Origin of the sequence: Gordonia jinghuaiqii, from assembly GCF_014041935.1 — a bacterium.
Lineage (GTDB): Bacteria > Actinomycetota > Actinomycetes > Mycobacteriales > Mycobacteriaceae > Gordonia > Gordonia jinghuaiqii.
Genome location: NZ_CP059491.1, coordinates 3627214 through 3683304, shown reverse-complemented (window position 1 = coordinate 3683304; position 56091 = coordinate 3627214). Strand labels below are relative to the sequence as shown.

Annotated in this window: 54 protein-coding genes and 1 pseudogene (2 of these 55 cut by a window edge); 33 read left to right on the top strand and 22 right to left on the bottom strand. The window is 67.6% G+C overall.

Annotated elements, in window-relative coordinates; genetic code table 11:
• On the bottom strand, positions 1-1486 hold the 5' portion of the coding sequence (locus tag H1R19_RS16480; RefSeq protein ID WP_188327453.1) for a DNA-3-methyladenine glycosylase 2 family protein. Its footprint begins 35 nt before the window's first position; 1486 of the gene's 1521 nt are visible here — the first part of the coding sequence; its start codon is at positions 1484-1486; its stop codon lies off the left edge, out of view.
• Between the two features lie 117 nt (positions 1487-1603).
• On the opposite strand from H1R19_RS16480, the gene H1R19_RS16475 reads away from it, so the two are divergent.
• The 5 genes and pseudogenes from H1R19_RS16475 to H1R19_RS23270 form a co-directional block, all read left to right on the top strand.
• Entirely contained in the window at positions 1604-1873 is a 270-nt protein-coding gene (locus H1R19_RS16475; RefSeq protein ID WP_244970732.1) for a hypothetical protein, read from the top strand.
• A gap of 116 nt (positions 1874-1989) precedes the next feature.
• Positions 1990-3222 (top strand): AI-2E family transporter, encoded by a 1233-nt coding sequence (locus H1R19_RS16470; protein WP_372631525.1) that lies wholly within the window; start codon positions 1990-1992, stop codon positions 3220-3222.
• Positions 3223-3279: 57 nt separating this feature from the next.
• Positions 3280-4359 carry a redox-regulated ATPase YchF gene (ychF, locus tag H1R19_RS16465; protein ID WP_188327455.1) on the top strand — a complete coding sequence of 360 codons (1080 nt, stop codon included), beginning with the start codon at positions 3280-3282 and terminating at the stop codon, positions 4357-4359.
• 232 nt (positions 4360-4591) lie between these two features.
• Entirely contained in the window at positions 4592-4945 is a 354-nt protein-coding gene (locus H1R19_RS16460) for a DUF1801 domain-containing protein (RefSeq protein WP_188327456.1), read from the top strand.
• A gap of 322 nt (positions 4946-5267) precedes the next feature.
• Positions 5268-5414 (top strand): annotated as a pseudogene (locus H1R19_RS23270) (VOC family protein); the annotation flags it as partial.
• Positions 5415-5435: 21 nt separating this feature from the next.
• Here the strand turns inward: H1R19_RS23270 and H1R19_RS16455 are convergent.
• Positions 5436-6791 (bottom strand): S1C family serine protease, encoded by a 1356-nt coding sequence (locus H1R19_RS16455; RefSeq protein ID WP_244970731.1) that lies wholly within the window; start codon positions 6789-6791, stop codon positions 5436-5438.
• 188 nt (positions 6792-6979) lie between these two features.
• Here H1R19_RS16455 and H1R19_RS16450 point away from each other — a divergent pair, with 188 nt between their 5' ends.
• Both H1R19_RS16450 and H1R19_RS16445 read left to right on the top strand, forming a co-directional pair.
• Positions 6980-7711 carry a DUF2306 domain-containing protein gene (locus tag H1R19_RS16450; protein ID WP_219849588.1) on the top strand — a complete coding sequence of 244 codons (732 nt, stop codon included), beginning with the start codon at positions 6980-6982 and terminating at the stop codon, positions 7709-7711.
• A gap of 41 nt (positions 7712-7752) precedes the next feature.
• Positions 7753-8679 (top strand): glycoside hydrolase family protein, encoded by a 927-nt coding sequence (locus tag H1R19_RS16445; protein ID WP_372631527.1) that lies wholly within the window; start codon positions 7753-7755, stop codon positions 8677-8679.
• 187 nt (positions 8680-8866) lie between these two features.
• Here the strand turns inward: H1R19_RS16445 and H1R19_RS16440 are convergent, their stop codons facing one another.
• On the bottom strand, positions 8867-9508 hold the full coding sequence (locus H1R19_RS16440; RefSeq protein WP_219849587.1) for a fumarylacetoacetate hydrolase family protein: 642 nt from the start codon (positions 9506-9508) through the stop codon (positions 8867-8869).
• Positions 9509-9640: 132 nt separating this feature from the next.
• Between H1R19_RS16440 and H1R19_RS16435 the strand changes: the two genes are divergently transcribed.
• From H1R19_RS16435 to H1R19_RS16420, 4 genes are read left to right on the top strand one after another with little or no spacing between them, the layout of a single operon-like run.
• Complete coding sequence (locus H1R19_RS16435) at positions 9641-10945, top strand: MFS transporter (RefSeq protein WP_188327459.1); 1305 nt, start codon at positions 9641-9643, stop codon at positions 10943-10945.
• Positions 10942-12093, top strand: coding sequence for an aspartate racemase/maleate isomerase family protein (locus tag H1R19_RS16430; protein WP_188327460.1), 1152 nt, complete (start codon positions 10942-10944; stop codon positions 12091-12093). Before H1R19_RS16435 ends, H1R19_RS16430 begins: the two co-directional genes overlap by 4 nt.
• 13 nt (positions 12094-12106) lie before the next feature.
• Positions 12107-13018 (top strand): polysaccharide deacetylase family protein, encoded by a 912-nt coding sequence (locus H1R19_RS16425; RefSeq protein ID WP_188327461.1) that lies wholly within the window; start codon positions 12107-12109, stop codon positions 13016-13018.
• Positions 13019-13065: 47 nt separating this feature from the next.
• Positions 13066-13749, top strand: coding sequence for a GntR family transcriptional regulator (locus H1R19_RS16420; protein WP_219849586.1), 684 nt, complete (start codon positions 13066-13068; stop codon positions 13747-13749).
• Positions 13750-13811: 62 nt separating this feature from the next.
• Here H1R19_RS16420 and cynS read toward each other — a convergent pair whose 3' ends face one another.
• Positions 13812-14264, bottom strand: a complete 453-nt coding sequence (gene cynS / locus H1R19_RS16415) for a cyanase (protein ID WP_219849585.1) — start codon at positions 14262-14264, stop codon at positions 13812-13814.
• A gap of 309 nt (positions 14265-14573) precedes the next feature.
• Between cynS and H1R19_RS16410 the strand changes: the two genes are divergently transcribed.
• Positions 14574-15446 (top strand): formate/nitrite transporter family protein, encoded by an 873-nt coding sequence (locus tag H1R19_RS16410; protein ID WP_188327464.1) that lies wholly within the window; start codon positions 14574-14576, stop codon positions 15444-15446.
• Here the strand turns inward: H1R19_RS16410 and H1R19_RS16405 are convergent.
• Together H1R19_RS16405 and H1R19_RS16400 are read right to left on the bottom strand one after the other, a co-directional pair.
• The gene (locus H1R19_RS16405; RefSeq protein WP_219849584.1) at positions 15433-17463 is read right to left on the bottom strand and encodes a DUF2339 domain-containing protein; all 2031 of its coding nucleotides are present in this window, start codon (positions 17461-17463) and stop codon (positions 15433-15435) included. The two genes, H1R19_RS16410 and H1R19_RS16405, sit on opposite strands and share 14 nt — an antisense overlap.
• Before the next feature lie 145 nt (positions 17464-17608).
• The gene (locus H1R19_RS16400) at positions 17609-17989 is read right to left on the bottom strand and encodes a GNAT family N-acetyltransferase (protein ID WP_188327466.1); all 381 of its coding nucleotides are present in this window, start codon (positions 17987-17989) and stop codon (positions 17609-17611) included.
• A gap of 92 nt (positions 17990-18081) precedes the next feature.
• On the opposite strand from H1R19_RS16400, the gene H1R19_RS16395 reads away from it, so the two are divergent.
• Positions 18082-18585: a carboxymuconolactone decarboxylase family protein gene (locus tag H1R19_RS16395; protein ID WP_219849583.1), complete on the top strand. Its 504-nt coding sequence runs from the start codon at positions 18082-18084 to the stop codon at positions 18583-18585.
• 24 nt (positions 18586-18609) lie between these two features.
• Positions 18610-19875 (top strand): MFS transporter, encoded by a 1266-nt coding sequence (locus tag H1R19_RS16390; protein ID WP_219849582.1) that lies wholly within the window; start codon positions 18610-18612, stop codon positions 19873-19875.
• An 11-nt stretch (positions 19876-19886) separates the two neighbouring features.
• Here the strand turns inward: H1R19_RS16390 and H1R19_RS16385 are convergent, their stop codons facing one another.
• Positions 19887-20498, bottom strand: a complete 612-nt coding sequence (locus H1R19_RS16385) for a TetR/AcrR family transcriptional regulator (RefSeq protein WP_219849581.1) — start codon at positions 20496-20498, stop codon at positions 19887-19889.
• 134 nt (positions 20499-20632) lie between these two features.
• Here H1R19_RS16385 and H1R19_RS16380 point away from each other — a divergent pair, with 134 nt between their 5' ends.
• The 6 genes from H1R19_RS16380 to urtE all read left to right on the top strand — a co-directional run bounded on the left by H1R19_RS16380 (position 20633) and on the right by urtE (position 26941).
• On the top strand, positions 20633-21679 hold the full coding sequence (locus H1R19_RS16380) for an oxygenase MpaB family protein (RefSeq protein WP_219849580.1): 1047 nt from the start codon (positions 20633-20635) through the stop codon (positions 21677-21679).
• 278 nt (positions 21680-21957) lie between these two features.
• Positions 21958-23280, top strand: coding sequence for an urea ABC transporter substrate-binding protein (gene urtA, locus H1R19_RS16375; protein ID WP_244970730.1), 1323 nt, complete (start codon positions 21958-21960; stop codon positions 23278-23280).
• A gap of 87 nt (positions 23281-23367) precedes the next feature.
• Positions 23368-24255: an urea ABC transporter permease subunit UrtB gene (gene urtB / locus H1R19_RS16370; RefSeq protein ID WP_188327471.1), complete on the top strand. Its 888-nt coding sequence runs from the start codon at positions 23368-23370 to the stop codon at positions 24253-24255.
• Entirely contained in the window at positions 24252-25364 is a 1113-nt protein-coding gene (gene urtC / locus H1R19_RS16365) for an urea ABC transporter permease subunit UrtC (RefSeq protein WP_219849579.1), read from the top strand. The genes urtB and urtC overlap by 4 nt, the downstream gene beginning before the upstream one ends.
• Positions 25361-26245: an urea ABC transporter ATP-binding protein UrtD gene (urtD, locus tag H1R19_RS16360; RefSeq protein ID WP_219849578.1), complete on the top strand. Its 885-nt coding sequence runs from the start codon at positions 25361-25363 to the stop codon at positions 26243-26245. The genes urtC and urtD overlap by 4 nt, the downstream gene beginning before the upstream one ends.
• A 3-nt stretch (positions 26246-26248) precedes the next feature.
• Positions 26249-26941 carry an urea ABC transporter ATP-binding subunit UrtE gene (gene urtE / locus H1R19_RS16355; RefSeq protein WP_188327474.1) on the top strand — a complete coding sequence of 231 codons (693 nt, stop codon included), beginning with the start codon at positions 26249-26251 and terminating at the stop codon, positions 26939-26941.
• Between the two features lie 31 nt (positions 26942-26972).
• Here the strand turns inward: urtE and H1R19_RS16350 are convergent, their stop codons facing one another.
• Positions 26973-27713, bottom strand: a complete 741-nt coding sequence (locus tag H1R19_RS16350; protein ID WP_188327475.1) for a guanylate cyclase — start codon at positions 27711-27713, stop codon at positions 26973-26975.
• A gap of 65 nt (positions 27714-27778) precedes the next feature.
• Here H1R19_RS16350 and H1R19_RS23265 point away from each other — a divergent pair, with 65 nt between their 5' ends.
• Positions 27779-27958, top strand: a complete 180-nt coding sequence (locus H1R19_RS23265; RefSeq protein WP_188327476.1) for a hypothetical protein — start codon at positions 27779-27781, stop codon at positions 27956-27958.
• 51 nt (positions 27959-28009) lie between these two features.
• Entirely contained in the window at positions 28010-28417 is a 408-nt protein-coding gene (locus H1R19_RS16345; RefSeq protein ID WP_188327477.1) for a hypothetical protein, read from the top strand.
• 68 nt (positions 28418-28485) lie between these two features.
• On the opposite strand, the gene H1R19_RS16340 is transcribed toward H1R19_RS16345, so the two are convergent.
• Both H1R19_RS16340 and H1R19_RS16335 read right to left on the bottom strand, forming a co-directional pair.
• The gene (locus H1R19_RS16340) at positions 28486-28818 is read right to left on the bottom strand and encodes a transglycosylase family protein (protein WP_188327478.1); all 333 of its coding nucleotides are present in this window, start codon (positions 28816-28818) and stop codon (positions 28486-28488) included.
• Positions 28819-29093: 275 nt separating this feature from the next.
• Positions 29094-30404, bottom strand: a complete 1311-nt coding sequence (locus H1R19_RS16335; RefSeq protein WP_219849577.1) for a cytochrome P450 — start codon at positions 30402-30404, stop codon at positions 29094-29096.
• Between the two features lie 107 nt (positions 30405-30511).
• Between H1R19_RS16335 and H1R19_RS16330 the strand changes: the two genes are divergently transcribed.
• Complete coding sequence (locus H1R19_RS16330) at positions 30512-31120, top strand: TetR/AcrR family transcriptional regulator (protein ID WP_244971001.1); 609 nt, start codon at positions 30512-30514, stop codon at positions 31118-31120.
• A 21-nt stretch (positions 31121-31141) separates the two neighbouring features.
• On the opposite strand, the gene H1R19_RS16325 is transcribed toward H1R19_RS16330, so the two are convergent.
• Positions 31142-32227, bottom strand: a complete 1086-nt coding sequence (locus H1R19_RS16325; protein WP_188327481.1) for an NADH:flavin oxidoreductase/NADH oxidase — start codon at positions 32225-32227, stop codon at positions 31142-31144.
• 82 nt (positions 32228-32309) lie between these two features.
• Here H1R19_RS16325 and H1R19_RS16320 point away from each other — a divergent pair, with 82 nt between their 5' ends.
• Together H1R19_RS16320 and H1R19_RS16315 are read left to right on the top strand one after the other, a co-directional pair.
• Positions 32310-33566: a low temperature requirement protein A gene (locus tag H1R19_RS16320; protein WP_223204561.1), complete on the top strand. Its 1257-nt coding sequence runs from the start codon at positions 32310-32312 to the stop codon at positions 33564-33566.
• A gap of 71 nt (positions 33567-33637) precedes the next feature.
• On the top strand, positions 33638-34429 hold the full coding sequence (locus H1R19_RS16315; protein ID WP_219849575.1) for an enoyl-CoA hydratase-related protein: 792 nt from the start codon (positions 33638-33640) through the stop codon (positions 34427-34429).
• Positions 34430-34437: 8 nt separating this feature from the next.
• Here H1R19_RS16315 and H1R19_RS16310 read toward each other — a convergent pair whose 3' ends face one another.
• The 4 genes from H1R19_RS16310 to H1R19_RS16295 form a co-directional block, all read right to left on the bottom strand.
• A complete protein-coding gene (locus H1R19_RS16310; protein ID WP_219849574.1) occupies positions 34438-35589 on the bottom strand; it encodes an acyl-CoA dehydrogenase family protein in 1152 nt (383 codons plus the stop codon).
• Between the two features lie 20 nt (positions 35590-35609).
• Positions 35610-36842, bottom strand: a complete 1233-nt coding sequence (locus H1R19_RS16305) for an acyl-CoA dehydrogenase family protein (RefSeq protein ID WP_219849573.1) — start codon at positions 36840-36842, stop codon at positions 35610-35612.
• A gap of 90 nt (positions 36843-36932) precedes the next feature.
• Positions 36933-38111 (bottom strand): AI-2E family transporter, encoded by a 1179-nt coding sequence (locus H1R19_RS16300; RefSeq protein WP_219849572.1) that lies wholly within the window; start codon positions 38109-38111, stop codon positions 36933-36935.
• Positions 38112-38216: 105 nt separating this feature from the next.
• Positions 38217-39017, bottom strand: coding sequence for an IclR family transcriptional regulator (locus H1R19_RS16295; protein WP_188327487.1), 801 nt, complete (start codon positions 39015-39017; stop codon positions 38217-38219).
• Positions 39018-39151: 134 nt separating this feature from the next.
• Here H1R19_RS16295 and H1R19_RS16290 point away from each other — a divergent pair, with 134 nt between their 5' ends.
• Genes H1R19_RS16290 through dmpG form a run of 3 tightly spaced genes read left to right on the top strand, consistent with a single transcriptional unit; the run spans position 39152 to position 42041 of the window.
• On the top strand, positions 39152-39976 hold the full coding sequence (locus tag H1R19_RS16290) for a 2-keto-4-pentenoate hydratase (protein ID WP_219849571.1): 825 nt from the start codon (positions 39152-39154) through the stop codon (positions 39974-39976).
• Between the two features lie 53 nt (positions 39977-40029).
• Positions 40030-41004, top strand: coding sequence for an acetaldehyde dehydrogenase (acetylating) (locus H1R19_RS16285; protein WP_188327489.1), 975 nt, complete (start codon positions 40030-40032; stop codon positions 41002-41004).
• Entirely contained in the window at positions 41001-42041 is a 1041-nt protein-coding gene (gene dmpG / locus H1R19_RS16280) for a 4-hydroxy-2-oxovalerate aldolase (RefSeq protein ID WP_188327490.1), read from the top strand. The genes H1R19_RS16285 and dmpG overlap by 4 nt, the downstream gene beginning before the upstream one ends.
• Before the next feature lie 154 nt (positions 42042-42195).
• Here the strand turns inward: dmpG and H1R19_RS16275 are convergent, their stop codons facing one another.
• Complete coding sequence (locus H1R19_RS16275; RefSeq protein ID WP_219849570.1) at positions 42196-44595, bottom strand: acetyl-CoA acetyltransferase; 2400 nt, start codon at positions 44593-44595, stop codon at positions 42196-42198.
• A 185-nt stretch (positions 44596-44780) separates the two neighbouring features.
• On the opposite strand from H1R19_RS16275, the gene H1R19_RS16270 reads away from it, so the two are divergent.
• The 3 genes from H1R19_RS16270 (at position 44781) to H1R19_RS16260 (ending at position 49198) form a co-directional block, all read left to right on the top strand.
• Positions 44781-46004 (top strand): acyl-CoA dehydrogenase family protein, encoded by a 1224-nt coding sequence (locus H1R19_RS16270; RefSeq protein WP_219849569.1) that lies wholly within the window; start codon positions 44781-44783, stop codon positions 46002-46004.
• Positions 46005-46023: 19 nt separating this feature from the next.
• Positions 46024-47310, top strand: a complete 1287-nt coding sequence (locus H1R19_RS16265) for a WS/DGAT domain-containing protein (protein ID WP_219849568.1) — start codon at positions 46024-46026, stop codon at positions 47308-47310.
• A gap of 106 nt (positions 47311-47416) precedes the next feature.
• The gene (locus H1R19_RS16260) at positions 47417-49198 is read left to right on the top strand and encodes an HNH endonuclease signature motif containing protein (RefSeq protein ID WP_219849567.1); all 1782 of its coding nucleotides are present in this window, start codon (positions 47417-47419) and stop codon (positions 49196-49198) included.
• A gap of 44 nt (positions 49199-49242) precedes the next feature.
• Here H1R19_RS16260 and H1R19_RS16255 read toward each other — a convergent pair whose 3' ends face one another.
• Both H1R19_RS16255 and H1R19_RS16250 read right to left on the bottom strand, forming a co-directional pair.
• Positions 49243-50214, bottom strand: a complete 972-nt coding sequence (locus H1R19_RS16255) for a hypothetical protein (RefSeq protein ID WP_219849566.1) — start codon at positions 50212-50214, stop codon at positions 49243-49245.
• 63 nt (positions 50215-50277) lie between these two features.
• Positions 50278-50859, bottom strand: a complete 582-nt coding sequence (locus H1R19_RS16250) for an HhH-GPD-type base excision DNA repair protein (RefSeq protein WP_219849565.1) — start codon at positions 50857-50859, stop codon at positions 50278-50280.
• A gap of 103 nt (positions 50860-50962) precedes the next feature.
• Here H1R19_RS16250 and H1R19_RS16245 point away from each other — a divergent pair, with 103 nt between their 5' ends.
• Positions 50963-51442, top strand: coding sequence for a hypothetical protein (locus tag H1R19_RS16245; protein ID WP_372631529.1), 480 nt, complete (start codon positions 50963-50965; stop codon positions 51440-51442).
• On the opposite strand, the gene H1R19_RS16240 is transcribed toward H1R19_RS16245, so the two are convergent.
• From H1R19_RS16240 to H1R19_RS16225, 4 genes are all read right to left on the bottom strand, one after another.
• Positions 51399-52151, bottom strand: coding sequence for a lysoplasmalogenase family protein (locus tag H1R19_RS16240; protein WP_219849564.1), 753 nt, complete (start codon positions 52149-52151; stop codon positions 51399-51401). The genes H1R19_RS16245 and H1R19_RS16240 overlap by 44 nt on opposite strands.
• The gene (locus H1R19_RS16235; protein ID WP_219849563.1) at positions 52148-53410 is read right to left on the bottom strand and encodes a lipase family protein; all 1263 of its coding nucleotides are present in this window, start codon (positions 53408-53410) and stop codon (positions 52148-52150) included. The genes H1R19_RS16240 and H1R19_RS16235 overlap by 4 nt, the downstream gene beginning before the upstream one ends.
• A gap of 78 nt (positions 53411-53488) precedes the next feature.
• Positions 53489-54391, bottom strand: a complete 903-nt coding sequence (locus H1R19_RS16230; protein WP_188327498.1) for a hypothetical protein — start codon at positions 54389-54391, stop codon at positions 53489-53491.
• A 236-nt stretch (positions 54392-54627) separates the two neighbouring features.
• The gene (locus H1R19_RS16225; protein WP_219849562.1) at positions 54628-55461 is read right to left on the bottom strand and encodes an Rv1157c family protein; all 834 of its coding nucleotides are present in this window, start codon (positions 55459-55461) and stop codon (positions 54628-54630) included.
• A 308-nt stretch (positions 55462-55769) separates the two neighbouring features.
• On the opposite strand from H1R19_RS16225, the gene H1R19_RS16220 reads away from it, so the two are divergent.
• Positions 55770-56091, top strand: the 5' portion of a protein-coding gene (locus tag H1R19_RS16220; protein WP_244970729.1) for a thiamine ABC transporter substrate-binding protein. The gene runs 770 nt beyond the window's last position; only the first 322 of its 1092 coding nucleotides appear in the window; the start codon lies at positions 55770-55772; the stop codon falls past the right edge of the window.

Below are 56091 nucleotides of genomic sequence, written 5' to 3'. Positions count from 1 at the left end.
GCCACAGGTGCATCGTCGCGTACGAACGCCAAGGGGCCCAGTGATGTGCGTCGTGCAGGTCGAGTCGGAGGTCGGCGGCGGCCCGGGCGACGACGAGATCGCCGGCGAGCAGGACGTCGGGATCGCCGGTCACGCGCATGGTGACGATGTCGGCGGTCCAGGGACCGATACCGGGCAACTCGAGAAGTTGCGCACGTAGGTCTGACGCATCGACCCCCGCATGTGGTTCCACCCGGCCGTCGGCAAGTCCCTCGGCGACGCCGATGACGGCGTCGATCCGGCGTCGCGGACCGCGCAGCACCTCCCGTCCCCGCTCGGCGACGGCCGTGGCGGTCGGGAACGCCTTCGGCGCCGGCTGTCCCGATTCGGCCGCGGCCTCCAGCGGTTCACCGAGGGCGTCGACGAGCAGGTCGACCTGCCGGCGTGCGGCGGCGAGGCTGACCTGCTGGCCGAGCATCGTGCGCATGATCGTCTCGCCGGCGTCGAGGCTGCCCGGCACCCGTAGGCCGGGGGCGTCGTCGATGAGGGGGCGGAGCGTCGGATCTGCGGCGAGTGCGTCCTGGGCGGCGGTGATGTCGGCGTCGAGGTCCAGCAGACGCCGGAGACGATTCACCGCGGCCCCCAGATCCCGCATGTCGAGGTGTGACAGTGCGACCGCGGCGTGGTCCTCGTGCGGCTCGACCTCGGCGAGGGCCGGGCCGTGCGGTAGCGCGATCACCCGGCGGTATCGCCAGCCGAGGGGCGCGGCGGGGTCGTCGACCACTGTCTCGACACCCGCGGCGGCGTGCGCGGACAGAAACCATCGCATCCACGGCCACCGGTAGGGCGTACGGAAGGGGAGTCGCAGCGTGACACTGCCCGGCGCCGAGTCCACGTGGCGGTCGCGGCGGGTGCGCAGTCGCCGAAGTTGCGTCGGGGTGAGACCGAAGACCGCCCGGATGGTGTCGTTGAACTGCCGCACACTGGCAAAACCTGCGGCGAAGGCCACGTCGGTCATCGGCATGGCCGTGCACTGGATGAGGACGCGCGCATTGGTCGCGCGGTGCGCCCGGGCCAACGCGAGCGGACCGGCCCCGAGGTGGTCGGTCAGGACGCGGTTGAGGTGTCGCGGCGAATACCGCAGGCGCGCCGCCAGGCCGTCGACGCCCTCACGTTCGACGACGCCGTCGGCGATGAGCCGCATCGCACGAGCCGACAGGTCGGCGTTGACGTTCCACATCGGCGACCCCGGCACGGCATCGGGAGCGCATCGTCGGCATGCGCGGAAACCCTGCTGCTGGGCGGCCGCCGCGGTGAGCACGAAGGCGACGTTCTGCGGCCGGGGCGTCTGCGCGGGACACGACGGACGACAGTAGATCCCGGTGGTGCGGACGGTGACGAAGAACTGTCCGTCGAAGCGGGGGTCCCGTGCCTGCAACGCGCGGTAGCACCGATCGAAGTCCGGGGCGGCCCCGGTGACGCTCGATGTGGCGGATGCTGTGGTCACCACACCACTGTCTCATCAGGGCTGCCGCGGAGCTGGCGGGAATCGGACATGGCAACGGGCTCCCGGCGAGTGGGCAAAGATGTGATCTGGGTTACACGCTTATGGCACGATGACGCCATGACCACACGGTTCGACGGCCACCGCGGAAGCCGGCACGACGACCTGCCACTGTCGGCTCTCCCCGCGTGGGGCCTGGAGATGATGATGGGCCTCTACGGGCCGGAGACGATCCGGCGCGCGTGCGCCGAGGAGGCCGACCTCGGCGTCACCGCCACCGGAGACGAACTCGCCGACGACATCGTGCCGGGCTTCAATCAAGTCGACGTCGAGCTCGAGGCGATCAACTCGCTCATCCGGTTCCTCGGACGGAAGCTGCGTCGCCGCTGAGCGGTGGTCGATGTCGCATTGTCGCCACGGTATGTGAGGATCCACCGGTGACCGACAGCCCGGAGAACTCGCGCGACGATAACGGCTCGAACGACGCCACGTCGGATGCGGGTCATATGAGTGCCGATGCCGTGCTCGGCGGCGACGCCGTTCTCGGCGGTGGCGAGAAGACCACCTACCCGACCCGTGCCCAGGTGATGATGTCCGGTCTCCAGGCCTGCGCCATGTTCGGACTGCAGATCGTGCTGGTCGCGGCCGCGTTGTGGGTGATCACCTGGCTGCTCGGCAAGTTCTGGGTGATTCTACTGCCGGTCCTGTTCGCGATCATCGTGTGCACCATCCTCTGGCCGCCTGTGCGGTGGATGCGCAACCACGGCGTTCCCGCGGCAGCGGCGTCGTTGGTGATGATGCTGGTCGGGTTGGGCGTCCTCGGCGGCGTGATCGGCCTGATCGTGCCGTCGATCGTCGACCAGGCACCCGAGCTCGCGCATCGTGCCACCGACGGCGTCCGGAAACTCCAGGACTGGATACAGGGTCCGCCGCTCAACATCAAAGACGAGCAGCTGGACAACATCGTGAACACCATCACCGACAGGCTCCAGTCGAGCGCGTCGGCCATCGCCGCCGGGGTGTTCAGCGGAGTCGGCACCGCGACGTCGGTGCTCATCACGCTGTTCACGAGCATCGTGCTGGTCTTCTTCTTCCTCAAGGACGGACCGAAGTTCGTGCCGTGGCTGGACCGCTCGGTCGGCAAGCCGTCGGGAACCCACGTCGGCGAGGTGCTCACCCGGATGTGGAACAGCCTCGGCGGGTTCATCCGCACGCAGGCGGTCGTCAGCTTCGTCGACGCCGCACTGATCGGCGCGGGCCTGTTCATCCTGAACGTGCCGCTCGCCGGGGTGCTCGTGGTGATCACGTTCCTCGGCGGCTTCATCCCGATCATCGGAGCGTTCGTCGCCGGTGCCCTCGCGGTGTTGATCGCGCTCGTCTCCAACGGTCTGACGACGGCGCTCATCGTGCTCGGCATCATCCTGGCCGTGCAGCAGCTCGAGGGCAATGTGCTCCAGCCGTGGCTGCAGGCAAAGTCGATGGACCTGCACGCGGTGATCGTGCTGCTGTCGGTGACGCTGGGCGGCACGCTGTTCGGTATCACCGGGGCCTTCCTCGCCGTACCCGCAGCGTCGTCGATCGCGGTGGTGCTGCGCTACCTGAACGAACGGATAGCCGAACGGGCCGGCGAGACCCTGCCACCGCAGGGGGCGCCGGTGACAACCCAGATCGGCGTTCCCGACGAGGAGCCGCCGGGGGAGAAACCGAACCCGGTCAAGGGGTTGCTCGACCGGGACTGACCCTCACGGCCGACGCACCTCGGGGTGCGCGAGCCGCTGCCGATAGACTCGGCCCCCGTGAGTCTCACCCTGGGAATTGTCGGTCTGCCCAACGTCGGTAAGTCGACCCTGTTCAATGCCCTGACCCGTAACGACGTGCTTGCGGCGAACTATCCGTTCGCCACGATCGAGCCCAATGTCGGCGTGGTCGAACTGCCCGACAAGCGACTCGAGCGTCTCGCCGAGATCTTCGGCAGCGAGCGCATCCTGCCGGCCACGGTGTCGTTCGTCGACATCGCCGGCATCGTCAAGGGCGCCTCCGAGGGTGAGGGCATGGGCAACCAGTTCCTCGCCAACATCCGCGAGGCCGACGCGATCTGCCAGGTGGTGCGCGTCTTCGCCGACGACGACGTCGTCCACGTCGACGGTCGCGTCGACCCGTTCGCCGACATCGAGGTCATCGAGACCGAGCTGATCCTGGCCGACATGCAGACCCTCGAGAAGGCGATCCCTCGCCTCGAGAAGGAAGCGCGCAAGAACAAGGATCTCGCCGAGACCCTCGCCGCGGCCAAGCAGGCACAGGAACTCCTCGACAGCGGCAAAACGCTGTTCTCGCAGAAGGATTCGTTCGACCTGTCGTCGGTGCGCGAGTTGCACCTGATGACGGCCAAGCCGTTCCTCTACGTCTTCAACGCCGACGAGGGCGTCCTCACCGACGAGGCGCGCAAGGCCGAACTCCGCGCCGCCGTCGCACCCGCCGACGCCGTGTTCCTCGATGCGAAGGTCGAGAGCGAACTCCTCGAACTCGACGCCGAGGACGCCCAGGAGCTGCTCGACTCGATCGGGCAGTCGGAGCCGGGCCTGACGTCGTTGGCGCGCGCCGGTTTTCACACCCTCGGCCTGCAGACCTACCTCACCGCGGGCCCGAAGGAATCGCGCGCGTGGACGATCCACCAGGGCGACACCGCACCCAAAGCCGCCGGGGTCATCCACACCGACTTCGAGAAGGGCTTCATCAAGGCCGAGATCGTCTCCTTCGACGACCTCGACGCCGCCGGCTCGATGGCCGCGGCGAAGGCTGCGGGCAAGGTGCGCATGGAGGGCAAGGACTACGTCATGAAGGACGGCGACGTGGTGGAGTTCCGCTTCAACGTGTGATCGAATCGCCGAGAAGAGTCCTGACCTGCTCTGTTTCGGCCTGCGCCGTTGCAAGAGCGTGCGTTATCCTCAGTGTGGCAGCGGATGCTGCCGACTGCACTTCCAGGCGCGGGTGGCCTGAAACATTGCGGAGAGGCCCGACTCGCGCGGGACATGTCCGGATGAGGTGCGGCGCGTGATTGCGCCGACTTCAACTGCCGATGCGAGGCATTGGCTGACGAGAGGACATGACATGGCATCGAAGGACGAGAAGAACCTTGCCCAGGTGGTCGACAAGATCGCGAAGATGGACGAACCGCGGCGGTCACTCATGCAGCGAGTGCATGAGGTCATCGTGGCTGCCGCGCCCACGCTGAAGCCGCGGATCTGGTACGGCATGCCGGCCTATGCGCTCTCCGCGAGCACGCCTGCACTGGTGACGTTGCGTAACGACGAACGCGTCAACCTTGCTCTCACCGAGAAGGTCGCGCTCGTCCCCGCAGGCGCTTCCGACGGAACACTGATGCCCGCAGCATGGTACTTCGAGACCCTCGACGAGCCCACGGAGAAGCGCATCGCCGAGATCGTCCAATCGGTGGTTCCCTGAGCGGGGTGAACTGGCGCGCTTGGGCCCGGCTCTGACCGCTCGACACGGCGTCGTTCGGGCTGGGCCCAGTCGCGTACTCCGTTCATCGGCTCCACGGCGAGTTAAACCGCGTCGTGGACGCGGAGGTGTCGGCTGCACAGGTTGTTCTGTGACGGAACGTGGTGGAGTTCCGCTTCAACGTCTGAGGCGACCGGTGCCACTCGTCGAGTCGGGCGGCCCTATCGTCGAGGGGTGGATGTCGAGCGCGAGACCGAAGAGCTCGCATCGCCGTCGAGGTGTTGCCGCTGGTCAACTATGTGCGACGCCGAGATCGCGTGGCGGCATCGACGCGGCTCTCGAGATCGCCGCGCGGCACGGCTGTCATCCGCTACGCGGTGTTGCGACGTACGAGAACGTCTACAAGCTGACGTATGTTCGCGGTCCTAGCGACATTCTCGTGATGCTCGCGCAAAATCTGACGAAGCGCTGAATTCACCGCGTCGTCGGATCATCACGGGATCCGACCGAAGGGGTTGCCGCCGAAGGGGAGTCGGGAATCTCCACCGGAATCGCCGCCGGACTCGGGGACAGTCGTCTGCTCTTTGTCGACGGTGCTGCCCAGCTTCACCTGGACGGTGCGGGCACCCGATCCCGAACCGATGGTCACCGGCACCGTCTCACCCGGTGCATGTGTGAGCACCTGGGCCATCAGATCGGCGTAGTCGGCGACGGGGGTGTCACCGATCTTCGTGATCACGTCGCCCTGTGAGATGCCGGCCTTGTCGGCGGGCCCACCGTCCTGGACCGTCGACACCGTCGCACCCTCCTCGGCGCTGGTGGTCGACAGCGAACCCGACACGCCCAGTACGGGTTTGGTGGCCTCGCCGTCCTGCAGGAGCTGGTTCGCGATGCGCTGGGCGGTGTTGATCGGGATGGCGAAGCCGAGACCGAAGGTCTGAAGTCCGCCGCTGGCGGCCTGACCGGTGTCCACGGCCGAGTTCACCGCGATCACCTGACCCTGCAGGTTCACCAGCGGCCCACCCGAATTGCCGGGGTTGATGGGGGTGTCGGTCTGCAGGCCGTTGTACACGGTGACCGCAGAACCGCTCTCGTCGCCGGCGGTGACCGTGCGCGACAGCGCGCTGATGATGCCGGAGGTCACCGTGTTCGACAGGCTGTCCGGGCTGCCGACCGCCACCACCTGCTCGCCGACCTGCAGGTCGTCGGAGTCGCCGAGAGTCGCCGGGGTAAGCCCCGACGCGCCGTCGAGCTTGATGACCGCCAGGTCGTAGGAGGGGGAGGTGCCGGTGATCGTGGCGGAGTGCTGTGTGCCGTCGCCGGTGGTGACCACGATCTTGCTGCCGGAACCGGCCCCGGCGACCACATGATGGTTGGTCAGCACGTATCCGTCGGGCGAGAGCACGATCCCGCTGCCCACCGCGGTGCCGTTCGATGTCTGGATCTTGATGTCGGCAGTGGACTTCGACGCCACCTTCGCGGCGTAGGTCACCGAGCCGGGCTCGACGTCGGCGGCGGTAACGGTGTCGGCGGGCTGTGAGCTCAGCGTCGGCACGGCGGCGCTGCTGCTGGGTTGATCGAGCAGCGCGCTGCCGCCGACGCCGATGACGCCGCCCAGCAGACCCGCGAGGAGCGCAGTGACGACGATCGGCTTCGACACCCCGGCACGCAGGGTCGAGGATGCCGGCGGGCTCGGTGCGGGCGGCGGGGCGATCGGGTCGTTCTGCCATCCGGGGTCGCGCGGCCAGCTGCCGTGGGGCGGCGGGGTCGGATGTGGGTGGGTCGGATGTGGATGGGACGTGTTCTCGGGGGCCGGCGTGTGGTCACCGGGGGGCTGAAATGCGTTCACGCCACCACGGTGCCCGGGTTGGCTGTGAGTAGGTCACCAAGAAGCTGCAAGTTTCCTGTCAACCACAGGGGGCGGATCTCAGGTGTTGGTCCCTCACCCTGCGGTGTGTCTGTCTGGTCCGCTCGGGTGAGTCGGATTCCCTCTCGAGAGCGATGCGCCACGAGATCCTGGCGAGGACGGTGATGCGCATGAAGAAACGAGTCGTGCTCGCATGGATGGTGTTCGCGGTCGTTGTCGCAATGTTCGTCGTCTTCGCGGTGTATCCGTATGTGACCCTGAGTCCCGAACGTTCGCGGTTGCCGGTGTCGGGACAGCCGGGGTGGTATTACCCGCTGGTGGTCGTGCATGTCGCGGCGGCGGCGGTCGCCATGGTCTGTGCGGCCGGCCAGTTGTGGACGGCTCGACGCGGACGACATCGCCTGTGGCACAGGATCGAGGGCCGAACCTATGTCGGCGCCGTCGCGGTTGCGGGACCGAGCGCGTTCGCGATCGGACTCGCGAGTCCCTTCGGCCCGTCGGCGCGGGTCTCGAACGTGGTGCTGGCGGTGTTGTGGGTGACGTTCACGGTCGCCGGTCTCCGGGCGATCCGCGGCGGCGACGTCGCCGGACACCGCCGCTGGATGACGCGGAGCGCGTGTCTCGCGTTCTCGATCGTGCTGAACCGTGTCTTCGCGATCGTGTTCTCCACCGTGCTGGCCGGCTGGCTCGAGAACGGCTCGACCGGCGTCGACGACCCGCTGGCGACCTGGGTACCGACGATCTCGACCTGGCTGGGGCTGGTGTCCGGTCTGATGGTCGGACAATTCGTCAGCGACCGCGCCGAGGACCGCCGTCGACGCCGGGCGGTCGGTAACGATTGGGGTGTCCCTGTTACCAACGGGGCGCACGCACCGGCGACGTCGTCGATACTGCTCCGGTGAAGCCTTCCAGACGATTCGCCCTCGCCGCCGTGGTTGTGGCGATGTTGACCATCGCGGGACTGGTGGTCCCGGCACCACCGCACAGCGCCGCCGCCGGCTGGCGGTACACGATGGTGGCGTTCAGCAACGGCAGTGCCCGGGACATGGACGTGTACGAGTCCGCGGACGGCAACGAATTCCGCATGCTGCGGAAGTCGGCCTACCGGCCACCGACGGGCTACGTCCGCGACGCGAGCATCTTCCGCCACACCGATGGCTGGTACTACGTCACATACACGACCGCCGACGGTGCGAACATCGGATTCGCGCGCAGTCGCGATCGGGTCAACTGGAACTTCCTGTACAACTGGCCGGTCCCGCTCTGCTGCGCCTTCTTGCCGGGTACGGGCGACGGCAAGGGGCTCGGGTCGTCGAGCGGGCCGGGTTCCTCCGGCTCGGCCGGGTCCAGTGACGGTCCGTCGCTGTCACCGTTCACCACCAAGGCCTGGGCGCCCGAATGGTTCGTCGAAGGCGGCCGGGTCAACGTGATCCTGTCGATGTCGACCGGCGGCGGCTTCGTGCCCTACGTGATGACCGCACTCGATCCGGGGCTGCGGGTCTGGGGTCCGCCGGTCCCGCTCCTCAGCATCGGCGCCGACCACATCGACACCACGGTCATCAAGGTCGGTCCCACCTATCACGCGTTCACCAAGAACGAGACGAAGAAGTTCATCCAGCATGCGGTGTCGGGATCGCTGTTCGGGCCCTACCGGTTCGTGAGGCCGGGGAACTGGGGGTCATTCGTCGAGGGACCCGCCGTCATCCAGCTGCCGAATGGCGCCTGGCGGATGTATCTCGACGCCTACCGGAACAACAGGTACCTGTACTCCGACAGCCGGGACGGGATGCGGACCTGGTCGCCGGTGAAACAGATCCCCGGCATCTCCGGGACGGTGCGGCACGTCGGGGTGATGCGCGAACCGGCCTGACGCCGGACCGATATGCCGCCGGCGGCGAATTTTCGTCGGAGCGTCGAGGGTCTTTCTGCTGCAACATGTTCCGCGTCGGACTGACGACGCGTCTGCACTGGCCGGCAGCTGCTCGCCGACGACGCGGCGGCCGTGTGACTGCGCACGTCGATCTGCGACGAACTGCTGTCCCTCATCACACGACAGATCACACGACAGGCGTCGTGATCGTCCCGATGCCCTCGATTCTGATCTGCACGGTGTTGCCCGGGCGGAGCACGGCAGCGTCCTCGCGATGGGGAAGCAGATAATCGGGTGTGCCCACAAGGAAGACGTCTCCCGGATGAAGGGTGAAATGCGCTGATGCCCACATGATGAGGGCTTCCGGTCCGACATACGCTTTCGCGACCGGGGTTTCCTGGACGAGGCGTCCGTCGATCGTGGTCCGGATGACGGCATCGCGCCAGGCCGGCGCATTCCGTGGCGTGATCAGGTCGGCGCCGAGTGGGCAGAAGCCGTCGAGACCCTTGGCGCGCGCCCAGTGGCCGTCGACGGCTTGGAGGTCGCGGGCCGTGACGTCGTTGGCGACGGTGTATCCCGCGATGGCCTCCCGGGCCTCGTCCAACGATGCCAACCGTCGGCACTCGCGTCCGATGACGACGGCCAGCTCGCCTTCGCAGACCACTCGGCGGGCCGTGGAACCGGACAGGCGGAGGGGCTCTCCGTCGCCGATCACCGAGTTGCTGTTCTTGATGAACAGTTGTGGCCGCGGCGGCGCCGAGGACTGCTCGGGCGTCGGATAGTTTCCGGCGGTGCCCCACACCGTGCGTGGGTTGAGTGGGTGATCCATTGTCCTGCCTGTGAAGTCGGAGAGTTTACCCAGTGGTTACCGCAAGCGCTTGAGGATCGCCGTCGTCACGCTTACGTTCTTGGCATACCAATTTGGTATACCAACTACCAACTATTCGAAGGATACATCGGGATGTCCAACACGCGTTGGCGTATGTTCGCCCTGCTGCTCCTCTTGGTCACCGTCAACTATGTCGACCGGGGGTCGCTCTCCGTGGCGCTGCCGTTGATCAAAGAGGAATTCCACATCAGTGCCGAGGTCACCGGCCTGCTGCTGTCCGCATTCTTCTGGGCCTATGCCGCGATGCAGATCCCGGCCGGATGGCTGATCGACAAGTTCGGTCCTCGCAAGCTCATCACCGGTGCGTGCGTCGGCTGGGGTGGGGCCACCGCACTCTCCGGTCTGGCCCCGAACATCGGCACGATGGCGGTCGCGCGGGGACTGATCGGTGTCACCGAGGCGCCCATCATGCCCGCTGGCGGAAAGCTCAACGCCGCGTTCCTCACCGAGAAAGAACGCGGCCGTGGCGCCACCATCCTCGACGCCGGCGCCCCGCTGGGCTCGGCGGTCGGCGGCATCGCGATCGCTGGTCTCATCGCTTTCACGGGAAGCTGGCGATGGGCATTCATCGTCGCCGGCGCGGTGACGATGCTGCTCGGTTTCTGGGCGTGGCGGGCCATCCGCGACACCCCGGCCGAGCACCCCACCATGGACAAGGCCGAACTCGACTACCTGACGACCGCACACGCCGAAGAGGCCGCTCATCACCGTTCGACCGGACGCCGGGCGGGTCTGCTCCACTACGTCAAGTACCGCAGCTTCTGGGCGATGTGCCTGGGCTGGCTGGGTTTCAACGGAGTCTTCTACGGGCTGCTCACCTGGGGGCCGCTGTTCCTTTCGGAGAGCAAGGGTTTCAATCTCAACGAGATCGGCTGGTCCACGTTCATGATCTTCGGTTCCGGCTTCGTCGGTGAGATCATCGGCGGCCAGCTCGCCGACCGACTGAAGGAGCGGGGCCACAACACCAACCTGGTGATGCGATCGCTGCTGGGATTCGCTGGTGTCTGCGTGGTCCTGGGACTGATCGGCGTGGTCCTGATGCCCGGCCCGGTGGCCGCCATCCTGCTGCTGTCGGTGGTGTTGTTCTTCCTGCGCTGGGTCGGCCTGTTCTGGTCGGTGCCGGCGATCCTGGGCGGCCGTGAGGACGCCGGTGTCCTGGGCGGTGCGATGAACCTCGCGGGTAACGTGTCGGGGTTCGTGACGCCGATGGCCGTCGGCTTCATCGTCGGCGCCACGGGCGGCTACACCTGGGCGCTGCTGTACTTCGTGGGCGCCGGCGTGATCATGACCGTCTCGGTCCTCGTGCTCGACTACTCGACCAGGCTCGCCCCCAAGCTGCAGGAATCCACCACCGCCATGACAGGAGCCACTTCGTGATCCGTATCGGAATGATCGTTCCCTCGTCGAACACGACCCTGGAAGGGACCACCACCCGACTCCTCGCCGGCCGCGATGACGTGACATTCGTGTCCACGCGGATCCCGGTGCAGGCGATCACCGCAGATGGCAGCGGCGCCCGCTTCGACGCCGATGTCATGGTCGCGGCCGCCGGCCTGCTCGCCGACGCCAAGGTCGACGTGATCGTGTGGAACGGGACCGCGGGCTCGTGGCTGGGAGTGGACCATGATCGGGCCGTCTGCGACGCCATCACCAGTCAGACGGGGCTTCCCGCGACGACGTCGACGCTGGCGATCTTGCAGGCCTGCAACGACTTCGGAGTCACTCGGCTCGCGATCGCCACGCCGTACACCGCCGATGTGGTCGAGCGGATCATCGCTGAGTACGAGCGCCACGGCATCACGACCACCGCACACGCCGACTGGGGGCTCACCGAGAACTACCGTTTCGCGGCGCGTCCACGCGAGGACGTCGAGGCTCTGCTCCTCGAGGCATGTGCGTCCGGTGACCCGCACGCCGTCGCACTCATCTGCACCAATGTCGACGGGGCCGTCGTCAGTGAGGCGGTTGAGGCGAAGATCGGCATTCCGGTGATCGACAGCATCGCGGCCACGCTGTGGTGGGCGATGGAGGTCGCCGGAGCGCCCGACGCTTCCATCCAGGGGTGGGGTGCATTCCTCGCGCAGGCCTCGTTCCGGCACCGTGCCCGTGCGGTCGTCACCGAACTGCGGAACAGTACCGGATGCGACCGGACGACCCTGCGTGTCGACGACGACCGGCTCGGCCTGCACGTCGACCTGTGCGCCGCCGAGTCCTGTGCCGAGGGTGTGCGGTCGATCCAGCACGATCCGACGCTCGATCAGCGCGCGTTGGAGACCGTGCGGTGGATCGACGAGACGCGACGGGTGCTGGTTCAGCCCGCGTTCACCGAGCATCCCTTCCCGCCGCAGGCATTGCGAGACGTCTACGGGGTGAAAGCTCAGGTCCTGGGGCCCGTCGAGCGCGACGGTGCCGTCACCGCGTGGCTCTCCGCCCACAGCCTTGACGAGAGGCCGTGGAGCCCCCAGGATCTGGCCGCCATGGACACCGCCCGCGCCGCCGTCGGTGAACTCCTCGAATATCGTTAGGATTCCGAAAACCGTGAAAGACAAGAAGATCCAGGTGTCGGTCGGCGTCGATGTCGACTCGTGTGCCGGCTGGCTGGGCTCCTACGGGGGCGAGGATTCACCGAATGACATGCAACGTGGCGTGTTCGCCGGTGAGGTGGGCGTGCCGCGGATGCTTCGGCTGCTCGAACGACGCGGCATCCGAGGCACGTGGTTCTGGCCCGGGCACTCGATCGAGACCTTTCCTGAGCAGGCACGTATGTGCGTCGAGGCCGGGCATGAGATCGGTGCGCACGGCTACAGTCACGAGAATCCGCGCTCCCTGACGCCGGAACAGGAACGCGACGTCATGGCGAAGAGTGTGACGCTCATCGAGGACCTGTGTGGGGAGCGCCCGAAAGGCTATGTGGCGCCCTGGTGGGAGATGAGTGAGCACACCGCGTCGATCCTGGCCGAATACGGGTTCGCCTACGACCACTCCCAGAACTACAACGACTTCGTGCCTTTCTACGCCCGGGTGGGTGACGAGTGGACGCCGATCGACACGACCAAGCCGGCGGCGCACTGGATGACCCCGCTCAAGCACGGCCACGAGATCGATCTCGTCGAGTTCTGCGGCAACTGGTACGTCGACGACCTGCCCCCGATGATGTTCATCAAGGGTCATGCCAATTCGCACGGCTTCGTCAACCCCCGTGACATCGAGCAGATGTGGAACGACCAGTTCGACTGGGTCTACCGCGAACTCGACTACGCGGTCATTCCGATGACGCTGCACCCGGATGTCTCGGGTCGGCCGCAGGTTCTCCTCATGCTGGAGCGCCTGCTCGACCGGTGGGGCTCGTTCGAGGGAGTGGAGTTCGTGACGATGGCCGACGCGGCCGCCGAATTCCGTGCGCTCTACCCGTTTCACGAGGAGGGACGACCGGAGTTCGTAGGGCGCTGAGCAGTACGTGACGAGGCTCTCTGGGTGGCCGATAAGCTGAGGGAATCATGCTTTCGAGACCATCAGAGGCCGCGTCGATCAGCGCCGCGGGAGGTTCACTGGCCGGGCAGCTCCTCGATGCCCTGCGGTCGGACGTGATCACCGGCCGGTATCCGCCCGGATACCGGCTGGTGGAGCGCGACGTCGCCGACACCTACGGAGTGTCCCGGCTGCCCGCACGTGAGGCCCTGCAGGCTCTGCGCGCCGAGGGTTTCCTGGAGGTGAAGAAGACCCGCGGGCTGGTGGTGCGATCGTGGTCCGAACGAGACGTCACCGAGCTCTTCGACATCCGGCAGGCCCTCGAGGCAGTGGCCTGCCGGCAGGCGGCCGCGAATCGCACCGACGCTGATGTGCGGGCTCTGCGTCAGGCGGTGACGGCTGCCGACGACGCGGTGGCCGCCGACAACGCCCCCGCGGCACACAACGCCAACGCGCTCTTCCACCAGTTGCTCGTCACCGCCTCACACAACGTGACGCTCGGGGAGATCATGGCGCCCGTGCTGTTTCGTGTCCAATGGCTCGTTCGTCAGATCCCTGATCCCCATGCGGTGTCCCACGACCATCATGAGATCGCCGACGCCATTGCGGGTCGCGACGGGCCGCTGGCCGAGAGGCTCGCCATCGAGCACGCCGAGCACAACCGCACGACCACACTGGTCGCCATGTTCGGGTCGGGCGGTCACGGAGACTGATCCGCCCGTCGCGGACGGCCCCCGATCCCTCCGCCGAGGAGCGCGAGCGGGGAGTGACGAACTCACCAGTTGTAGTCGAGGAACTTGCCGTCGAAGGTCACCACGACGCGGTCGCCGCCCGGATCGGCGCGGCGCTTGATGTCGATGTTGAAGTTGATCGCACTCATGATGCCGTCGCCGAACTCCTCGTGGATCAGCTCTTTGAGTGCGGGGCCATAGACATCCAGTGCCTCGTAGAACCGGTAGATCGTGGGGTCACTGGTCGCCGCTTCATCGGGTGTACGGGTGGGCTGCTGACGCAGGCTCTCCGCGACGCCCTCGCCGAGACCGAGTAGCTCGACCACCGCGGTCGCCTTCTCCGCGGGGACCGGGTGTTTCCCGAGGAGTGCTGCGACCGTCCACACCAGTGGCGCCTCGATCTTCTCGGCGATCGTCGCCCAGCTGAGTCCCTGTCGGATCCGGGCCGCGACGATGAGATCGGCAGCATCGGACTTCGACATGATCGGGGTGGTCATCGTGTCTCCTCGTGCGTGTTTCGGGATCGTGGCCCCCGTGTATGGCCCGGTCGTGTCGGCACCGGGGGTGTCTTCACCCTGCCGATTTCGCGAACGATTTCCAAGGCGAGACGGCGGTTTTCGTCAGATTTCACACGAATGACATGAGCCTGCGTGCGAGTCCGTGACCAGGAGCCCAGATCACCTGTTCGATGTGCTGAAGAGAGGCTCATGTAACACGTCGACGCCCTGAGGACACGTGAACGACATCTGTTCTCGGTCTGATGGGAGTCAACAAGTCAGGCACCCAGAAGTTCGAGGAGAACCCTCTTGTCTTATGTGAATCCGTCGGAGTTCGCGGTGAAGATGGTCGACGCCGGTGAGGCGAAGGTCTTCCTGTCGACCCGCGACACCATCATCCGTGCCTACATGGCTGGTGCGATCCTGGCCCTCGCGGCCGCATTCGCCGTGACGATCACCGTCAAGACCGGGGAGCCGTTGCTCGGCGCGGTGTTGTTCCCGGTGGGCTTCTGCCTGCTGTATCTGATGGGATTCGACCTGCTCACCGGTGTGTTCACCCTGGTGCCACTCGCCTGGCTCGACAAACGCCGCGGGGTCACCTTCAGATCGATGCTCCGGAACTGGGGCTGGGTGTTCCTCGGGAACTTCCTCGGCGCCTTCACCGTGGCGGTGATCATGGCGGTGATCGTCACCTACGGTTTCAGCGTCGAACCCGATGCGGTCGGGCAGCAGCTCGGCGAGATCGGGCACAGCCGGACCGTGGGATACGCCGAGCACGGCGCCGCCGGAATGCTGACACTGTTCCTCCGCGGTGTGTTGTGCAACTGGATGGTGTCCACCGGCGTCGTCGGCGCGATGATGTCGACGTCGTTGCCCGGCAAGGTGATCGCGATGTGGATGCCGATCATGCTGTTCTTCTACATGGGTTTCGAGCACTCGATCGTCAACATGTTCCTGTTCCCGGTCGGCCTGCTGCTCGGCGGCGACTTCTCGATCGGTGACTATCTCATCTGGAACGAGATCCCCACGGTCGTCGGCAACCTCGTCGGCGGGCTGACCTTCGTCGGGCTGACGATCTACTTCACTCACGTGCGGACCGCCCCCGACCGTCGTCCCGTGGCGCATGACGAGACAACCGAGGTCGACGTGGCGGCGCCGGTCGAGACCGTCAAGACGGTCTGACCGGGGACTGCGGGCCCGTCGCCCCCGGTGGTGCCTTCGATGGCGCCACCGGGGTTGTGACGTCTTGGAGCGCCCGCGCGTACCAGGCGCCGAGGCCGAGGAGGATCAGGCCGGTCACGATGAACACGATCACGCGGAAGATCCCGTCGAGGGTCGCGAGATCGAAGAGGAACAGTTTGGCCATCGACGCCGCGATGAGGACAAGACCGCCGGTGACCGCAGCGGTGCGCGCGGCGCCGGTACGCCGCCGCGCGTAGGCAAGCGCGGCACCGCCCAGCACGAGCCAGCACGTGGTCGCGACGACGTGACCGGCCAGGAATCCGTCGGACCCGGCCGTCAGCACTCCGGCGGTGACGCTGATGGCGGTGACTGCGTAGACGACGACCAGTCCGGCCGCGGTGGCCGCGACCCGGGAGAGCTCGGCATCGGTGATGCGGGACCACCCGGCGGCGAGAACCACGGCTCCGGCCACGGCGAACACGCTCGCCACCAGGACCGACAGCGACGCGTTCCCGGCGATGAGGTCGGCGTCGGCGAGGACGAACGGCGCCACGGTGTCGAGGAGGTCGGCGAATCCGATGCCCCAGATGATGGTGCTCCCGGCCAGCAGCACGACCGAGGTGCTCGACCAGCTGCGCGCGACGAGCGCCCCGATGACGGCAAGACCCAACAGTGCCGAGGTGGCGATCGTGCCGTCGAATGTCTCGAGTACCGCGACGAACAGCAGGACGAGGGAGGTCGCGGTCCAGATCTGTGCGACGACGTCGGGCAACCACCGTCCGTCACGCACGGCCGTACCGACGGCCACGATGCCGATGACCGTGAGAGCAGCTCCGGCCTGCAGGGCGACGGCACCCGCGGTGGGGACCACGTTGCCGGCCAACAGGACCGGGATCGTCGTAGCGCTCGCCAGGCCCGCGATGACTTCCCGGAACCGGGTGGTGGGCATCGCGAGCAGCGCTCCACCGAATCCCAGGATCATCACCACCACGACGGCAGCGGTGAACGCGACGGCAGCGCCACCGATGGAGCCCCATCCCGCCAGCGCCAGAACGCCGACCAGCGTCAGCGGGACGACGGGCGCAGCCAGACGGACGGTGTGCAACCAGATCCAGTCGCGGCCGAGCTGGACCCACGACGACGCGGCGGCGAGCATCACCATGAACGCGATCAGCGTGATGTCCAGGCCGCCGGTCAGGACAGGGGCGAGCACGATCAGCGGCACCACCACCAGCAGCCCGAGATGCTCACTGCGCCAACGATGGGCGAGGACCAGACCGCCGGCGGCGACGGCGCCGGCCACCGTCAGGCCGGCGACGATGGGCAGCCACCCGTAGAGCTTGGTCGCCGCCAGTACGTCGAGATACCCGGCGGCGATTCCCGTGGCGGTCAGTGCGATCGCGCCGATCCGTCCGTCGTCTTTGCGTCGTAACCACATTCCGCCACCGACCAGGACGGCAGCCAGGACGGCGCCGCCGGCGACCCGGAATTCCGGGCGGAGAATGCCGGCCTGCGCGGCCAGCACGAGCAGCAGGGCGATGCCGACGAGGGTGACGCCGACGCCTGCGGTGGCGAGGATCTTGCCGATGAGACCACGTTCGGCGGCGGCACCGATGCGATCGGACATCGACGGGGTCGGTGGTCGGCGCGGCGCCACGAGCTGCGGGGGCGCCGGGGGTCGCGGGGGCGGCGGGGGAGTGGATTGGCCGTAGGGCGGCAGGTACATCGATGTCCCGGCGGGTGCCCACACGGGTCCGGGTGCACGCAGCGGTGGGGCGTACCGGACAGGAGGTGGTGGGGCCGGAGCGGTCGGGGGGACGAACCCGGAAGGAGTCGGTTGCGGTGGCCGCGAAGACGCCTCCGCCGCCTCGTCGGTGTTGCTGACGAGACGGCGGAGTTCGGCGAATTCAGCCGAGACAGTGGACATCTGGCGGGCGATGGCCTCGAACTCGGTGGAGATCCGGGCGAGCGTCGCGGCACCCGGACCGCCGGCGAAAGTGCTGCTGGGAGTGGTCATGTACCGACCTTGACGGCTCATCGGCCGTCAGGGATGAGTAGTGCTACTCACCTGCCGTGGGGAATTCGTGCGAGTGGGATTGATGCCCGGGGGATTGATGCCCGGGGGATTGATGCCCGGGGGATTGATGCGGGGACCGCGACCGTCAGCCGAGGAACTGGAGGACAGCCGGGGTCACCGGGTCGACGTTGTCGGCGACCTCGGGGTGTTTGGCCACGTAACGCGCGACCGCGGGGCACACGGCGACCACGCGTAACCCGTCGCGGCGGGTCGCCTCGAGTGCATCGCCGATCAGCCTGGTGGCGAGACCGCGGCCCGAGAACTTCTCGTCGACCTCGGTGTGCGGGAAGATGCGCTGGTTCTCCCGGTCCTTGAAGACGGTGAATCCGGCGACCTCGCCGTTCACCGTGACCTCGAAACGCCCGGCCTCGTCGTTGCGGGTGACGGCGACCGTGTCCTGGGTGCCGGGGCCTGGGGTGCCGGGGTCTGGGGTGCCGGTGTCGTGGGTACTGGTGTTGTCGGTCATGCGCTGCTCCTTTGTCGGTTCACCGGATACGAACGTCTCGGACCCGGATGTGATTCCGCGGCTGGGCGGGTCGGTACGGCTAACCTCGAGCCATGCCTGCTCAACGCGTGCGAATCGACAAGGTCTCGCCGCGGGTCTACCGGAAACTGGTCGCGGTGTCCGGCGAGGTGGCGGAGGCCGCCGAAGCGGCCGGACTGAGCCGCAAGGTGATCGAACTGGTGAACCTGCGATGTTCGCAGATCAACGGCTGCGCCTATTGCATGAGTCTGCACGCCCAGCTCGGCCGCGCCGCCGGACTCACGACGCAGCAGACCGATGTCATCGGCGGGTGGCGCGATGCACCAGCCGTTTTCGACGACGTCGAGCGCGCTGCGCTGGAGATCGCCGAACTGGTCACCATCCTGCCCCCGGAGGACGCGGCCGATCTCGCATACGACCGGGCAACCGACATCCTCGACACCGACCAGACCTCCGTCGTGATCTGGGCGGCCGTGACCATCAACGCGTTCAACAGGATGTCGGTCGTCAGCGGCTACCATGCCCGACCGAAAGGCAATCCGGCGCAGCCCAGCCGATCGCAGGACGCGACCGACTGACGCGGCTGCGGCATGATGACACCCATGTCGACTCCGCCGCGCTCCGGCACGTTCGCCGTCGGCACTCTGGTGCTGCTCACCGCGCTCTACTTCGCACAGGGCCTGCCGTACGGCTTCTTCAGCCAGGCCGTACCGGTGATCCTCCGTGAAGAGGGGTACTCACTCACCCAGATCAGTGTCTACGGACTGCTGTTCGCGCCGTGGGGCCTGAAGTTCCTGTGGGCGCCCTATGTCGACCGATACGGCACACGCCGGCGGTGGCTCCTGACCCTGCAGCTGTCGTCGGCCGCGGTCGCGCTCATCCTCGCGTGCCTCGACCTGTCGAGCAGTCTGGTGTGGATGCTCGTGGGCATCGCGGTGATCAACCTGCTCTCGGCCACCCAGGACATCGCGACCGACGGTCTCGCCGTGTCGACGCTGGAACCCCGGCAACGAGGGTTGGGCAACGGGATTCAGGTGGGCGCCTACCGGATCGGCATGATCGTCGGCGGCGGCGGACTGCTGTGGCTGTTCTCCCTCGCCGGGTGGCGCAGCCTGTTCGTCGCCATGTCGGTGCTGCTGCTCGCGGTCACCGTGCCCGTGTGGTTCCTGGCCCGGCAGTCGCCCCGCGACGTCTTCGACGCGCCACCGCGGACGTCGACTCCCGGGCACCTGCTGACCGGTTGGGTCGCACGCCTCCGACGGCCCGGCATCGTCGTGTTCATCCTCGTCGTCGGTGCCTACAAGTTCGGCAACTCGATGGCGTCGGCGCTGGTGGGGCCGTTCATGTCCGACATCGGACTGAGTCTGGGCCAGATCGCGCTGATCGAGGGTGCGTTGTCGTCGGCGGGGGCTCTCGGGGGTGCCGCGCTGGGTGGCTGGCTGGCGTTTCGGTACGGGCGGCGCCACGCACTGCTCTTCGGCGGTGTCGCCCAAACGCTGAGTCTCGCACTCTACTTCGTCGTCGCGCTCGGAGCCGGGGGCTTCTGGCTCGTCGTGACCGCGAGCCTGGCGGAGCACATTCTCGGCGGCGCGGCGACCGTCGCGGTCTTCACGCTCATGATGGATGCGTGCGAGAAGGGTTACGAGGGGAGTGATTACACGCTCTTCGCCTGCGCGGTCGTCGGGGTGCAGGGGGTGGCCGGATTCGCCGCGGGGGTCGTCGGCGACCTGTTCGGCTTCCCGGTTCTCTTCGCGACCGGACTCGTGTTGTCCGGGTGCGGCTGTCTGATCATGATCTCCGCACTCGACCGGGGGATGGGTCCGGCATCGATACAGGACTTGCGAAGGGCGCCTGCCGGTTCGGTCTGAGGTCGAGCGGCTTACGCGCCGACCCGCGCCTGGGGGATGAGGGTCACCAGTGCCTCGTCGACGATCCGCTCGAGATCCTCCCCGAGACTCCCGGCGAGGAACTGCTGTACCAGTTCGGTCATCGCGCCGGTGAAGATCGCGGCGCGTACCCGGCCGCTCAGTGGATCGGTCTCGCGGGCGTCGGCCTCGGCGAAGGCGAGTTCTCTGAGCATGTCCTGCGTCACCGCCCGACGTTGGGCGAGAACAGGATTGGTGACCGCTTCGGTGAACAGGATGCGGCCGCGCCGGGGGTCGGACGAGGCGTGGCCCAGGACGGCGCGGATTCCGGCTCGGGTGCGAGCGCGCACCGACGGGCCGGCCTCGGTCATCGCCGCCTCCACCACCGCACCGAGCTCCTGTGCGGTGGCGTCGTATACGGCCCCGAGGAGTTCGTCGGTGTCGGCGAAGCTCTCGTAGAAGTAGCGGGTGTTGAAACCGCAGTACCGGCACACCGAGCGCACCGACAGTTCGGTCTCGGTGCCGGAGCCGCCGAAGATGTCGAATGCTGCTGCGATGAGGATCGATCGTCGCTCCGCGCGGCGATCCTCGAGGGGGACGCCGGCCCACCGGGTCGGACTGGACATCGTCCCACCATAGTCCGGCCGGCCCCTCCGATGCCAGGTCTGGTCACATGCGTACCCAACGGGATACTCTGGGGACAACCGTGACCACAACGGCGTGCGTGATCCCGTGCGACCTGCGACGAGAAGGACCACCGATGACTGTGTCCCTGGCTCCACTGCGACTCCCGGCGACGGACTGGGTGCCGCTGACGCTGCCGCACGAGTTCGTCGGATCGTGGCTCAACGACAAGTTCGACGCCAATGTGCGGGCGAAGTTCTTTCGCGGCATGGATTTCGAGAATCCCGAGGGTGATCCCGGCTGGTTCGGTCCCGACAGCGCCACGTGGTACGTGCACTCCCACACACCCGCACTGATCTTCGGACTGCAATGCGCGTCGTACCTCGAGCGTCTCGACCCCAGTATCTTCTGGATGGGGATGCATCATTCACGCCTGGTCCGCCGCCGCGCCGACGGCACCGCGGTGATGTCGATCGACCCCGACGGGGCGATCACCAGGCTCGGCCATTCACTGGCCTTCTTCATGGGCACCGCCTACGGCTCCACCGAGACCGCCGAACGGCTCGCCCGCACGGTGCGGTCGATGCATCACACGATCAAGGGTGTCCGTCCCGACGGCGCCGCCTACGACGCCGACGATCCGGCCTGGTTGCGCTGGAACTACGCGACGGTGGTGTGGGGTATCGCGACCGCGCACGAGATCTATCACCCGCGCCCACTGCGTGGGGCCGAACTCGACAGGTACTACGCAGAATTCGTCCGCGTGGGCCACGCACTGGGCGGTGCCGATCTGCCCACGACGAAGGCCGACACGCTGGCATGCCTGGAGGAGTATCTACCGAAACTCGCGCTGACGCATGGCAATGCGATGGCGACCGGTAGCAATGTGTCCAATCCGGCTCAGGCGGCGGTGGACTGGGCCATCCGCGACACCATGCCGCGATGGGCAAAGCAACTGATCTCCTACCGCCCGCCCAATCCCCTCGAGCGGCGTGCGCGTCGAAGCGCGGTGTGGAGCATCATCAACTCCGCGCATCTGACGATGGGGGAGGCGCCGGAGTTCGTGGCCGCCAAGGGGCGTGTGGCGGGGGGAACCGACGTGCCGCACACGCTGCCGGCCTATGAGCTCGGATCTGACCCCGAGCGTACCCGTGCCGAAGTTGAGGCCGCGTTCGGTCCTTAGGCCATCCGGGGTGGCGATGTCAACTCGCGCCTCATCAATCTGTAATGCACACAACGGCATTCGTCGGAAGACGGTGTGGATGAGCCGCCCAGCATCGGAAACAGGGAATTCATCTCACGTCATTCTGGTGTAACAAAGTCAAAATACGTTTACGCCCCATACGCGAGATCGCAAACACGTTGCGATGCGTATCTCACGGGGGGCCGCGCGGTGCTGCATCGCGTGTTCGTCCTGGCCCCGCCAGAGTCGACCTGACGTATTGAGAAAGGCTTTCGCCGATGCCGTCTGCTGCAAGGCCGTTTGGCCCGCCACCCGCCACGCCCCCGTCCGCCACGCCCCCGTCCGCCACCCGCTCCCGCCGTCGGCGATTCGGGATCATCGTTCCTGCGGCGCTCTCCGCGGTGGCCTTGGTCCTGACCGCGTGTGGCAGCTCCGCCGGTGACGAGTCGACGTCGAGCGCACAATCGTGCGTCGACACCGCCGGCGACACCATCAAGGTCGGATCGCTGAACTCGCTGTCGGGCACGATGGCGATCTCCGAGGTCACCGTGCGCGATTCCATCAAGCTCGCCGTCGACCAGATCAACGGCAACGGCGGGGTCCTGGGCAAGCAGCTCAAGCTGATCGGTGAGGACGGCGCCTCCGAGCCCACCATCTTCGCCGAGAAGGCCGAGAAGCTCATCTCCAGCGACTGCGTCGCCGCGGTGTTCGGCGGCTGGACCTCGTCGAGCCGCAAGGCGATGCTGCCGGTCTTCGAGGACAACAACTCGCTGCTGTACTACCCCGTGCAGTACGAGGGTCTCGAGTCCTCGCCGAACATCTTCTACACCGGCGCGACCACCAACCAGCAGATCGTGCCTGCGCTGGAATACCTGAAGGAGAAGGGCGTCAAGTCGCTCTACCTGGTCGGTAGTGACTACGTCTTCCCGCAGACGGCCAACCGCGTCATCAAGGCCTACGCCGAGGCCAACGGCATCGAGATCAAGGGTGAGGACTACACCCCGCTCGGCTCGACCGACTTCTCGACCATCGTGAACAAGGTTCGTAGCGCCGACGCCGACGCGGTGTTCAACACCCTCAACGGCGACTCAAACGTGGCGTTCTTCCGTGAGTACAAGAACGTGGGTCTGACCGCGCAGGCGATGCCCGTCGTGTCGGTCTCGATCGCCGAGGAAGAGGTCGGCGGTATCGGTGTCGACAACATCGAGGGCCAGCTGGTGGCGTGGGATTACTACCAGACCGTCGACAACCCGGTGAACCAGTCCTTCGTGCGGGACTACAAGGCCGCCTACGGCGCCAACAAGCCGACGTCGGACCCGATGGAGGCCGCCTACGTCTCGGTCTACCTGTGGAAGAACACCGTCGAGAAGGCGAACTCGTTCGCGGTCGCCGATGTGCAGAAGGCAGCCGGCGGAGTCACTTTCGACGCCCCCGAGGGTCTGGTCACCATCGACGGCGAGAACAACCACATCACCAAGACCGCTCGCATCGGTGAGATCCGCGGCGACGGATTGATCTACACGGTGTGGGATTCGGGTGAGCCCATCGAACCGGACCCCTTCCTGAAGTCCTACCCGTGGGCCGAGGGCCTGAGTAGCTGACACGTCGTGACCCGTCCCGCGTCTCCTGCGCGGGACGGGTCACGCGTGCTGCCTGTTCTCCACCACCGACGATGAACGGATAGTGACGTGGAAACCGTTATCGGACAGCTCTTCACCGGGCTCAGCCTCGGTTCGATCCTGCTCCTCGCGGCACTCGGTCTGTCCCTGACCTTCGGTCAGATGGGCGTGATCAACATGGCCCACGGGTCATTCATCATGGCCGGTTCTTACACCGCGTACTCGGTGCAGGAGTACCTGATCTCCGATGCCGGTGTGTCCCTTTTGGTCTCGCTCGTCATCGGTTTCCTCGTCGGTGGCCTCATGGGTGTGATGCTCGAGGTGACCCTGATCAAACGCATGTATGACCGTCCACTGGACACCCTGCTCGTGACGTTCGGTGTGGGCCTGATCCTGCAGCAGCTGGCCCGCGACATCTTCGGCGCGCCCGCGGTCGACGTGGTCGCCCCGTCCTGGCTGTCCGGCGGGGTCGACATCCTCGGCGCGGTGGTTCCCAAGACCCGCCTGTTCATCATGCTGCTCGCCGTCATCGCGGTGACCGCGATCGCCGTGACGATGAAATACACCTCGATGGGGCGTCGTATCCGCGCGGTCGTGCAGCATCGTGACCTCGCGGAGACCAGCGGCATCTCCAGCCGCAGCACCGACATCACCACCTTCTTCATCGGTTCGGGCCTGGCCGGTGTCGCGGGCGTGGCGCTGACCCTGATCGGTTCCACCAGCTCCAACACCGGGATGTCCTATCTGATCGACGCATTCCTCGTCGTGGTCATCGGTGGGCTGGGCCAGATCAAGGGAGCGGTCATCGCCGCCATCGCGCTCGGTGTCCTGAACTCGTTCATCGAATACAACACCACGGCCTCGGTGGCCAAGGTCGCCGTGTTCGTCATCATCGTGATCTTCCTGCAGATCCGCCCGCAGGGTCTGTTCACGGTCCAGTCGAGGAGTCTCGTGTGAAGGACTATTTCAGCGGTTCTTGGAAGGTCTGGGCGGGATTCGGGGTCGCCGCGATCCTGCTGTTCGCGGTCGCCCCCGCGGTCCTGTCCGACTTCCGCCTCAACCTGCTCGGCAAGTTCCTGTGCTTCGGCATCGTCGCGGTCGGTATCGGCCTGGCCTGGGGCCGCGGCGGGATGCTCACCCTCGGGCAGGGTGTGTACTTCGGTCTCGGCGCCTACATCATGGCGATGCACCTGAAGATCTCCGACGCCGAGCTGCGCGGCGACGACGTGCCCGACTTCATGCAGATCGCGGGTATCCGCGAACTGCCCGGATACTGGACGCCGTTCGCCTCGCCGGTCCTCACGATCCTCGGAATCCTGTTGATCCCCACACTTCTCGCGATCCTGCTGGGCCTCGGCGTGTTCAAACGCCGGGTCAAGGGCGCCTACTTCGCGATCCTCTCGCAGGCACTCGCCGCTGCTTTCGCGATCCTGCTCATCGGTCAGCAGACCACCGGAGGCAGCAACGGACTCAACCGGTTCCGCAGCTTCTTCGGCCTCGCTCTCAACGACCCGGTCAACCGGCAGCTGTTGTTCTTCATCACCGCCGCGGTGTTGCTCGCGGTCGTCGCCATCGTCCGGCAGCTGATGAACAGCCGGTACGGCGAACTCCTCGTCGCGGTGCGCGATCAGGAAGAGCGGGTGCGCTTCCTCGGTTACGACCCGGCCAACGTCAAGGTCGTCGCCTATGCCGTCGCAGCACTCTTCGCGAGCATCGCCGGCGCGTTGTTCGTACCCATCGTCGGCATCATCTCGCCGGCCGATGTCGGCATCGTGCCCTCGATCGCCTTCCTCATCGGCGTCGCGATCGGTGGCCGCAGCACGCTGCTGGGCCCGGTGCTCGGTGCCATCGCGGTCGCCTGGGCGCAGACCAGCCTCTCGGAGAACTGGCCGTCCGGCTGGACCTACGCGCAGGGTGTGCTGTTCATCGTCGTCGTCGGGTTCTTCCCCGCGGGGCTGGCCGGTGTCGCCGCGATGTTCAAGTGGCGCAACAGGAAATCTCGTGATCCGTCTCCCACCGGGGACATCGACGAACACGCCGCCAGCAAGGTAGGAGCGCCCTCATGAGCACATCCGACTCGGCGGCCGTCGTCGAGCATGACCCGGTCACCGGCGGCAACGCCGGTATGGCCAGCGACTATCTGCAGGTGCGCGGCCTCAACGTGGAGTTCGACGGCTTCAAAGCGGTCACCGATGTGAATCTCACTCTGATGCAGGGTGATCTGCGATTCCTCATCGGACCCAACGGTGCCGGAAAGACCACCATCATCGACGCCATCACCGGTCTGGCGAAGGCCACGGGATCGATCCAGAAGTCCGGGGTCGAACTGGTCGGCAAGAAGGTGCACCAGATCGCGCGACTCGGTGTCGGGCGAACCTTCCAGACCGCCAGCGTCTTCGAGGAACTGAGCGTGCTGCAGAACCTCGACATCGCCGCCGGTGCGGGACGGTCGGTCTGGACGATGCTCCGGCGTCGCCCGATGCAGATCCCGGACTCGATCGCCCAGGCCCTGGAGACCATCGGTCTGCAGGACCTGCGCGACACCCCGGCCGGGGTGCTGGCACACGGCCAGAAGCAATGGCTGGAGATCGGGATGCTGCTGGTGCAGAACGCCTCGGTGTTGCTGCTCGACGAGCCGGTCGCCGGCATGAGCCACGAGGAACGGGAAGAGACCGGGAACCTGCTGCGGCGCATCGGTGGCGAACGCACCGTCGTCGTCGTCGAACACGACATGGACTTCATGCGCGCCTTCGCGACGTCGGTCACCGTGCTCGCCCGCGGTCAGGTGCTCGCCGAGGGGACCGTCGCCGAGGTCCAGGCCAATCCGAAGGTTCAGGAGGTCTATCTCGGAACGGCCGCCGGCGGTGAGGAACTCGAGGAGATAGCCGCCGAGGTCGACGCCGCGGACACCCAAGAACACGCGCCGTCCGTCGAGAAGAAGGACTGAACCATGCTGCAACTCTCCGGGGTCCACGCCGGGTACGGCCGGACCGAGGTGATCCACGGCGTCGACATCGAGGTGCCGACCGATGGCGTCGTGGCGGTGATGGGCCACAACGGGGCGGGCAAGACGACGCTGTTGCGCGCCGCGGTGGGCCTGGTCAAGACCACCAGGGGCACCATCACCTTCGACGGCGTCGACATCACGCGGGCACGTCCGAGCACCCGCGTCAAACACGGCATCGCCTATGTTCCCCAGGGCCAGCAGAGCTTCGGGCATCTCACCACCGCCGAGAACCTGCAGGTGGTGGCCGACGGGCGTAAGCGGGGCAAGGAACTCATCGCCGAGATGCTGGACATGTTCCCGGCTCTCAAGGAGCTGCTCACCCGCCGCGCCGGCCTCCTCTCGGGTGGCCAGCGGCAGCAGCTGGCCATCGCACGGGCGCTCATCACCGAACCACGGATGCTGATCCTCGACGAACCCACCGAGGGCATCCAGCCGTCGGTGGTCGCCGAGATCGAGCACACCATCTCCACGCTCACCCGGCGCGGCGGACTCGGCGTGCTGCTCGTCGAACAGCACATCGGCTTCGCTCTGGAAGCGGCTCAACAGTATTACGTGCTCGAGAGCGGCCGGGTCACCTCGTCGGGCGAGGGTGGCGCGGCCGCCGAGGCCACCGTCCGCGAGGCGATGACGATCTAGGCGGATTCGCGCCGCCCTGGGCGTCGATGCCTCAGTCGAGGTGGACGGCGATCTCCGTGGCCAGCTGGTGCGGGGCACGCAGCGGGAGGCGGTCGCCGCTCCAGAACCGGCCGGGATCGAACCAGTTGGAGTCCTTGGACACATCGAGGATCCCCATGTCGCGGTAGGTGATCGCGACGACCTCGGCGCAGTAGGCGGCCTCGAGGCCGACCGGGTCGTGGGCGTCGCCGAACTCCTGCTGCCGCTCGTCGCGCCGTTGCCGCACCTTGCGGTCGAGGTAGGGGATTCCGCGTACGAGGTCAGCGGAGTTGGGGAGGCGACCGCGGAACCAGCGGCCGGCCAGGCGGGCGGTGGTGGGGAACGGTGTTCCGTCGAGCCGGGCGATCACCTTGAGCAGGTCGTTCTCCTGCGCCCGGGTGACGTCGGGGGTCAGCTGCCGAATCCAGCACGCCTGCTTGTAGCGGATCATCCACTGCTCCACGGCTTCCCGCGCGTCGTGCAACTGTACGCCGCGATGGTTCGAGCCGGTCCAGACGTCGGTCAGCCGCTCGCCGAGCTCGGCGTGCCACAACAGGGGCGGCAGGTCGTCGACGCAGACCGCCATCGCGACGTGATTCACCGGAGCGTTGGTCAGCGTGCGGATGGCCCGGTCGGGGCCGGAACGGCCGCGGAACAACCAGACGTCGCCGGTGCGCGTGGCGTCGAGGGCCTCGGTCAACGAGATCCCCGCCTCAGCGCGATCCCGGCCGATCAGATTTCTGCTGGTGGGCACGGGGAAAGGCTAGTGCGTCGCGGCGTCGGCGGTCACCACCTGCCCGCACGATCTATCCTGCCCGAATGAAGAATCTCTGGAAGTGGCTGGGATTGGCCGGTGCTGTCGGGGTGGCGACCGGCGGGGTGATGGTCGCCCGGAATCAGCGACAGCGGAACTCGTATTCGGCCGACGATGTTCGCGCTCGGCTTCATCAGCGGCTAGAGGAATCCGAACAGGCAGGTGGCGGAGCCGACCGATCCTGAGGACACTGGTGGCGTGGTCGGCCACGACGGTCGATCAGGGAAGGGAACACCATGACCGACAACAGCGGATTCGGCGGCGGCTCGTTCAATTTCGGCCCCGAGGACTTCGACCGCTTCGCGCGGGAGGCCGGCGACGGTTTGCGTGAGGTGTTCGGCAAGCTCTTCGAGGGCCAGGCGGGCCCTGCTGCCTTCTCGACGTTCTTCGACGAGGCTCGGGGACGCACCCGGACCCAACCGCGGCCGGAGACCGCCGGGGAAACCGGATCAGGCGTCTGGGCCGTGTTCGTCGTCGACGACGACGGCGGGGCGCGCGTCGAGCAGGTCTACGCCACCGAACTCGACGCCCTGCGTGCCAACAAGACCAACACCGACCCGCGCCGCAACGTGCGGTTCCTGCCGTACGGGATCGCGGTGAGCGCGCTCGACGTCGAGGTCGGGGACTCCGACGACGAGTCCTAGTTTCATCCACTGACGCCGAAGGCCGGCGGACTCGGAAGAGTCCGCCGGCCTTGTGCGTGTGACGGGTGTCAGAGGTTGGCGCCGCAGGTCGGCCACGCACCGGGGCCCTGGGTTGCCAGGACGTTCTCCGCAACGCGGATCTGCTCCTCGCGCGAGGCGTCGGCCGGGTTGCCGGAGCCGCCGTTGGCCTGCCAGGTGCTCATGGAGAACTGCAGGCCGCCGTAGTAGCCGTTGCCGGTGTTGATGCCCCAGTCGCCGCCGCTCTCGCACTGAGCGACTGCGTCCCAGTTGCCCGCTGCGTGAGCGGTGGAAGCCAGCATCCCGAACGGTGCGGCGGTCAGTGCGCCGACGACTGCGGCACGGGCGACGAGCTTGGTCACGTGTGTCTTGGTGATTCGCATGGTCTTCGTTCCTCCTCGACCGCCCCGGGGTTGGCAAGGCGGCTGATCTCGGACCGTGGGCGACCCTACGGCGTGATAACGGTCGGGTCACGTCGTCGTTGTGACCTGCACGATTTCCGTAACGCTGAGATAACGGCGTTACCTTTGGGGTGAAACCCCAGCGCATCGCGGCATTCCGTCCGGCGGGTGCTGGGCGGATGTTCGGGCATGTTCGATGACGAAGGTCACAGTGCAAATGTGTGACCGGTCACTTGTTGTGGCGTTGGAGGTTGCTCTCAGCGTGGTATGACCGCGATGCGCCCGCCCCGCGCGGGGGCGTAGGCCACCCCGCGCGAGAACCAGCGTTCGGCGGGGGCGTCGGTCGCGAGCAGTCGGTAGTCGCGGAGCAGTGTCTTCAAGACCACGTCCATCTCCATGGTGGCGAATGCGGCACCGATGCAGCGCCTCGTACCTCCGCCGAACGGCAGCCAGGCCGGGGGCGGAGTGGTGCCGAGGAAGCGGCTCGGATCGAAGCGCTCGGGGTCGGTGAACGCGCGACTGTCGTCGTGGAGCAGCGCGATCGAGACCAGGACGTTGTATCCGCGAGGGATGCGCCACTCGCCGAGTTCGAGCTCGTCGGCCACCACGTGCCGTCCGGCGAAATCGATGACCGGGCGGCTGCGCTGGGTTTCCAGAATTGTCGCGTGCCGGTATTCGTGGCCGCCCGCATCGACCTCGGCGACGAGCCGCGCCAGGATGTCGGGATTGCGCCGCAACCGTTCGAGCGCCCACGCCAGCGTCGTCCCGGTGGTCTCGTGTCCCGCGGCGATCATGGTCAGCAGCTCGTCGGCGATCTCGTCGTCGTCCATCAGGGTGCCGTCGTCGTGGCGGCTGCACAGCATCATGGCGAGGATGTCGTCGCGTTCGGCGAGGTGTGAATCGTTGCGGGCCTTGGTGATCAGGCCGTCGATGAACGTGCGGTACTCACTGCGCATCCGGGTGAAGCGGTCATTGGGATCGAGCATCCGCAAGGGGCGGGGCAGTACCGGGAACGTGGCTGCGCGCGATCCGACGGTCACCATTGTCGGGATGATCCGCCGGAGCTGATCGAGATCGTCGCCATGTGCGCCGAAGATCGCGCGCAGGATGACGTCGAGAGTGATCCGCATCATCGGTTCCATGGCGGCGAACTCGGTGCGTGTGGGCCACGTCGAGGTCTCGGCGCGGACCTCCTCCTCGACGATCTGCTCGTAGCGTCTGATCCGTTTGCCGTGCAGCGGAGGGGTGAGGAGCTTGCGACGACGACGGTGGGCGGTTCCCTCGAGGGCGAACATCGATCCGGACCCGAGGATGCGACCGAGGTTGGGCGCCACGTTGGCCACCTGGTCGCCCGCGGTGAACAGCTGTCGGGCGAGTGTGGCGTCGGAGATCACCACCGCCGGGCCGAAGACTGGCAGGCGCACGGTGAAGGCGGGTCCGTGACGATCGTGCAGGTGACCGAAGAAGTGGCGTCGGGATGCGATGGCACCGATGCCCTGGACGGCCGACGGGAGTCGGGTGGCAGGCGGCAGGTGGCCCCTGCTGCCCAGGACGGGTGAATTCGTCATCGGACTCGGCACTCCTCGTTGCGGACGGTGGTACGGACGCGTACCACCGACGGTACGTCGGCGTACCGCCGGTGGGCAAGAGGCATATGATCGGACCCGTGGACACGATGCTCTCGCCGGACGAATCGTCCTCGACGCGGGAACGTCTGCTCGGGGCGATGCTGCAGCGTGTGGCCGAGTCCGGGTATCGCGACACGACGGTGGCCGACATCGTGCGCGTCGCACGTACCTCGCGGCGGTCCTTCTATCAGGAGTTCGCCGACAAGCAGGAGTGCTTCTTCGCGCTGGTGCGCAAGACGACGCGGCTCACCATCGACGAGATCGCACAGCGCGTCGATCCCGCGGCGGAGCCGGGTGTGCAGGTGCGGCAAGCGGTTTCGGCCTACATCGCCGCCGGGGACAGATATCCGGGACTCATGTTGAGCTGGATTCGCGAGCTCCCGGCACTCGGGCGGTCGGCCGAGCTGGTGAAAAACGAGGCCATGGAGGAGTGGATCGAGTTGTTCGTCGGGCTCACCTCGACGCCGGTCATGGCTGCGGCGGGCGTGCTGCCGATGGACCGGCAACGGGCGGTGTTCCTGTGGGGAGGTATCCGGGAGCTGACGGCGAGCGCCGTGGAAGCCGGGGCGCCCCTCAGTTCGATCGTCGACGCCGCAACGTCGGCGTCGCTGGCCCTCCTCGCGCCGCGCGACGACCGAGGGCCGCGCGAGGCGTGAGGAGGGCCGTCGGGGTCGGACTCAGTGCCAGGAACCCCGGCGGTACTGCGGCGGGTACGGCGCCTCGCGGCGGTCGACGCCCAGTTCGTGCGCGGCACGCAACGGCCACGACGGTTCGCGCAGCGCCACCCGGCCGAAGAAGACCGCGGTGATGTCGTCGTCGCCGGCCACCTTCTCGGCCTGATCGGGTTCGGTGATGAGGCCGACCGCGGCGGTCGGCACGCCCGAGTCGCGGTGGACCGCGCGTGCCAGATCCACCTGATAGCCCGGGCCGACGGGAATGTCTGCGACCACGTTGCCACCCGAGGAGACGTCGATCAGGTCGACACCGCGTTCGGCGAGCAGGCCGGCGAGACGCGCGTTGTCGGCGACATCCCAGCCGCCCTCGGTCCACTCGGTACCGGAGACCCGGACGAAGAGCGGTTTGGACGACGGCCACACCGCACGGATCGCGTCGGTGACCTCGAGCAACAGGCGCGTCCGCCCGGCGAAGTCGCCGCCATAGGCGTCGGTGCGGTGATTGGACAACGGTGACAGGAACTCGTGCAGCAGGTAGCCGTGCGCGGCGTGGATCTCCACGACGTCGAATCCGGCCTGGTCGGCGCGTCGTGCAGCCCGGGCGAAGGCGTCGACGACGTCGGCGATCTGCGTCGTCGTCATCGCGGTCGGCGCCCGCAGGCCCTCGAAGGCGACCTCGGACGGTCCGACCGTGTCCCACCCGCCCTCGTCGACCGGAACGGAGCCGGACTTCTCGTCGAAGGGGGAGTAGGTGGATGCCTTGCGGCCCGCGTGGGCGAGTTGGGTACCGATGACCGTGCCCTGCGAGTGCACGAAATCGACGATTCGACGCCACGCCACGGCCTGCTCGTCGTTCCAGAGCCCGGCATCCTGCGGGCTGATGCGGCCCTCCGGGACGACGGCGGCCGCCTCGGTGAGGATGAGTCCGAAGCCGCCGGCGGCGCGGGCGCCGAGATGGGTGAGATGCCAATCGGTGGGTACGCCGTCGCAGGCGAAACAGCTGTACTGGCACATCGGGGCCAGCCAGATCCGGTTGGCGATCTCGACGTCGCGAATGATGATGGGTTCGAAAAGTGCGGTACTCGTCACCAGTCAGTCAACCGATCATGCCGCATGGTATTCCCTTGCCGGCCGGTTTGCGGTGATGGGCGCGGGGGTATTGCCCCGCACCATGGTCGATGGCGAAGCGGAGTTCTCGGATGAGTCGTCCGACGACGGCGATCCTGTCGACGGTGACGGCGCCGTCAGGGGAGGGCAGCGTACCCCGCTGCTGGCGCCACCACGCCTACGCACCGAGGACGACCGCGCGGCAACAAGACTCGAGCTCTTCTTCGACCTCGCCTACGTGCTGATCATCCATCAGCTCGCCGTCGCCCTGAAGGAGGACCTGGGGTGGGACGGGGTCCTGGTCTTCGCCGGTTTGTTCGCGGTGACGTGGTGGTCGTGGGTGACCACCACTCTTTACGCCAACCGCTTCGACACCAACGACGTCGTCTACCGAGTTCTCAAACTGGCGGCCACCTTCGCGGTGGCCGTGATGGCGGCCAGTGCCTCGACCGCCGTCGGCGGCGATGGCACAGTGGCCTTCGGGGTCGGGTACATCGCGACCCGACTCATCTTGGCCGGCCTGTATCTGCGGGCCTGGCGGCACATCGCCGACGCGCGGGTCACCATCAACCTGTACTTCGCCGCGACGGTCATCAGTGCCGTGGTCTGGGGCGTCTCGCTGTTCACCAGCTCGCCGACCACCTACATTCTGTGGGCCGTGGGCATCGGGATCGAGGCGTTGGCCCCGCTCGCGGCCACGCGCTGGGGGCCGAACGTACCCCTGCACCTCGAGCACCTGCCAGAACGCTTCGGCCTGTTCGTCATCCTGGTGCTGGGGGAGTCGATCTCGGCGATCGTGCTCGGCATGCACGACACGCACTGGGCGTGGTCGTCGTTGTCCGTGGCCGCATTGGGCTTCACCATCGCCGCTGCCGTGTGGTGGATGTACTTCGACATCGGCGGCGCCGAGGCGAAGACCGAGATCCAGGACGACGAGCACGCGATCGGCAGCGGCCGCGCCGACGGTTACGTGTACGGACACCTACCACTCACCTTGGGGGCCGCGCTCCTCGGAGTCGGGATCGAGCAGTACGTGCTGCACCCGATCGGTGAGATGAGTCCCGCCGGACGCTGGGTTCTGTGTGGCGGGTTGGTGCTGTTCATCGCAGGGGTGTGCGCGATCCTCGGGTGGAGTTCGAGCAACTGGCGCACGGTGTTCCCCTGGCCGGCGCTCGCGATCCCGGTGGTGCTGATCGTCGGCTTCATCGACACCGCGTTGCCGTTCGCATCCGCGGTGGTCCTCGCTGTCGGCTCGATCGTCGCCGTCGTCACCGGGATCATACGTCGGCGTCGTAGCCCGGTCGCGACAACCGAGACCTGACACATCTGGGTCATCCCCGGGGCGGATAGGCGATGATCTACGGGACGGCAACCCCGGAAAGAGGTGTGGTGATGAACGATTCGACGACAACCCGGGAAGCGGTGTCGGTGGAGGTCGATGCCCCGCTCGGCGTGATCACGCTCGGTGATGCGCGGCGTCGGAACCCGCTGTCCACCAGCACGATGCGCGCCGTCACCGCGGGACTGCGCAGCTTCGACGCGAACCCGCGGGTGCGGGTCATCGTGATCCGCGCGGTCGGTCCGGCGTTCTCCGCCGGACACGATCTCGGTGAACTCACCGATCGCACACTCGAGGACGAGCGTGCCGTCTTCGCCACCTGCACCGAGTTGATGCGGACCGTGCACGACGTGCGGCAGCCGGTCATCGCGGAGGTGGCCGGGATGGCGTTCGCCGCCGGCTGTCAGCTCGTCGCGACGTGCGACCTCGCGGTCGCCGGCCGCAGCGCGACGTTCTCCACGCCGGGGGTGCGCATCGGACTGTTCTGTTCGACGCCGATGGTCGCGCTGACACGCGCGATCGGTCGCAAGCGAGCGATGCACATGCTGCTCACCGGCGAGGCGATCGATGCGGAGACGGCCGCGGAGTGGGGTCTGCTCAGCGGTGTCGTCGACGACGCCGATCTCACCGGCTCCGTGCGTGAACTGGCGCTGGGAATCGCGGGATCGAGCGCACGTACCGTGTCGATCGGCAAACAGGCCTTCTATCGTCAGATCGAGCTGGACGAGTCGGCCGCCTACGACGAGATGGGCGAGACGATGGCGACCAACGCGATGACGTGTGATGCGCAGGAGGGTATGTCGGCGTTCCTGGCCAAGCGCCCGCCGGTATGGACCGACAGCTGAGTCGGTGTCTAGGCGTCGATCTGCGCGGTTGCCGTGGCGAAACGCGCCAGATGGGCGTCGGCGGTACCGAATTCGTATTCGATCGCGGTGAGGCGTTTGAAGTAGTGGCCGATCGCCAGCTCTTCGGTCATGCCCATGCCGCCGTGCAACTGCACCGCGTTCTGTCCGATGAAGCGCGCGGCCCGGCTGATCGTCGCCTTGGCCGCCGACACCGCGGCGGCCCGCTCGGCGGGGGAGCCCTCGAGTGACAGGATGGCGAAATACTGTCCCGCCACTGACTGTTCGAGCTGCAGGTGCATGTCCACCATCCGGTGCTGCAGCACCTGGAAGCTGCCGATCGGGACGCCGAACTGCTCACGCTGCTTGGCGTACTCGACGGTGTCGGTGAACACCTTGCGCATCAGGCCGACCGCCTCCGAGACGACCGCGGCGATGGCGGTGTCCCAGGCCTTCTCCAGCAGCTCGACGGCACCGTCGTCGGCGATGAGCGCGTCGGCAGGTAGGTGTACGTCGGTGAAGGTGATGTCGGCGGCCTGGCGGTCGTCGATGGTCCGCAGCCTGTGCATCTCGAGGCCCTGCGGGGCGCCGTCGGCCAGGTCGATCAGGAACAGCGAGAGCCCCGCCGGGTCATGCGGCTCGCCCGCGGTGCGGGCGCTGACGATCAGGTAGTCGGCGATCGGTGCCGTGGTGACGACCGCTTTGCTGCCGTTGAGGATCCACTCGTCGCCGGACTTGTCGGCGCTGGTGTCGATGCGCGACAGCACGCCGCCCGAGGAGTCCTCGAGTGCGGCGAGGGCGCTGAGCGCCTCGCCGCCGGCGATGCGGCTCGCGGCTTCGAGTGCGACCGGGTTGCCGGTCGAGTGCAGCAATCCCGCGCCGAGGACCACCGAGTCGACGAACGGCTCGATGACCAGCGCGTGGCCGAGTGCCTCGGTGACGACCATCAATTCCTCTGGGCCGCCGCCGAATCCGCCGATGTCCTCGGGGAGGCAGGCGCCGACGACGCCGAGGTCCTCGACGAACGCCTTCCAGATCTTGGGCTGCCAGCCCTCGCCGACCTTGGCCGCGTCGCGGCTGACCTGCAGGTCGTACCGTGCGTCGAGGAACTTGTTGAGACCGTCGGACAGCAGTTGCTGTTCGGGTGTGAGTGTGAAGTCCATCAGTTTTCTCCCGTGACCCGTCAGAGACCCAGAGCCGCTTTGGCGAGGATGTTTCGTTGAATTTCGTTGCTGCCCGCGTAGATCGAACCCGCACGGTCGTTGAAGTAGTGCAGCGGGGCGACGGCCTGCCACGGTTCGCCGCTGACGTAACCGTCGGTGGGCGGGGTGTACTGGAAGATCGGTCCGCCCGGCTTGGTGGCATGCGGTTGGAAGACGCGCCCGTGCGGACCCGCTGCTTCCAGGCTGAGCGTGGTGATGTCCTGGCTCAGTTCGGTTCCCAGGATCTTCAGCATCGACGCGATCGATCCCGGGTCCTTGCCCGAGCTCATCGCGGCGAGGGCGCGGTACTCGAGGACCTCGAGGATCTTCGCGCGGACGGCGATGTCGGTGAGCTTGGCCGCGAAAGCCGGGTCCTCCGACAGGGGACCGCCGTCGGGGGCCGTCACCGACGCCGCCTCGCGCCCGAGGTTCTCGGCCATGACCTGCAGGGCCGGTGCCGCGGCGCCGCCGCCGCGCTCGAAGACGAGCAGGTATTTGGCGACCGTCCACCCGTCGTCGATCTTGCCCAGGACGTTCTTCTTGGGGACGCGCACACCGTCGAAGAACACCTGCGCCTGAACCTGCTCGCCGGAGGCGAAGACCAGCGGCTGCACCTCGATGCCTGGACTGTTCATGTCGATGAGCAGGAAGGTGATGCCCTGCTGTTTGCGTTCCTGCCGGGAGGTGCGGACCAGGCAGAAGATCCAGTTGGCCTCCGCCGCGTGGGTGGTCCAGATCTTGGAGCCGGTGACGACCAGGTCGTCGCCGTCGCTGACCGCGGCCATCGACAGGGAGGCGAGGTCGGAGCCGGATTCGGGTTCGGAGTATCCCTGGCAGAAGAAGACGCTGCCGTCGAGGATGCCCGGGAGGAAGAAGTTCTTCTGCTCCTCGGTGCCGAACGCCATGATGGCGTGCGACACCATGCGGATACCCATCGGTGACAGCGATGGCGCACCGGCCAGGATCGACTCGCGGCTGAAGATGTAGTGCTGGGACTGGGACCAGTCGCAGCCGCCGTACTCCACCGGCCAGGCCGGCGCGGCCCAGCCGCGCTCGTGCAGGATGGCCTGCCACGTCATCGCGGCCTCGTGGTCGGAGTAGACCGACGTGCGTAGGGTGCCCGCCGCTCGCAGATCCGGGGTCAGCTTCTCGTCGAGGAACGCGCGGACCTCGTCGCGAAACGCGGCGTCGTCCGGAGACCAGTTCATGTCCATGAGCGGTGCGCAACCTATCTGTAAACGGTTGTGGTCAGATTGGGGTCGACAGCGAATCTACCCAATGATCCCCGTGGGGCGTAGTCCGCCTCACGAATCGGGTTCCAGTGTGACGTCCGTCTTCCCGTCCGGGGGTGGATCCGGCGTGCTCGCGGCATCGTGCTCGGGGCGGGACGACGACAGCAGCACATCGGCCCAGCGGGTTGCCGGGTCGATGTCGATCAGCAGCGCCTTGGCCAGCAAGGTCAACGGCACGGCGAGGATCGCGCCGAGTGGACCGATCGCCCAGGCCCAGAAGATCAAGGACACGAACGTCAGGGTCGTCGACAAACCGACCGCGTCGCCGACGAACTTCGGCTGGATCACCGACTGGATGATCACGTTGATGACGCTGTAGACGGCGATGACGATCAGCATCTTGCCGGGTCCGCCGTCGAGCAGCGCCAGGAGCGCGGGCGGGACCAGTCCGATCACGAAGCCGATGTTCGGGATGTAGTTGGTGATGAACGACAGCAGACCCCACAGGATCGGCAACGGGACCGACAGGATCGCCAGCGCCACGCTGTCCAGGACGGCGACGACCAACCCGAAGACGGTCGACACCCACAGGTAGCTGCGGGTGCCCTGCGCGAACGCGCCGAATGCGGACGCGATGTCGGGTCTGATGCTCCTCAGGTGCGCCATCCGGTCGTCGAAGCCCACCGAGTCCGCAGCCATGAAGAGCAGCAGCGCGAGTACGAGCACCAACGACGACGCGACGCTCAGCGTGCTGGACAACACGTCGGTCACCACGTCGACGACCTTGCTGGTGTCGACATGGGAGATCATGTCGTGCACCTTGTCCTGACTGACGCCGTGGCTGGTGAGGAACTCCTGGAAGTCGGTGATGATGTCGTTGAACTTGTCGTCGTAGTTCGGCAGGATCGACGCGAGCCGCGCCACCGAGAACACCAGCGACGCGAACAGCCCGATCATGATGCCGTAGACGAGTGCGACGGTCGTCAGGAACGCCGCCCAGCGCGGAAATCCTCTCTTGCGCAACCATGTCGGGATCGGTTGCACGGCAACGGTCAGCATCAGCGCCAGGAACACCGGTGCGGCGATCGACGCGACCGCCTTGATGCCGCCGATCGCGACCACCAGACCGGCGAGGGTGAGCAGGACGATCGTGCCGCGCGGAAGTGTCCAGTCGGGCGGATCGGCGCGGTAGGTGGGCGCCGGAGCGTCCTTGGTGGGCTTCTTCGGGTCGGCCGAGCCGCGACTGCGCATGGTGGGAGCCTTTCTCCGTCCGACGCCGGGCGTGCCTGGCTGCCCCAAGTGTTCACCCACCGCGCGGTCGTCCGCCGACGTTTCAGCGACGCGGCCGGAGCCCGGTCAGCGATCTGGCTGCGCGGCATGCCCGGCGGATCGCCCGAGGATCCGGGCGCGGCGGGCGAGCGTCGATGCGGCGCCGGCCGCCGCGGCGCGTACCGCGGTGGCATGGGTCCGGGGTTGGAACCGGTGTACCGGACCGGTCACGCTGATGGCGGCCAGCGGGGCGTCGGCGTCGTCGAGGATCGGTGCGGCGACGCACACGAGCCCCATGGTCGACTCCTCGAATTCGAAAGCGACGCCGTCCTCGGCGATCTGGGTGAGCTGACGGCGGAGCAGGCCCGGCGCGACGATGGTGTGCGGGGTCCGGCGCGGCAGGGGACGGGACAGGTGTTCGGCGATGACGCTCTCCGCCGAGGTGGCCAGGAGCATCTTTCCGATGGCGGTGCAGTACAACGGCATCCGACCACCGAGGCGCGACGGCGCGGCCGCCTGCCGGTGTCCGCCGATCTTGGACACGTACACCACCTCTGAGTCCTCGAGGATGCCGAGGTGGACCGTCTCGCCGGTGCGGACGTAGAGATCCTGCATGAAGGGTGTGGCGACTTCGAGGAGGCCGCGTTCGGGCGATGCGCGCATACCCAGTTCGAACAGTCCGCTCCCGAGTGCGTAGCCGCCGGGCGTGCGCGCGAGGAGGTGGGCCGAGACCAGCTGGCCGGCCAGCCGGTGCACCGTCGTCTTCGGTAGTCCGGTGCGGTGTGCGAGTTCGGCGAGGGTGACCTCGTGGTCCTCGGCGCCGAACGCCTGCAGCAGCGTGATGGCCTTTCCCAGCACGCTCGAGCGGTCGAGCGGGTCCTCGGCCATCGACGATCTCCTCTGCAGGATTCCTTCTCGCGCGTTCCGCTGATCGGAACGTGACGCTCGACCACGAGTGTAGGGGCGTCCGAAGATGGGTCGTACACCACGCCAGAACACACGACCGCACAGCAAGGCAGGACATGACTTCCCCGACACCGACCCCCGCACCGACCGCAGACCTCGACGCTGCGATCGTGGCCGCGGCACAGCGACTGGGCCAGGCGCTGGCCACCCGCGTGCCGTGCGCGCCGATCAGGGACCTGATCGCGCCCGACGACATCGCCTCCGCCTACCGCATCCAGACGCTGTTCAACGAGGGTCGGAGCGCGAGGGTGGTCGGCCGCAAGATCGGGGCGACCTCGGAGGCCGTGCAGACCCAGCTCGGCGTCGACCAGCCCGACTTCGGGGTGTTGTTCGAGGACATGGCTTTCGGCGACGGCGAGACGGTCCCCATCAGCGGGCTGCTGCAGCCGAAGGCCGAAGCCGAGATCGCCTTCATGCTGGAGCGTGATCTGGCCGACGGTGACCTCGACGTCGAGCAGTGTCGCGCCGCGATCGCCTATGCCACCCCGGCGCTGGAGATCGTCGACAGCCGGATCACCAACTGGGACATCACCTTCGCCGACACCGTCGCCGACAACGCCTCCGCGGGCGTCTATGTCGTCGGAACATCCCGGCGCAGCCTCGACGAGTACTCGCCGGTCGACTCGACGATGCGTATGACGATCGACGGTGAGGTGGTCTCGGAGGGCAACGGGGCCGCGTGCCTCGGGGATCCGCTCAATGCCGTCGTGTGGCTCGCCCGTCGGGCGCGTCAGTTCGGCGAACCGCTGCGTGCGGGCCAGCTGATCCTGTCGGGCGCCCTGGGTCCGATGCGGCCGGTCGCCCCCGGTGCCAGCGTGACCGCCGAGATCGGCGAATTGGGCTCGGTCACAGCACATTTCTCCAGCGCAGCGTCGGAATAAGAACCCCAGAACTGAACAACCCCAGAACTGAAGAACGTCGAATTGAGGAACACATGAGTGAAGAAGCGACATCCCGGTCGCCGCGCACCAAGGTCGCGATCATCGGGTCGGGCAACATCGGCACCGACCTGATGATCAAGGTGCTGCAGCAGTCGCAGTACCTGGAGATGGGTGCGATGGTCGGTATCGATCCGGATTCCGACGGCCTGGCCCGCGCCGCCGCCAAGGGTGTGCCCACCACGCATGAGGGCGTCGAAGGCCTTACGCGCATGGAGGGTTTCGACGACATCGAGATCGTCTTCGACGCCACGTCGGCCAAGGCGCACATCGCCAATGACGCCCTGCTGCGTCCGTTGGGCAAGCGGATGATCGACCTGACTCCCGCGGCCATCGGCCCGTTCGTCGTTCCCGCGGTCAACCTGGCCGAGAACATCGACGCCGAGAACGTGAACATGGTGACCTGCGGTGGTCAGGCGACGATCCCGATCGTCGCCGCGGTCTCGCGTATCGCGCCGGTCGCCTACGCCGAGATCGTCGCGTCGATCTCGTCGCGCTCGGCCGGCCCGGGTACGCGGGCGAACATCGACGAGTTCACCGAGACCACGTCGAACGCGATCTGTTCGGTGGGCGGTGCGCGCCGCGGCAAGGCGGTCATCATCCTGAATCCCGCTGAGCCGCCGCTGATCATGCGCGACACGGTGTTCTGCCTCGTCGACGCCCCGGACGAGGGCACCCACGACGAGATCAGGTCGTCGATCGAGAAGATGATCGGCGATGTCGCGGCGTACGTGCCGGGCTACCGCCTCAAGCAGGAGATCCAGATCAATCCGATCCCGGACGACCAGCCGGTGCACACGTTGCTGGCCGACGGCGCCGAGATCACCCCGACCCATCAGGTGTCGGTGTTCCTCGAGGTCGAGGGCGCGGCGCACTACCTGCCCGCCTACGCCGGGAACCTCGACATCATGACCTCGGCCGGCCTGCAGGTCGCCGAGCGGATCGCGCAGCAGAAGGACAACGCACGATGAGTGAGAACGCAACCGGCAGCAAGATCTTCGTCCAGGACGTGACCCTGCGTGACGGTATGCACGCCGTTCGTCACCGCATCACCCCGGAGAACGTCGGCAAGATCGTGCGCGCGCTCGACGCGGCCGGCGTCGACGCCATCGAGGTCGCCCACGGTGACGGTCTGGCCGGTGGCTCGCTCAACTACGGCCCGGGCAGCAACACCGACTGGGAGTGGATCGAGACCGCCGCGGCCAACATCACCAACGCGCGCCTGACCACCCTGCTCCTGCCGGGTGTGGGCACCATCGAAGAGCTCCAGCACGCCTACGACCTGGGCGTCCGCTCGGTGCGGGTGGCGACCCACTGCACCGAGGCCGACGTGTCGGCCCAGCACATCGCCAAGGCGCGCGAGATCGGGATGGACGTCTCGGGCTTCCTGATGATGAGCCACATGGCCGAGCCTGCGAAGCTGGCCGAGCAGGCCAAGCTGATGGAAAGCTATGGCGCCCACTGCGTGTACGTCACCGACTCCGGTGGCCGGCTGACCATGGACGGGGTGGCCGACCGGGTTCGGGCCTACCGCGACGTCCTCGACGCGGGCACCGAGATCGGTATCCACGCACACGAGAATCTGTCTCTGTCGGTGGCCAATTCGGTGGTCGCGGTGGAGAACGGGGTCTACCGAGTCGACGCGTCGCTCGCCGGACACGGTGCGGGCGCGGGCAATTGCCCGATCGAGGCCTTCATCGCCGTGGCGAACATCAAGGGTATGCAGCACGGCTGCGACCTGTTCGCCCTGCAGGACGCCGCCGACGACATCGTGCGTCCGCTGCAGGACCGCCCGGTTCGCGTCGACCGCGAGACGCTCACCCTGGGTTATGCCGGTGTGTACTCGAGCTTCCTGCGTCACGCCGAGGCGGCGAGTGCCCGCTACGGCATCGACGTGCGCAGCATCCTGCTCGCGGCGGGCGAGCGCAAGCTGGTCGGCGGACAGGAAGACATGATCGTCGACATCGCATTGGATCTCGCTGCCGCGGAGGTTGCGCAGGCGGGCTAGTAGTTCCTCAGAGACGAACGAGCGCAGCGAGAGTCACTCTCGCTGCGCTCGTTCTGTTTCGACCACCGGTGCGTGATCGTTGCGATTGCATACTCGGCCGCTGACATCACCCCGCCCACCCACCACCGTCGGGGCGGGCTGAGGTGTCAGCGGTTTAGCGGCCCTTCCACTCCGGCGTCCGCTTCATCACGAACGCCATGATGCCCTCGAGGGTGTCACCGCTGATGATCAGCGAGTCGAGCACCGAGCCGCTGGCGACGACCGCGTCGACGGTGTCGGTGATGGCGTCGGACTGCTCCATGGTGGCGATCGAGGCACGCACCGACGTGGGGGAGGCGGCCAGGATCTCCTCGGCCACGCCGCGCGCGGTCTCGAGAACCTTTCCGGTCGGGGCGATTCGGCTCACCAGACCCGCGGCGGCGGCCTCGGCGGCGGAGATCCGACGACCGGTGAGGATCATGTCGCGCGCCAGCGCCGGCGGAACCAGTCGCGGCAGGCGGACCAAACCACCTGCGGCGGCCGCCAATCCGACCTTCACCTCAGGCAGACCGAACGAGGCCTCTTCGTCGGCGATGACGATGTGGCAGGCCATCGCGATCTCGCAACCGCCGCCGAGGGCGAAACCGTTGACTGCGGCGATGACCGGCTTGGGCAGGCTGCGGCGTGCGGTGAGCCCGGCGAAACCGTTCTTCGGCACCGACAGCGCAGCTGGGCTCGCGGTGGCCGCGAGATCGTTTCCGGCCGAGAATGCCTTGTCGCCCTTGCCGGTCAGGATCGCGACCCAGAGATCGGGGTCGGCGAAGTAGGCGTCGAAGACGGAGTCGAGTTCGGCGTTGGCGGCCGGGTTTAGTGCGTTGCGGGCGTCCGGCCGGTTGATGGTCACCTCGAGCAGGCGGCCGTCGCGCCGGATCTCGATGTGCTCGTAGGAATCCCGGAACGCCGGAGCGATCGCCGGGTACTTGGCCGACATCGCCTCCTCGGTGAGCTTGACACGGTTGCCCTTGTCGAAGGAGCGCACCACGATCGGGGTGCCCGCGGGGTCGTCGGAGGTGAGCAGTAGCTCGAAGAACTCGTCGTCGTCGGAATCGAGATTCGCCACGAAGCGGGCACCGAGGCCGTCCGGTGCCGTGGCGTCGACGAGGCGACCGACCACGACGCCTGTCCGCTTTCCGCTCTTGCTCGGGATGACCGTGTACGTCTCCAGGATCGCGGCGCCGTCGGCGTCGGCGATGGTCGGCACGGTCGGCACCGCGTCGAGCGCGGCCTGCACGTCGGCGCTGGTGTCGGGCCGCCACGGTGCCGGCGTCGTCGAATAGATCCCTGCGGCGTGCTTGCTCATGACCCCGCCGTTGGCGATGACGAGTCCGAACTCGCCCGGCGATTGCCTTACGCGCGAAACGATTTCGGCGATGGCATGCATCGAGTAGTTGTTGCCGGGGCCGCCGAAGAAGGGCAGGCCGCCGGTCACGGTGAGGCCGCGCGGATCGTCGGGCGCGATGCCGAGCCCGTCGAGGATGTTGAAGACCGCGATGGGGAAGCAGCTGTAGATGTCGAGGACCGAGATGTCGTCCAGGCCGATCCCGGCGACCTTCAGCGCGTGACGGACCGCGGCCGGGGCAGCCGGCGCCGAACCCAGGTCGGGGCGTGCGAGTGACGTGCGTTCCACCGTCGCGGCGTGGCCGTGCAGGAACACCCACTTCGACGGGTCGATCCCGGCGGCCTGCGCGGCGCGTACCGACATCACCACGACGGCCGCGGACTGATTGACCTGATCGCGCGCCACCACGTAGCGGGTGAACGGGTCGGCGACCACGCGGTTCTCCGCGGTGGCCGTGACCAGCTCGGCCGCGGCGCGGACGGTCGGGGCCGCCGAATGCGGGTTGGCCGCGGCGACCTCGGTGAACGGGGCGAACAGCTCACCCATGGTGGCGATGTAGGCATCGCGGCCCAGGCCGGTGTTGTGGCGTCGGGCATTTTCCAGCAGCGCGTACTGCGGGATCACCGAGGCGAGACCGTGGCGCATCTCGGCGACGGTGATGATCCCCTTGAGACCGAATCCGCGGTCCTCGAGCTGACCGCCGACCTCCTCGGCGAAGCTCGGCCGTTCACCCTCGGGTTTGGCCATCAGATGACGCACCGTCGACATCACCTCGACGCCGAAGATCACCGCGGCCTCGGAGTCGCCGGCGGCGATGACGCCGGCGAGCTCGGTGAGCATGGTCTGCGGGGTCTGACCGCCGGTGACGGCCTGCACGGCGCGACGAGGATCGACCCCGACCCGCGAGCCGACGGCCCGAGGCATGTTGTCCGGCCGACCCAGCGGCGACGACGACAGCGGGCTCGAGATCTCGAAGGAGCGGATCGCGGCGATCGTGTCGATGGTCGAGGCGATGTCGGATGCACCTGCGTCATCGAAGGCGGCTGTGACGGCGCGCGCCGCGAGGTCCGCTTCACCGAGCGCTTCGTACCCGGGATCGGTCAGACGCTCCGAGGCCTGTCCGACGCCGACGACGACGGGGGTGTTCGGATCGAGATCAGCGAGCGAAGTGTGCATACCAAACATTGACACACGCCGTGACGGGGGTCTCATCGGAGGTCGCCCACGCTCTGCCCCAGCGCGAGTGTGAGGGCGGGCGCCCCCGAAACGAAGTTTGCGTTCAGCGCGGTTCCAATCGTGGTCGGTGGGCCTCGCGACGACGACACTTCTCGCCGAGAAGACTGCGATCGAAAGGAACATCGATGACGTCCACCCTGCCCACCAGCGCCTCGTCGGGAACATCTGATGAACGGCTCGACGAGATCTTCGCGCCGATCTTCGCGCGCATCGCGGAGGGTGCGGTGGCGCGCGAGGACGACCGCCGACTGGCCCACGACGAGGTGTCGTGGCTGCGGGACGCGAAGTTCGGTGCCCTGCGTGTGCCCGTCGAGCTGGGCGGCTACGGGGCGTCGGTGCGCCAGCTGTTCCGGTTGCTCATCGATCTCGCGGCCGCGGAGTCGAATCTGCCGCAGGCGCTGCGCGTGCACTGGTCCTTCGTCGAAGATCAGCTGACAGCGCTGCCGGACCCCGAAGCAGAACGCTGGCTGCGGAAGGTCGCCGAGGGGACGCTGGTGGGCAACGCGATCACCGAGCCGGGGGTCGGCGCCATCGACCGCTACCAGACCCGGCTGACCTCGGATCCCGACAGCTCCGACGGCGGCTTCCGGCTCGACGGCACCAAGTACTACAGCACCGGCAGCCTCTACTCCGACCACATTCTCGTCGCCGCCGACCGCGACGGGGAACGGGTCTCGGTGCTCGTCGACGCCGACGCCGAGGGCGTCACCCAGCACGACGACTGGGACGGCTTCGGGCAGCGCCTCACCGCCAGCGGCACCACCGAGTTCACCGGCGTGCAGGTGCCCGCCGACCGCGTCCTCGGCGCGGGCTACGGCGCCCCCGGCCGCACCTATGCGACGTCGTACCTGCAGCTCGTCCAGCTGGCGGTGCTGGCGGGCATCGCCGCCCGGGCCACCGACGACGTCGTCGGGTGGGTGCGCGACCGCACGCGTACCTTCACGCACTCGACCGCCGACCTGCCCCGTCACGACCCGCTCGTGCAGCAGGTCATCGGCCGGGTGTCGGCGGCCGCCTACTCCGCTCGCACCATCGTGCTCGACATCGCCGAGAAGCTCGACCGTCTCGCCCAGACCGGTTGGGACAACGAGGAACTCCTCGATCTCGTCGAGTTCGACGTGGCCCGCGCGCAGGCCGCGGTCATCCCGAGCGTCCTCGACGCGGCCACGCAGCTCTTCGAGGTCGGCGGTGCGTCGATCACCTCCGAGCGTCTTCGCCTCGACCGGCACTGGCGCAACGCGCGGGTGATCTCGGTGCACAACCCGCTCATCTTCAAACTGCAGGCCGTCGGCGATCACATCCTCAACGGCACGGACCTGCCGTACGCCTGGAGTGCCGGCACGAAGTAGCCTCGCTACGCTGGCGGCCATGCACAGGATGGCCGCAGACGACGCCGCGTCGTACTGGATGGCGCAACGCATCCCCGACGACCAGTTCCTGCTGTATTGCTTTGCCGCACCTGATGTCTCACTCGGCGAATGCGGTGAACGGCTACTCCGCCGCGCGAGCCGCGTCGACGACCTGTGCCTGCGCGTCCACGACGTCCCGGCCTCGGCCGACCGTCCGTACTGGATCGCCGCGCACCCCTCATCCGGGCAGGTTCGTGTCGATCCGACGATGCGGACGTGGTCGTCGTGTCTGGAACGCGTCGCCGACCTCATCGACGAACCGCTCGTACCCTCGGCGGCGGCGTGGCGCCTGCACCTGTTCGGCCCGGTGACCGGCGCGCCGCGCAGTACGGGTCCGGTTGTTGTTGTGGTGCTGCAGATCTCCCACGCGCTCGCCGACGGACGACGGGCATCGCAGATCGCCCGCGAGTTGTTCGCGGCGTCTGCCGTCGAGAAGTCCCGTCCGCGGTCACGTATGCCGGGGATACTGCGGGACGTCGTGACTTTCACCGGCGGCGTCCTGCGATTCCCCGGCGAGTTCCTGACGACGGCCCGCCGCGGTGTCACGGCGGCGCGTGCACAGCGACAGGGTGATCCGCCGCGTCCCGGCTTCGCGTTGACGACCCTCAACAGACCGGCCGGCCGGCGCCGGATGTTGCGCGTGATCGTCGTCGACCGGGCGGCGCTGACCCGAGGCGGTCGATCCGTGACCGCCGGCGCACTCACCGCGATCTCGGTCGCGCTGCCGCACTACCTGGGAACTTCGCCGGGCCGGCTCGGCGTCGAGTTGACGATCGGTCGATCCGGGAAACCGCATGCGCGTAATCACTTTCGCAATGCCGGTATCGACCTGCACACCGAGGTCGACGACCTCGACGAGCGGGCGCATCGCATCGGTGCCGAGATCGACCGTGCCCGCGTGCTCGAGGCCGATCCGGTGCAGATCGCGCAGCGTCGAGCGTCGCAGGCCACCCCGGCGATCCTGACCCATTGGGGGATAAGGTCATTCGATCTCGACATCCAGCCCGAGTCGGTCACCGGTGTCACCGTGGTCTCGTCGGTGAACCATGGAGCGCCCGACATGGACCTCGACGGCGGCGAGATCCTGTTCACCGCCGGGTTTCCCTCGCTGTCGCCGCTGCAGGGCCTGACGCACGGCGTACACGGCATCGGCGACAGGGTCGCGGTGTCGGTCACCACGGGTCCCGACGTGATGGGCGATGTCGATCGATATGTGGAGATACTGACGCGGGCGTTGAGGGCCTGAGGCGATCAGACCGTCGAGTGCGGCGTTCTTGTCGGTGGTCGGGTCTACCTTGGTGTTATCGGATGACCGGTCAACCAGACCGGGCCACAGCACTTTCGGAGTTCCCGTGACGGCATGGACCGATCTACCCGGCGAGTTCATCGCCGGTATCGATCGTGCCCGGTCGGCCCAGTCCGACACCACAACCCACATGGCCGCCCTGGGTGCGATCCGGGCCGGGGAATCCTATCTCGCCTGGTGTCGTTACGACACGATCCTCATCTTGTGTGACCGTCTGTTCACCCCCGCCGCAAACAGCTACATCACAGATGGTTTCGCCGACGTGGTGGCCCGTGTCGGCCGGGAAGCCGCGATCACCCGCTACCAGGCAGAGCTACTCGTCAACGAAGCACTGTGCCTTCGCGACCGGCTACCGCACGTGTTGGCCACGTTGGGTGAGGGCATCACCTCCCGCACACAGGTGCAGGACATCATCGCCCGCACCAACCTGGTCTGCGACGGCGACCGGCTGGACCCCGACGATCCCGACAGCCGGCCGATCATCGCGGTCCTCGACGAATCGATCGCCGACCTGCTCCGTAACCGGGCCGGGTCGTGGTCGACGACCGGGCTGCGGGACATGGTCGACCGCCTGGTGCTCGGCTGCGATGCCGACGGGGTACGCGAACGCCGCCGCGAGGCACTGGACAAACGTGGCATGTGGACTCGTACCCTGGCCGACGGCACCGGTGAGATCACCGGGGTGATGGCCGCGGAAAACATCCGTATCGCGGCCACAGCCGTGCGCGCGTTGGCCGATGCAGTCTGTGCCGACGATGGGCGCACCCGCAGCCAACGTAGCTCCGATGCCATGTTCGCCCTGCTGACCGGCACCGGATTCGAGTGCCTGTGCGGTCGAGATGACTGCACCGCCACCATCCCCGACCCGAGTTCGGTGGACAGATCAGTGAGTACCGAGGTTGTCATCCACGTCGTCACCGACGCCGCCACCCTGGCCGGGGCCTCCGGACCGGGATGGGTGGATGGTCACGGCGTCATCTGCGACGACCACGTCCGTGACCTCGCCGCCCGCAAGGACGCGGTCATCAGGCCCGTCACCCCGGTGCGGACACCGCCGACAAGCATCGTCGCCGCCGACCGCACGACCAACACCGACGACACCGACGACACCTCGAGAACAGAGCATCTCGCTGCTCCGCAGCCGAAGTCGTATGCACCGGAACCGGAACCGGAACCGGAACCGGAACCGGAACCGGAACCGGAACCGGAACCGGATCGGGGCACCGAGCGTGATGGTGTTGTGGTGGTGTATCCGGGTTCGCAGCCGGGCGATCCGTATCGGCCGACCGCGTCGTGTGTCGATTTTGTGCGGGTGCGGGACGGTTATTGCACCGAGCCGGGTTGCACGCGGTCGGCGTTCGACGCCGATGTCGATCATGTCGTCGAATACGATCGTGTCTTTCCGCGTCAGGGCGGGAAGACGTCGAGTGAGAACCTCAACGCGAAATGCCGGGCCGGGCACCTGCTGAAAACTCATGGCGACTGGGTGGATGTGCAGTACCGTGACGCCGACGGGCGCCTGGTCACCGAGTACGTCACCCCTGAAGGGTTCACCATCCCTGGCGAGGCGGAAACCCTCGAAGATCTGTTCCCGAACCTGCGGCGTATCCGTTTCGAACAGGCCTCCCAAGCCCCGCCGTCACCGCGCGTGATCGGGCCGGACCGCACACCGCGTCCCACCACCGACCGCACCGCCGCCAAACACGCACGGCGGCGGGCCGAGCGTGCCCGCAACAAGGAACGTCGCGAGGCATTGCAGGCCGAGCAGGCGGACCGGGCAGAGCGGGTGTCCCAACCCGCGCCGGCAGACGGGAAGCCGCCGTTCTGACGGCGCTGTTCCGACGGCGGTGTTCCGACGGCGCAGGCTAGGGTTTACGGCCTCGGGTAGCCGTTGGTATCGGAGGGGGCGGCGTTGCCGCTGCCGTTGCCGCCGGTGCCCTTGGCGCCGCGGGTGAGTCGTTTCGGGAGCCTGTCGGCGAGCCCACCGAGCGGTGCGACCGTCTGATTGAGCAGGTCGACGGTCTCGGCGAGTTCGTGGACGGTGTCCTGCATCGCCAGCAGATTGGGGGCGAGCTGCCCGATAACCTCGGTCAGTTCGGTGATCCGGTCGAGCGGTCCACCCGGCGCAATTGCGCGTTCGACGGCGCCGTTGTCGCCGAGCAGCTGATCGAGGAGCCCGTCGTCGTCGGCGAGACGGTCGAGGATTCCGCCGGCCGCCGTGACCTTCTCCAGCACTCCGTCCGGTGCGGTGAGTTTGTCGACGATCCCGCCCTCGGAGGTGAGACGTTCGAGGATGCCCTCGTTCTCGGTGAACTGGTCGACCACGCCGCCGGGCCGGGTCAGCCGATCCAGGGGCCCGTCCCGCGCGGTCAGCCGCATCAGGATGCCGCGCTCGTCGGCCATCTGGTCGAGCAGACCGCCCTTCGCGGTGAGCTTCTCCAACGGGCCGTCGGGTGCGGTGAGCCGGTCGACGACGCCGTTGGGATTCAGCAATCGTTCCAGCGGACCACCATTGGCGAGGATGCGGCCGAACGGACGGTCCGGCCCGAGTAGCTCCGACAACTGGTTGAGCAGGGCGAGCGGCGTGCGCGCGCTGCCGAGCTCGTCCACGTCGACGCCGACGGCCTGGGCGAGCTCGTGCTGCACACTGCTGGCCGTGATCCGCGCGATCGTGACGGCAGACTCGGCCGCGCTCAGCACCACACCGGTCACCGCGAAGCCGAGCCGGAACGGCATCTCGACCAGGGCGCGACCCGGCTCTGCCACCGCCGGCCTGCGACGGTCCGGGCGGCGCCGATCAGAGATGGGCCGATCAGAGACGGGCTGATCAGGGAGGGACTCCATGGTGTCCGACACTAGGCCACCCGATCGCGATGAGTGGACAGGCTCGGCGGAATCGTGACCCGGCTACGCCGAGTCCGCGTCCTTGCCGGCCTTCGCGGCTTTCGCCGCCTTCTTGAAGTCACGGACCTTCTGCAGCGAGTCCGGGTCGGTCACGTCGGCGACCGACCGGTAACCCTTCTTGCTGTAGTCGCCGGCAACTGTGGTCCAGCCTGACAGCTTCACATCGAGTTGTTTGGCGACGAGCGCGACGAAGATCTTCGCCTTCTGTTCGCCGAACCCGGGTAGCGCGCGCAGCCGAGCCATCAGGTCGGCGCCGCTGCTCGCCTCGGTCCAGATGCGGGAGGCGTCGCCGCCGTACTCCTCGGCGACGACCTTCGCGAGCGCCTGCACGCGCCCGGCCATCGAACGGCCGTAGCGGTGGATCGCCGGGGGAGTGGAGCACAGATCGGCGAAGGCCTCCGGATCGGCGTCGGCGATCTCGACGGGGTCCATCGTGCCGAAGCGGTCGCGGATCTTCGCCGGACCGGCAAAAGCGCGCTCCATCGGGAACTGCTGATCAAGGAGCATCCCCGTCAGGAGGGCGAACGAATCGGTCGAGAGGAGTTCGTCGGCCGCGGCGTCCTGGGCGATCTGGATCTTCGGCATGGGTTCGATTCTGGCAGACGCCGGAGGTGTGCCGCTCTAGACTGCCCCCATGGTCAGCGGGGAGAGCAGCAGGCGGCGGGGAATGCGTGTCGGGACCGTGTCGATGGTCCTCGGCATGGTGACGGGAATGGTGGTCGGGATGGTGACGGCGGCGTTCGGCGCCGGCACCGCGGTGGCCGTCCCGGCCGAACCCGAGCCGAACTACGTCACGACCCTCGTCTGTGACAGCGCCAATCCGTGGCCTGCCGGACCGATCAAGGTTCGCGTCGACGTGTTGAACCAGATCCGGTTCCCCGCCGACGGACTGCCCGGCCCGGCCATTGCGCTCATCGGCACCGATCGCGCCAAACGCGTCGCGCTCGAATACACCTACGACGTCGCGGTGTCGTGGCGCAATCTCCGTACCGGGCGGACCGGCGTGACGAAGGTCCCCGGACGCGGGTTCACCGTCAAATGGCAGGTCGACCTGCATCCGGGGAGTGGGCCCGTCGTGTTCACCATCAGGCAGAAGATCGGCGCACTGGCCTTCAGCCCGATGGTCAACCCGCAGTATTCGACGTGCCGGGGACGCGCGGTCGCGTGACCGCCGGATCGGTGAGTCCGCCGACAAGCAGATATTGCGCGGCAAAGTAACTCGCCAGCACCCAGGCCTCACCGGCCACGCGGAGCCGTGGCTCGGTCACCAGATGGCGGCGATTGATGATCGCGAGATCCGACAACAGGAAGGCCCAGCCACCCGCCCGCATCCGCGGTTGCGGTCCGGGCATGTCCGACGCCAGCGCCGACATCGTCGCCAGGGTGTTGCCGTAGCCGCCGAGAACCGGCAGCAGACCGGGACGATTCCGGGCCAGTACCGTCGCCGACTCGGCGAGGAGGGCGACGCGGGGCGCCATCGTCGCCACCGACGGCCGGGCGCCCGCCCGCCACATCGTCGCGGCGTAGCTCAGCTGGGCCCCGGCGAACAACGTTGCGCCCCAGCGAAGGTAACGGTCCTTCGCGTCGAGCCCGGCGGTGCCGGGGGTCGGGGACCCGGACTCTGGGGACTCAGACGCGGGGGGCTCGAACTCCTCGGCGAGCATGAGCCGGTCGCCCGCCATCGAGAAGCCGAGAATGCCGGCCAGCGCCGCGTTCTCGGCGACTCCGCGACGTTTGGCACCGGCGACGGTGTGTGCCGCCAGGATCAGCATCGGCAGGGGTTTGGTGATCGCTGCCGCGCGCCGCGGACCCAGCGCGCCGGTGACCGTGGCGGCCGCAGCCGCGGCCACATAGGCCACCGAGAGCGCAGGCCTCATCGAAGGATGCGGGTGAAGAACGCGCGGATGTCGTTGTCGGAGTACTGATCAGCCTGCGACTCGGCGAAGGTGAAGTAGATTCGCGCGTCCACCTGACGATCGGCGACACGACTCTCGTTGAGGTACTTCAACGTCAGCGGGACGACCACCGAGGTGTCCTGAAGCGCCTGGGTCATCATGACCGGCCGGCTGAAGCCGGCGGTCGGCAGCGCGGTCGCGCGGTTCAGTAGGCCGGTGAGTTCGGTGTTGCCCGACAGCGGCTTGCTGAACAACGACCCGATCGCCAGACCGTCGACCTCACGCCTGAGTTCGGTGACACAGTTCTCGGCGGCATTGGCCAGCCACTGCTTACCGGTGTCGGTCAGGTACGACGCGACATCGATGTCGGGCCGCGCATTGCGGATGGCGCTCAGCGTGTACAGCGCGTCGGTCGCCAGCCCGGCGGGCATCGCGGTCGAGGACGGCCCGAGATTGGCCACGAGCGAACCGAATTCGGCCGGGATCGACGTCGCTGCCGCGCCCTTGAAGTCGAGCGCGTTGCCTTGCAGGCGGGGCGCCAGACGCGCCAGCGTGATCGCCGCGGCGGCACCCTGACCCTCGCCGACGACGGCCCAGGACCGGGACAGGTTGTCGCCGATGTCGCGCGAGGCGCGCACGGCGTCGACGATGTTGCGGGCCGTGGCCTCCAGGTCGTAGTACTGCGGCGTGCCCGGGGTGCCGACGCCGGCGTAGTCGGTGCTGACCACGGCGTAGCCGCGTTCCAGCCAGCGCCGCATCTCGACGGTGTCGTCCTTGATCGGGCGCGACGACGGCGCGCACTTGTCGGCGATGCCGCGTGAGCCGTGCGCCCAGGCGACGATCGGCCAGCCACCTGCGGGGGCGCGACCGGTGGGGATCATCAGCACGCCCGACGACAGATGTGCCTTGTCGTCGGCGCCGGTGCTCCAGTAGGTGAAGTCGTTGCCCGAGGCGGCGCCCGGGAGCATCCGTGCCCGGGACAGTTCCCGGTTGGCGTAGACCACGCCCGGTGCCTGGCCGGGGCCGCGTGTATCGATGGTGCCCGCGTTGTCATCGGCGGGTGCGCCCGGCTCGGCCGGCGTCGCGGGGGTGGGGGAGGAGGTGCCCGGTCCCGGTGTGGGAACGGCCGCGGCCGGCGCGGTGGCTGCGAGGCCGCCGGCCATCATCAGTGCCGCGACCAGCGCGACGGTGCGGGTGACGGGGGCACTCCGGCGTGCGGAGGTGGTGCCGTGCGTGTTCATGTGTCGTCTATTCGTTCTGTGTCGGCCGGTGGTGTCCCGGCCGACGGCGTGGATGAAATGCGTTGCGTGAGCCGCTGATCAGGCGTTGACGATGCCGACCGCGGGGAGGAACCAGCAGTTCTGCGCACCGTTCTGCGCGGTCCCGAAGACGGCGGACAGGATGGTGCCGTTGCCGGTCTTCACCGGGGCGAGGCGGACGCCGGACAGCAGTGGCAGCGCGGTGAGGGCGGTCTTGTCGGAGATCGGTGCGAGGTCGGCGAATCCGCCCTGCAGGGTGCTGGTGTTGAACCAGGCGACCTGCATCTTGCCGCCGCTGCCCGCGGTGGGGGAGGCCGGCACGAAGGCGTAGGCCGTCTCGCCCTTGTCGACGAGATTGAGATTCTCCGGGATCTTCACGCCCGGGATCATGTCGAGCAGCGGCTTGAGCCCGGTCAGCGGATCGGTCTTCATCGGCCACGGACCGGCAACGGCCCCCGCACCCGCGGTCACGAGCCCGAGTGGGTTGTTCGCGGTCGGCGCCGTACAGAACGGTGCCACCGACGGGGTCAGCGTCTGGATGCCCAGGGTCTTCAACAGGGCGGTCGGGTCGGTCGTCGCGGCGGGTTGCGGTTTCCCGTCGGAGACGGGCTTCGCCTCGGAGACGGGCTTCGCGGCCGGCAGCGGCAGTGCGCCGGCCCGTCCGACGACGTCCTCGACCGACAGCTGGCCGGCGCTGCCCATGACCGCCTGGGCGGCCTGCAGGGCCATCTGGTCGACCCCGGCGGCCTTCAGCATGCGCACGGCGCCCGCGAGCTCGGCGTCGAACGGGATGGGCGGGAAGGTGATGATGTTGGAGGGGATGAGCGGCTCGGCCGAGGCGGGAGCGGGCGGCGTCGCGACCAGTGCCGCCGCCGCGATCGTCACGCCGACGATGCCTGCGCCGCAGCGCTGGATTGCCCGCCGCCCGAGGGCGGGACGCGCGAATCGGGACGAGATGGACATGGCTCTCCTTTGGACAACCCAACACCCCGCCACGTGTGGCGGGTGTGACAGATGGGACTTGTGTTAAAGAGACCACGAGTGGGACAAGCCGGGCAAGTCGCGAGTCCGACCTGTGACATGGGCGCGACCGGGGAGATACCGACATAGCGGACGACCTGGGCATTCTGAGCCGGCACGGAAACAAGACGGCACCCCGGCGCAGGGCCGGGGTGCCGTCTTCTGTGAGAGGGAAAAGGTCAGATGATGGCGAGACCGATCACCGGGACGATCGTGCAGGACACGACCTCGCCCTTCGTCTTGGTGGTCACGTTGCCGTGGATGGCCGAGATGACGCGTCCCTTGCCGGTCCGCGCGATACCGGTGAAGGTGCCGGGGCCTTCCTTCACGTTGATCTTCGCGTTGCGCTTGAGCTGGGTGGTGCCGGTGCGGCCGGTGTCGACGTTGAACCAGCTGACCGTGAGCGGTGCGGCTTTGTTGTCGATGGCCGGGCCGGTGCCGAGCGAGGTGTAGACATAGCCGCTCTCGCCGCGCTTGGGGCCGGGGGCGGGTGCCTCCTGCGGGCCGGCGGTGACCAGGGCGCGTCCCAGCGAGCCGCCGCCGGGGATGCAGCCGAGGCCGAACGTCGGGTACAGGAATTCCTGGATCTTGGGCGCATTCGGGCCACGCGGGATCTCCGGGTCGCCGGGCTTGGCCTCGGCGGCCAGCGTGCGCGTGACCTGCTTGCGGCCGGGCTCACCGAGGAAATCGGCGATCGAACGCCAGATCTTGGTGACCTCGGGCGGCATGCCGGGAGTCGTCGCGAAGGTCTCGGCCTGCTTGAGGAGTGCCACCTCGATCTTGCCGTCCGGTCCCGGGGTGGCCACCGAACCGATGATCGCGGGAGCGAACGCGCCGAGCGAATCCAGCACGCGCTGATCGATCTTCGGAGCCGGGGCGGCCTGCGCGGCGACCGGCAGTGCGAGGGAGGTGGCGGCCGCGAGTGCCGACGCGGCGACGAGGAGGCGAGCGGCCCGGGGTCGATGAGCTCGGGAACTGCCGGATCGCAACCTCAGTGGCCGGGTGAAACGCACTGGTGTGTCCTATCGGTCGTGGCGCCGCGTCTGCGTGTGAAGACAGCCTGTGTGCGCCTCGTGGTCTTGTCGTCCGCCCGGGTATGAGGTCCAGCGGACAGTCGATCATCCCACCCGGGTCGTCGCGGGTCATTCTAAGCCCCCGTCAGGCTCCAATGTCCAGGCACCGGCAGTGTTACGGGTGTGATTGTTGTGGTTATTGATGAAATTGTTACTGAAGTGTCGTAGAGGGTGACGAGTCGTGCCCTGATCCGGCACCTGGTTGGATGAAGTGGACGGCAGGGCAGACGCGGTGTGAGGAGACTGATGTGACTGAGCAGCCGACCGGTGCCACCACCGGTCGCCGACGCCGGAAATTTCCGCCCCAGGGGTTTGGGCGCCGGGGGCTCGGGCGAGGCCTGGTCCTCATCGCGACCGCCGCGATGGTCGTGACGGGGAGTGCCTGTGCCGACGGGTCGACCTCGGGCGGCGAGGTCACGCTGCTCACCCACGATTCCTTCGACCTGCCCGAGTCGGTGATCGACTCCTTCCGTCAGGACACGGGTCTCACACTGAAGATCGTGAAGTCCGGTGACGCCGGACAGCTCGCGTCGACGGTGTCGCTGACACCCGGTGCCCCCAAGGGTGACG

Bases quoted from the DNA above. Each gene is read 5' to 3' on its own strand.
- H1R19_RS16475 (WP_244970732.1), top strand. From the start codon at position 1,604: ATGACCACACGGTTCGACGGCCACCGCGGAAGCCGGCACGACGACCTG.
- H1R19_RS16470 (WP_372631525.1), top strand. From the start codon at position 1,990: ATGAGTGCCGATGCCGTGCTCGGCGGCGACGCCGTTCTCGGCGGTGGC.
- H1R19_RS16460 (WP_188327456.1), top strand. From the start codon at position 4,592: ATGGCATCGAAGGACGAGAAGAACCTTGCCCAGGTGGTCGACAAGATC.
- H1R19_RS16450 (WP_219849588.1), top strand. From the start codon at position 6,980: ATGAAGAAACGAGTCGTGCTCGCATGGATGGTGTTCGCGGTCGTTGTC.
- H1R19_RS16445 (WP_372631527.1), top strand. From the start codon at position 7,753: ATGTTGACCATCGCGGGACTGGTGGTCCCGGCACCACCGCACAGCGCC.
- H1R19_RS16440 (WP_219849587.1), bottom strand. From the start codon at position 9,508: ATGGATCACCCACTCAACCCACGCACGGTGTGGGGCACCGCCGGAAAC.
- H1R19_RS16435 (WP_188327459.1), top strand. From the start codon at position 9,641: ATGTCCAACACGCGTTGGCGTATGTTCGCCCTGCTGCTCCTCTTGGTC.
- H1R19_RS16420 (WP_219849586.1), top strand. From the start codon at position 13,066: ATGCTTTCGAGACCATCAGAGGCCGCGTCGATCAGCGCCGCGGGAGGT.
- cynS (WP_219849585.1), bottom strand. From the start codon at position 14,264: ATGACCACCCCGATCATGTCGAAGTCCGATGCTGCCGATCTCATCGTC.
- H1R19_RS16405 (WP_219849584.1), bottom strand. From the start codon at position 17,463: ATGACCACTCCCAGCAGCACTTTCGCCGGCGGTCCGGGTGCCGCGACG.
- H1R19_RS16400 (WP_188327466.1), bottom strand. From the start codon at position 17,989: ATGACCGACAACACCAGTACCCACGACACCGGCACCCCAGACCCCGGC.
- H1R19_RS16395 (WP_219849583.1), top strand. From the start codon at position 18,082: ATGCCTGCTCAACGCGTGCGAATCGACAAGGTCTCGCCGCGGGTCTAC.
- H1R19_RS16390 (WP_219849582.1), top strand. From the start codon at position 18,610: ATGTCGACTCCGCCGCGCTCCGGCACGTTCGCCGTCGGCACTCTGGTG.
- H1R19_RS16385 (WP_219849581.1), bottom strand. From the start codon at position 20,498: ATGTCCAGTCCGACCCGGTGGGCCGGCGTCCCCCTCGAGGATCGCCGC.
- H1R19_RS16380 (WP_219849580.1), top strand. From the start codon at position 20,633: ATGACTGTGTCCCTGGCTCCACTGCGACTCCCGGCGACGGACTGGGTG.
- urtA (WP_244970730.1), top strand. From the start codon at position 21,958: ATGCCGTCTGCTGCAAGGCCGTTTGGCCCGCCACCCGCCACGCCCCCG.
- urtD (WP_219849578.1), top strand. From the start codon at position 25,361: ATGAGCACATCCGACTCGGCGGCCGTCGTCGAGCATGACCCGGTCACC.
- urtE (WP_188327474.1), top strand. From the start codon at position 26,249: ATGCTGCAACTCTCCGGGGTCCACGCCGGGTACGGCCGGACCGAGGTG.
- H1R19_RS23265 (WP_188327476.1), top strand. From the start codon at position 27,779: ATGAAGAATCTCTGGAAGTGGCTGGGATTGGCCGGTGCTGTCGGGGTG.
- H1R19_RS16345 (WP_188327477.1), top strand. From the start codon at position 28,010: ATGACCGACAACAGCGGATTCGGCGGCGGCTCGTTCAATTTCGGCCCC.
- H1R19_RS16340 (WP_188327478.1), bottom strand. From the start codon at position 28,818: ATGCGAATCACCAAGACACACGTGACCAAGCTCGTCGCCCGTGCCGCA.
- H1R19_RS16335 (WP_219849577.1), bottom strand. From the start codon at position 30,404: ATGACGAATTCACCCGTCCTGGGCAGCAGGGGCCACCTGCCGCCTGCC.
- H1R19_RS16330 (WP_244971001.1), top strand. From the start codon at position 30,512: ATGCTCTCGCCGGACGAATCGTCCTCGACGCGGGAACGTCTGCTCGGG.
- H1R19_RS16320 (WP_223204561.1), top strand. From the start codon at position 32,310: ATGGTCGATGGCGAAGCGGAGTTCTCGGATGAGTCGTCCGACGACGGC.
- H1R19_RS16315 (WP_219849575.1), top strand. From the start codon at position 33,638: ATGAACGATTCGACGACAACCCGGGAAGCGGTGTCGGTGGAGGTCGAT.
- H1R19_RS16310 (WP_219849574.1), bottom strand. From the start codon at position 35,589: ATGGACTTCACACTCACACCCGAACAGCAACTGCTGTCCGACGGTCTC.
- H1R19_RS16305 (WP_219849573.1), bottom strand. From the start codon at position 36,842: ATGGACATGAACTGGTCTCCGGACGACGCCGCGTTTCGCGACGAGGTC.
- H1R19_RS16300 (WP_219849572.1), bottom strand. From the start codon at position 38,111: ATGCGCAGTCGCGGCTCGGCCGACCCGAAGAAGCCCACCAAGGACGCT.
- H1R19_RS16295 (WP_188327487.1), bottom strand. From the start codon at position 39,017: ATGGCCGAGGACCCGCTCGACCGCTCGAGCGTGCTGGGAAAGGCCATC.
- H1R19_RS16290 (WP_219849571.1), top strand. From the start codon at position 39,152: ATGACTTCCCCGACACCGACCCCCGCACCGACCGCAGACCTCGACGCT.
- H1R19_RS16285 (WP_188327489.1), top strand. From the start codon at position 40,030: ATGAGTGAAGAAGCGACATCCCGGTCGCCGCGCACCAAGGTCGCGATC.
- dmpG (WP_188327490.1), top strand. From the start codon at position 41,001: ATGAGTGAGAACGCAACCGGCAGCAAGATCTTCGTCCAGGACGTGACC.
- H1R19_RS16275 (WP_219849570.1), bottom strand. From the start codon at position 44,595: ATGCACACTTCGCTCGCTGATCTCGATCCGAACACCCCCGTCGTCGTC.
- H1R19_RS16270 (WP_219849569.1), top strand. From the start codon at position 44,781: ATGACGTCCACCCTGCCCACCAGCGCCTCGTCGGGAACATCTGATGAA.
- H1R19_RS16265 (WP_219849568.1), top strand. From the start codon at position 46,024: ATGCACAGGATGGCCGCAGACGACGCCGCGTCGTACTGGATGGCGCAA.
- H1R19_RS16255 (WP_219849566.1), bottom strand. From the start codon at position 50,214: ATGGAGTCCCTCCCTGATCAGCCCGTCTCTGATCGGCCCATCTCTGAT.
- H1R19_RS16250 (WP_219849565.1), bottom strand. From the start codon at position 50,859: ATGCCGAAGATCCAGATCGCCCAGGACGCCGCGGCCGACGAACTCCTC.
- H1R19_RS16245 (WP_372631529.1), top strand. From the start codon at position 50,963: ATGGTCCTCGGCATGGTGACGGGAATGGTGGTCGGGATGGTGACGGCG.
- H1R19_RS16240 (WP_219849564.1), bottom strand. From the start codon at position 52,151: ATGAGGCCTGCGCTCTCGGTGGCCTATGTGGCCGCGGCTGCGGCCGCC.
- H1R19_RS16235 (WP_219849563.1), bottom strand. From the start codon at position 53,410: ATGAACACGCACGGCACCACCTCCGCACGCCGGAGTGCCCCCGTCACC.
- H1R19_RS16230 (WP_188327498.1), bottom strand. From the start codon at position 54,391: ATGTCCATCTCGTCCCGATTCGCGCGTCCCGCCCTCGGGCGGCGGGCA.